Raw genomic sequence first — 57671 nt, forward strand, 5'->3', positions numbered from 1 at the left:
TGTCCTGGAGCTGTTTCCAGCAAGACCGTATCTTTCGCCTGCATAGCCTGGGACTGAAATTCTTCCTGAATGGCTCCTGTCTGTACAGCTTCATGAGTATACAGATAGGCTGTACCCATCAATACCCCGATTTTTACTCCTCTTGCAGCCAACGGAGCTGTCATGATGGAAACAAATGCCGTTGAAAAGGCGTTATGAATTCCCCCTGCAAAAAATACACTGATGTTTTCAGGATGCTCTTCTTTTAAAATACGTTCAATTTGTTTTTCCCAAAGAACTGTGCTGGACAGAGGTCCTACGTGGCCTCCGCATTCACGTCCTTCAAAAATAAAGTTTTTAGCTCCTTCTTTCAGGAAAATATCCAGAAGAGCGGGGGAAGGAACGTGTAAGAATGATTTTATTCCGGCTTTTTCAAATACTTTAGCCTGTGCGGGTCTTCCTCCTGCAATTAAAACTACCGGAGGTTTTGCTTCCAATATATAAGAGGTTTGCTCATCTCTTAATTCCTGAGGGGCAAATCCTAAAATTCCTACTCCCCATGTTTTTTCTCCGGCCAGCTTTTTGGTGTCCATTACCAGAGACTTTGCAGATTCTCCTTTCAATAAGGATAAAGCAACAAAAGGTAAAGCTCCGGCATCTGCTACCGCGTTGGCAAATGAAGGAACGTCACTCACACGGGTCATCGGGCCCTGAGCAATAGGATATTGCAGTCCCAGTTCCTGAGCTAAAGAGTTTCCTTTATCAATTACTTTGAGTGCTTTTGCCTGCTTCAGATGTCCGTACATGGCTTCTTTGAAACCGAAAATAAGTTTTTTCAGTGTTTTGAAGTCTTCATACAGATCTGTGGCCAGCGAAATGTCCTGTCCCATTGGAATGTAACAAGTGCTGAGATCCAGGCCTGTAAAATATTGTTTCAGATCTCCGGCAGTTGTATTCTCGGGTAAGGAAGGTGAGTTGGGTCTCACCAATACACGATGGTTGGCAATCACCTTAGTTTCTGTACCATTCAGTTTTGAGCATACTTCTTTGAGGTCCTGAGGAACTGAACTTTCGGGGAACAACGCTAGCTGGCTGTCCAGTACAATTCCTGTTGCTCCCAAAGCTTTTGTTGCCGCTGCGGTATGGAGACCTATTCCTCCCTGTACCCACACCGGAATGCTCTGGATTTCTTTGATCACACGCTGGAATAATACAAACGTGGATTCATAGCCTACCCATCCGCCTGCTTCATTTCCTTTGATAATGATTCCTTCTGCTCCCGCCTGTTCAGCCTGTCTTGCTTCTTCCAGACTGGTTACCTGATAAACTGCAGGCAGCGCAGAGGGCTTAGACATTCCGAATGGAAGGATCGCAAATCTTACCTTTTCAGGAATTTGAAGAGAGACGAAGTTGTCTGCAGAAAAATAAATACCATAAGATGGTACGTCTATCTGATCAAGTTGATGTAACGCTTCCTGTGCAGCCGTTATCTCATTTCCTAAACTTAAAACGGGAAATGCACCCGCCTGGTGTAGTCTGGATATAAGAGTAACGTCCGGCTTTTCAAAAGGCGTCAGTCCAATAATGGTTAAGTTTTTCATGGCGTGATAATTATTGAATGATAGCAGAGATTCATAACAACATACTTTGCCTTTCGGTAATAAGGCAATTGCTTATCATTATGATATAATAAAATTGGTTTTTGTTAGATCGTTAACGAATTGAATCGTTTTATGGTAATTATTCAATGATCTATTGTTCTGGAATAGATTGCATAGTACAAGGTTAGAGTCCGGTTGTTCAAAGGGCATCAGCCTGATTTTGGTCAAGTTTTTCATAGCATTTACGGTATTGGGATAGTTAATGTTATTTCATAACAAAACATCAATATCATTGGGATGTGCAATGATATTTTGTTATGATGAAATAAAAATAATAAAATTATATAATATGCTTAATCATAAATGCAATTTGATAACTATTTTTTAATGAAAAAAGTGTAATTATTCAAATGCTATTAAAGTATATTTATTGTTTTATTATTCTTAGAAACGTGACGATACAATCTTAGTAATTTTAACTATAACTATTTATAGTTAAAAAAATGTTAAGCAAATATAGGAATAAAAAATAAAATATTTCAAAAACAAGAGATTTGTTTTGAGTAATATTACAAAAAAATAATATACAGTGATAAGAGTCGGAAAGTGTAAGAATCTCCTTTGTCAATCTGATAAATGGACAGTGCAAATTTATATAAAATTAATCAATATATTGTGATTTAATTTAAATTATTTATGAATTTTTCCTATCCTTTTGATAAAGAAATAGATAGGATATTTTAAGAATAATTAATATATGTTTCCGAAATTCATAAAAAAAACAGTAAGTGTTTGATATGCTTACTGTTTCTTATGTGTCGATTGTTGTTGTTTTTGTTAATAAGCCATTGGCATGCTTTGTGGGATCATTGAAGTAAAATTCCTTTCAGTGAGCAGGATTGCAGGTGAGTTGTTGTTGGTTTAAAAAACTAAAAGATACTTAATCCATACTGTTTGGCCAGATCTAAAATCATATGATAGCCGGCCAGAGAATTTCCATGCTGGTCTAAAGCAGGACTGAAAACTCCGATTCCTATTTTTCCCGGAACACTTACGGTAATTCCGCCTCCTACACCGGATTTGCTTGGCAGTCCTACCATTCTGGAATATTCACCGCTGAACTCATACATTCCGGCAGTCAGCATTTGTGATTCTATCAGTTTGGCCATATCGGCATTTTTAAAAGTGGTATCTCCGTCGAATCTTACGCACTGGTTGGCAAAGAAATAACCTATTTTAGCAAGATCCTCAGCGGTAAGTTCAATGGAACACTGCTTGAAATAGTTGTCCAGCTGGTCTTCATTTCCCGAAATCAGTCCGCTGTTTTTCATAATATAAAACATTCCACGGTTGCGGTGTCCTGTTGATTTTTCAGATTCGTAAACTGATTTGTTGTAATCTATGGACGGGTTTTTGGTGATGTACCTTACCATATCCAGTATCTTCAGGAATGGTTTTTCTCCGTCACCGGAAATTAATGAAGTAGTAAGAATTGCCCCTGCATTCATCATAGGATTAAGCGGCTTTCCTGTAGTTTCAAGGTTGGAAAAATGGTTGAAAGGTTTGTCGGAACCGAAATATCCCATTTTATCAAAGATATTGGTTTCTCCTTTTTCATTGACAGCCACCATTAATGATATGATTTTGGAAATGCTCTGCATGGTGAATTTTTTATTGACATCTCCGGCATTGAATACTTTCCCATTTTTGTCTACCACTGAAAAGGCTATTGCTTTAGCATCCATTTTTCCCAGTTCAGGAATGTAATCGGCTACTTTTCCCTGGCTGTAATAAGCTCTGTTCTTCTCCAGGATACTGTTTAAGGTTTTGTCCGAAATGGTTGAGATATCTGCGGTTTTCTGAGCATAAACAATTGTGTTTAAGGAAATAAAAGCTGCTGTACAGATTCCTTTGGCAGAAAATAAAAAGCTGTTGTTTTTCATAGGGAAGGTGTATTCAAATATAATGTTGATGATAAGCCTTAAAAAACAAAGATAAAGTATTTTAATCTTGTCAGCAATTCTCTTTATCGTGGTTATGAATATCGGTGCAGGTGGGTATAGGTGTCGCTAATAGAAGAAGATTAAATTGTCGGATTACATGAGAAATTTTTAAGAAAAGAAATGGATAAAAGTTTGTTGTTTTACCTGTTTTTATATGTGATTAATTTTAATTTAAATTATTGTTTTAAAGTAAAAAATTAATTTTATTTAATTTTTTGTTGTTTGTTTTGGTTTTTAATAAGCTAAAATGAATGATTTTATTCTATCAAAATGAGGTTAGAGCGCCTACATTGACCGTAGCATAAGGATTTTTTTACATAACTAATATGTTGGTGAAATAGCATATAATCACGAATTTGTTTATATTGTTGAAATTCAGTTGTGAAATAATGTTATTTTTTCACGATTAAATGATTTTTGTATTATTATTTTTATTAATTTGACAAAAAATTAATAACACTTTTTTAATAACTATGAAAAACAACACCTACTTTGGCAGGCAGCACGTCTTCAGATGGCTCCTGCTATGTTGGCTTCTGGTACCCTGGGTACTGCAAGCACAAGCTCAAATTACATGGACCGAAGAGGTCGGTTGCCAGGAATTCCGTGGCGAAAAAGAAGGTCAGGTTCCTGACAACGGTATCGCCAGTTCCTACATCAATTCTGCGCAGTGCCTCCGCGTCTGCGAGAAATCGATAGACCCTGTCAAATATCTTGTTCAGGGATCCAACGTTTCTAATGTACAATGGTCAGTTTCAGGAGGAACTGCCACAATTTCCGGAACCGGAAATACCCTGGCGTATGTTACGTGGGGTGCCGCTGGTAATGGATCTTTACAGGCTGTTATCACATACAATGACGGAACTGTGGAAACACAGACCATCTGTATTGAAAAAATCAACAGACCTATTGCTAAGTTTGAATTGCTTAATCTGGATTACACGGTATGTAATAATACAACGGTGTATTTTGATAACCTTTCCGAACAAAACGGAGGGTCAGATATTGTCAATTATTTCTGGCAGTTCGGAGATGGAACTACTTCCACTTCCACAGCTTTTGAACCGTCTCATGTCTACACTAATCCCGGTAATTATACCATTCAGCTTACCGTAACCAATAAGTGCGGATGCCAGAGCAAGTACAGAAAGGAAATCAAGGTAGTAAAATCTTATCCTGTACAGATCAATTGTGCTTCTGTAGTATGTGAAGGAAGTACTGAGAAATACAATGCTCAGGATGGGTGTAACAAAGGACAATGGAAAGTTATTGGTGGAAACATTATAAACAATAACGGTAACGAAATTGAAGTAGTTTGGGATCAGGTGGATCCTCTGGACGGTTTCGGGTATGTCATGTATATGTCTGAATGTGCCTGCCCTGAATGGACTACAGTTAAAATCCCAGTGATTTTAAAGAATGCAAAAGTTAAAGGACAGGATAAAGTATGCGCCGGAAAGCAATATACCTATTCTATTCCTCAATGGCCTACGACAAAAGTTAACTGGAATGTATCCGGGCCTGGAACAGGGCTGCTGGTTAATACCCAGCAGAGAAATGAAATTGTTTTCTCGGCTACTCAGCCCGGAACATATCACCTTGAGGCCACCTACTACAATACTTTATTAGCTTGTGAAGGAAATGCCTCAATTGATATCACTGTTGAACAGCCTGTAACGATAAGCGGCGGTACGGATGAGATCTGTGCGGGAACAAGCCAGACATTTACAGCTACCCCTAATGTACCTGTTATCTGGAAAGTAACTACCGGAGGCTCTACTGTGACTTCGGGAGTAGTATCCGGGCCATTCAGCTATACTTTTAACACCGCGGGAACCTATACTATCGTTGCTGTGAAGCAAGGAGGAGATTGTGAAAGTAACCCAAGAATTATTAAGGTATTACCAATTCCGCAGCCCCCTACAGGAACTATTTCAGGTGAGACAAAAGTATGTCCTGGAAAACCTTATGTGTATACCATCAGTTCAGTGGATCCGGGAATGGTTCCGGTTTGGAGTGTTACTAACGGAACAATCCAGGGTAGTAATGCAGGATCTTCTGTAACGGTTATCTTTAATACGGGTGCTTCATCCTATTCAGTATCTGCACAGAATAAATCGATGAGTAATGCAGGATGTCTTTCTGCTCCGATTTCGTTCAGTGTAGCGCCGTTAGACCTTAATACCATTACGGTTAATCCTAATCCGGGCGGACCTTTCTGTCCGAGCAGCACACAGACATTTACTGCAAATCTGAACGGTATTGTTCCTGATTTTATGGAATGGACATTCGCAAGTCCTAACTTCGGAAGTGTTGTAGGAGGACAGGGTACCAGTAACATTACTGTCAACTTCAACGAAATCTCTACAACAAGCAGCACTATGCTGAACCTGAGAGTTGTAAAATGTGGAGTTACAAAAATCATCAGTGTTCCGGTATCTTTATTACCGCTTCCTGTGGTAAGCTTCACAAATGTTGGAGGAATCTGTTTAGGTTCCAACCTTACATTCTCTGTTAATCAGGGATCAATCACTTCAGCAACGGGTGTAACTTTCACTTTTGCAAACGGAAATACCTATAATACCACTTATAATCCATCAGGAAATTACAGCTTCCCTAATAACGGATATATTCAAAACGGATCAGGAAGTAACGTTTCTCAAACGGTTACAGTAACTTATACAGGAACTAACGGATGTAACTATAAGCCTACTGCAAGCGCAAACTTTACAATCTATCCTGAAACTATTATTACAGTTTCTCCGGTATATAATATCCTGGTATGTGATCCTACAACAATGACACCGTATACGCTTACGGCAAATAGTTCTACAGGACTTACCAATATTACTTCCTGGCAGTGGTTCCAAAACAATTCACCTATATCAGGTGCTACAACCAACTCATACACCATAGGCGGTGCAGGTGCTTTTGGAACTTATAGAGTACAGGCTGTAGATATTAATGGTTGTGTGGTTTCTTCACAGAATATTAATGTGAGCCAGCTTTGCCCAAGCAGCGGAACTTGTAATACAGATCCTCAGATCAACTTTACAGCTGCGTGGTCAGGTTGTAATACAATTTCAACATCAGGGTTAACGTATAACGGAACTCCTGATCAGATAGAATGGTCATCAGACAACGTACTTACTTTAACTTCTCCTCAGGGACAGCCTACAGCAACGTATCAGACTACACTTGCAGGAGCACATATTGTTTTTGTACGTTTAAGATATGGTTCATGCTGGTACAGCAAAGCAGTAGAAGTAAGAAAGAACTACGAGCCTAAATTCAGTGTAAGCACGGTGTGCAGCGGAGGCGGATATAATGTGACTCTGTTTAACAGTTCTACTATATTTGAGATTAACCAGTCATCTATTACGTATACATTCACCAGCCCGGGTCAGCCAACTCAAACAGGACAGACGGCTACTTATAACAACCTTGCGCCAGGTACTTATACCTTCACCATGACAATGTCTGCGCCAGGGAAACCAGCGTGTACCACTACACAGACGATTACATTAGCTCCGGTTCCTAGTACCAGCTTCCTGGTTCCGGCATGGCTATGTGTACGTGAACCTATTACATTCACTGCACCGGGATACAACTCGGCTAATACCTACACATGGCTTTTTGATGGTACAGCGTATGTAGCTTCGGGAGCAACTGCTACGGTTACCTATAATACAAGTGGTGCCAAGACAATACAGCTAAAAGTAACTACTCCTAACGGATGTGTATATATTTCACCAATTGCAAACATTAGCGTGAATGAAGCTTCCATTGATGGTAATATTTCACCTGTTAACGTAGTTGCCTGTGCAGGATCTGTTCCTACACTTGTATTTAATGGTTCGGTAGGAACTGCCAGCCAGTATATCTGGATGAATGGTTCACAGCCGGTGCCTGGAGCTCCAAATTCAATGACATTCACGCCTACTCAGTCGGGAACTTACTGGCCGGTATTGGTATCACCTGATGGTTGTAAAACAAGCATCATGAGTACTAAACCTGCAACAGTAACGGTTAAAAATGCTCCATATGTAAATATTTCTGGTAAAGCTACTATCTGTGCAGGATCTTCTACCATACTGACTGGTCTTGTAACAGATAATACATTAGAATACCAATGGAAGAAAGCAGGTTCAGTAGTTATACCATGGACTTCTGCTCCTTATCCGATCACTCTTAATACAGGATCATTAGCTGCAGGTACTTATGTTTATACTCTTGAGGTAAGAACTCCGGGTACATCAGGATGTGTAAGCTCTAAAAACTTTACCCTTACGGTAAGTAATCCGCCATCATCTATTACGGCAACGTATAGTTTGGTAAGCTGCCAGCCTTATAAAATCCAGTTAACCGCATCAGGACCATCTACAGGAAATTATAACTGGAGTAATGGAATGTCTGGTCAGACAATTACAGTCAATGAAGGTGGTGTATTCCAGGTTACTTATACTGCGCCAAGCGGTTGTAAAGTATCCAGCTCTGTAGAAGTACCATTAAGCCTTGAAAGCCTGATGTGGGTATTCCCTACAGGATGCTATGATGAATGTCTTAGAGAGAAGAATTACATTATAGGACCAAAAGGGGTATTTGATCATCATGACTGGATGTTGTTCGGAAACAGTATTCAAACCGGGAACAATAACTTTATCTTCCCGTTATATATCGGCTCTCCTGGTACATACCAATTACAGGTAAATCACTTAGGATGTCAGTATACATCAGGAACCATGAATTACTATCCAGGTAAAGATTGTGGATACGAAACAGATTGTAAGATTGAAGGAGATATTAAACCAATGAAGTGGGTAGGAGACCATTACTCTGTTTCTGGTATTATTCACAATGCCGGAGGACAGCCAATAAGTCTTAACGTTTCAAGTGTTAACGGATACGGAACTTATATTCCGTCTATTATTACCATTCCTGCAGGAGGGGTATATGATTTGAATGCTAATCCATTAGCTTTCTATCCAAATCCGAATTTCCAGGGCACAGACGAGGTTTTATTCTATAATGAGACATGTAAGTTTAGTACCAAAGCGGTAGATCCGGAATGGATAGGCATGAGAAGTGCATCAAGAAGTGTTACCGCTGCTGCTGTTTCTTCTCTGAAAATGATACCAAATCCTGCGAAGGAAAAAGTGAAAATCTCATACAATACAGGTAACGAAAAGTTACTGGCAAAACAGATTACAGTTTTTGATGCCATGGGCAATGTCAAATTCCGTAAAGAAGTGAAAGCGGCTTCCGGAGAGGTAGACGTGGAAGTTTCCAGCTGGCTGCAAGGCGTTTATATCGTTATTGTACAAACGGGAGACACATCATTACAAGGGAAACTAATTAAAAATTAGTGACTTATAAATCAGTGTTCTCTTCGGAGAGCACTGTTTTTTATAGTATGTGATAATTAAATGAATTTATATGATACAACTAAAAAACAAGCTTTGGGGATTACTATTGATGTTGCCGGTATTATCTTTTAGCCAGACTTACCAGTGGCAATGGGCAAAACAGGCCGGCGGCCAATCCGGTTCTGCCGATCCGGGGTTTAATTACCAATTTGATGAATCTATACGGGATATTGTTGTAGATAACAATAACAACACCTATTATCTCGCAAGTGTATGGAATGGAGGCCAGAATCTGAATGGGGTAGCTGTACCTAATTATGGACTACGTGATCTTATTTTGTTTGCTACGGATTGTCAGGGTAATGCACTGTGGTCTACCGTTATTGGCGGATCAGAAGATGGTGAAAATGCCTGGCATATTGAAGTGGATAATAATGGTGGTTTATATGTAATGGCTACTCTTTATAATAATTCTTACAGCGGCGATCCTACCGCTCTTCCTATGCATTTTGATGCTACTCACACCATGCCTTTGTATACCTATTATGATCAGACAGTAGAACCGGCGCATAAAGCGGCATATCTGCTTAAATATAAAACTTCTGACGGAACATTGGATTGGAGTAAAGCTTTGCAGGGAGATGTCAGTTATCTCAGCAGACGCTGTGATGTTCAGATGATGTATATGGATTCATCTAAAAATATTCATGCTGTGATGGGTTTCAGAGCAGGAAATCATTTAAATGGTTTAATTACCGTGCCTTCAACCTTCACTACCTCCTTTCAGTACTATCTGGTTAAATTCAACTATGATAACGGGAGTATGACACCTGCAACGCCACTTTTGCTTCCTATAAGCGGAGGACTGACTGCAGGAGGAACTGATGGTAAAGTAAATCTGCTGTACGATGAAAGCTTAAACAGATATTATCTGGCAGGAAAAAGAATGGTAGGAAACTACAGCAGTACTATGGAAAGTCTTTCGTACAATAATATTCCTTTTACAAAAAATGCCTATATACTTGCGTTTAACGGAAGTACCGGAGCTGAATTATGGAGAAAAGAATTTGACAATAGCTTACCGGCATTTATGGATGATGAAATTCATTCCGTAATCAAAGGTTCAGGTTCTTCAGATATTTATATTTCCGGACGTTATTTTTCAGGAACAGTTCCTACCACTTTCGGAAACTATTCTTTTCCTGTACAAAATTATCAGGGACAGACTCCTTTTGTGATGAAGCTGAATGCTGATGGAGCTGTACAATGGGCAAAAGTTCCGGATGGACTTACAAGCTTTTCTGCGTACCGTTTCATGAAAGGAAAACTGGCACTGAACGGAAATGAACTGGCCTTCGCCAAAGGAAGCTGGAATGAGATTTGGGGAAGCTTTTCAATGACACGTCCTAATTCAGATTTATCAGATCCTTTGCTGGTACGTTTCAATAAAGATACGGGTGCAGTAATTGGAACCGGAGAAATTCATAGTAATTTTCAGGTTCAGGATGAATTTACAGCCATTGCTGTAGATAAAGATGGAAACTATGTACTGGGAGGTCTTTTTCATGACCAGCTCTTTACAGATTCCAATGATAATGTTAATACCATGACAGTAAATGTGACGGGAGGAAAATCCCAGTCTTTCATTACAAAATATTCCAAGTCAGCATGCAGCCAGATGTCGGCAGAGGAAACAGCCGTACAGGCAGGAATTCAATTATTCCCGAATCCGGTTCAGGATGTGCTTACCATCAGGAGCAAAGAGCCTTTGGTATCTTATGAAATCTTTGGAACTACGGGACAACTGTTAAAACAGGGAACTTTGAATATGATGCAGGAACAGATCGTATTATCTTCTCTTCAGACAGGAGTATATTATATTAAACTTAAAACAAAATCTTCAACAGTAACAGAAAAGATACTGAAGAAGTAAAAAACAAAACTGAAAATCAATAACCTTATATATAAACAGCATTCTTTAAAAGGATGCTGTTTTTTTAGCCTTCACCTTATGCGATTGAGAACCTATTCCGTATTTTTGTGCAGAATTAAGCAGCTAAACTGTTTATTCCAACCTATGAGCACTGCATTTTCCGGCCATGATCAAATTGAGGTGGTTTCTTCTTTTTCTGAACTTGTCAATACCCATTTTCAAGGCGTTATGAATGCCATTTGCTGGCATAGGAATTTAGTGGGTGACTTTAAAGAAATTGTCACAAAGCTTCAGCTGAAAGATGATATTACAGAAGTTTCCGGCGAAGATCTTTTAGCATTGGAATTGTCAGAAGAGGGAAGTATGGCTAGAGAAATTATTTTAAATGACCTGCAGTTATTGACAGATTTCGGAGCTTCTCCGGTTCTTAATTTGCTTAAAAATTATGAGCGGGACGAAGAACTTGGTTTTATTTCAACAGATGTATACTCTTATCATGTAGACCTTTCGCCTGTTGCAACAGATACTTTTCTATGCACTTATCACGGAACAGCGAGTGATATCATCGCTAATGATCAGGTGGAACAGAAAATTTTAATTCCTGAAGTCCGGGAACAGCTCAAAAAATTACATAATGGCACTGAAGACGAATTTGAAGACTTCCTGAAAGAGTATTTCTTTGATCTTCATTATCAGCCTAAGCCCGATGCAGAGCCTGTCAATTTAGGAATTGGCCATCTTTGGCGCATTGCAGTAGATCATCCTGAGCAATCCGCTTTGCCTTGTGTTCACAGGGCACCCGTGGAAAATGATGGTGAATACAGGCTTCTCCTGATTTGTTAATTCAATTTGCATCGAAATCATGAGGTCATGAAAAATCCAACATCATCAGGATATTGGATTTCATCGTTGATAGACCGGGTTACATATCAGTTATTTATTTTCAGAAGATCAGCTTTACCATTTTATTTTTATTTTGGGAACGACTTTTTTTATTTCTTTGGCGACATTAGTTCCTGCTTTCCCAAGCTCGTTACTGATGTTTCTGACCACTTTTACCGCTTCATGATTTTTCCCGGGGCCGTATTGTAAATCATGAACAGTCGTATTCCATGTTTTGACGATATCGTTATTAGGACCAAACTGACCTTTTAAAGCGTCTCCAATCTGGTTTAATCCTTTAACAATCGTATTATTTTTTCCGAAACATCCATTGTCACCACCAACTCCGTTTGTTAGACATTTATTTAATTCTCGGTAGGTGAGTTGGCCTCCCGCACATCCTGCAAATGCATACGGCTGGCCTCCGGTGCTTACCGCACATTCCACGGCTATTTGAGCTTCCGTATTCAGATTAAGTTTACCTGCTCCATAACACACGGCAGTTCCCATAAAAGATATTTCACCACTGTTGGCCTGATCTTTAAAGCAGGAAACTAATTGCTTGAGTTCAGGATCATTGACTTTATCAGCGAAACAAAGAGGATACATTTCATAATTGCCGCCATATTCTTTATAGCACTTCAACATATCCTGAGTAATCTGCTTTTCTTTTGAACCTCCTAAAATACTGAGCATACAAAGGCTTTGTTCTTCCATGGTAGCAGAATTTTTGGCACATTTATAAATTTCAAGCTCTTTCTGTCCTGCCATATTCGTTACCATACAGTCCCCGAATTTCAACTGGTTTAAGGATCCGTCAAAATTCAAAGAATTTTTATAACAGTCCACGGCATTCTGCTCACTGGTCATCATGACATCCCCATAAGGTTTTTGCTCGTCAATAATCTGGGTGGGTAAAGGTCTTAATCCGTCAGCGGTTTCAATTCCTATCTGATGATCATATGTAGGCTTTGGCAGATACATAACCGGCTGCGGAGGAACAGGAATATTGGAATAACCCACGACGCGGTATCCATATCTGTAATCTAATTCTATAATATTTTTATTAAAATCCAGAAAAAAAGCCTTTTGATAAGGAACGGCAGACGGTAAGCGCAGATAATTAATTCCGGTCTGATCATATACGGCCTGGCCTGCATTTCCCGGATTGCCATCCTGAACAATCACCCCTGTATTGTACATCGTAAAAGACTGACCATAAGTAGTCAAAAACATCTGCCCGATTGGATAAACCTGCGCAAACATTAGGGAACAGAAACTCATCAGTGAAATCAGCACACTTAAAATGGATAGTTTTTTAATAATTGCGTTCATGATACTTATTTTTGATAAAGGTACTCCTGCAGACCGATACCAAAACATTACCCTTTTTCGCTATTTTTGAAGTCTGTATACAAAGCTTCCTGATTTTAGAGATCGGACGTTTCAGGAAAGCAGCAGATGGGCTGGGTTTGGATGCATATATAAAGATTGCTTTCCCCAATCCTTGCTCATATTAATTTTTAATACTCAATCTTATGAATACAATTTTACAAATAATACTTCTTACCATTATATTTTCAAATTCAATATTTTTAATGTTGGAAAAAAATATATCGTCCTTTAAAATATTTAAATTAAGTTGGATTATCGCATTAATAGATATTTTAGTAATCTTATTCTTTTTTGAACTAAAGCAATCTATTATTCTTTATATTACCTTTACATCAATTATTGTTGTATTTACTTTAGGACTAAGAAGTTTTGTAAATACTTATACTGCTAATACGTTGCAAAATCATGATAATAAAAAACGATTGGTCAATTTCTTCGCCTATTTTTTACTCTTCTTTTTAGTGATGCTTACAATTGGTGTTATGAAAAATCTTTTATTTGATTCTCCTTTAGAATAAATGGTTTAGAATTATGATATGAAGTATATCCCACTAAGGGAATTTTCTCTTGCTTCGCAAAGTCTCCTGACTTTGGAGCAATAGTAAAGTTTTTCTTTTGTAATATCCTCCAAAGTCAGGATAATTCGGAGAGCAGGTGTTATAGATCTTAACTTGCTAATCATATAAATAGCAAGATAATTTCTCTTCCGGATTTAGTGAATTCTAATCTCAAATTCAAATTCCAAACCTTATGAACTGTTAAAGTTTTAATGGTTAATTGATATTCCATAAACCCAAATTTGTAAATATTTTTATACTAAATATTGTTTTAATTACGAAACTTTACTTCCTTTAATAATTGTTGTAAATTTAAAATTCAGACAATAACTATTTAATTTGAGAGAGTACATTATTAAAATTTGAACGAATTATTTTTTGAACTTCATCTTCATTTAACTTCCATTCTTTAGAAAAATAAGTTATTACAGAGCCTACTTGTCCAGGTTTTATTGGCAAATTGTTCTCAATAATGAAAGGGCCATCAGTTTCGGTTAATACAAGGTTTTGAGGTATTTTATCGATTATTTTTTTTCCTGAAGCAGATTTAATCATTGCAGGATTTATTGAGAAATAGTAGCCAGACTGCACAATTTCATCTATCAAATTCAATCCTCCCGAATACCAATGAAAGATCGCATTTCTAATTTTGTACTTCTTCAACAATTCTAAAACTTCTTTTTCAGCTCGTCTTGAATGTATACTTAAAATTTTTTTCTGACTTGCAATTGTATTTAATATCTTTTCAAAAATTTCTACCTGCAATTGTTTTGTACCAATGCCTTCCAAAGAAAAATCCAATCCTACTTCTCCTATGTATGAAGTTCTTGAAAGGTTTTTCAAAAATTTTGGAAACTCTTTTTTATGGTGTTCAGCATATAGTGGATGCATTCCTAAAGCTTGCCTAACTTTTACTTTATTTTGGAAAAAGGGATAACCTTTCTCGAAATGACTTGGTAAGTTTGTCATTGATAATATAGGAAAGCCCTCTTTTTCACATGCATCAAGAATATCAATAGGTTTAGGGTATAAATCAATATGACAATGAGTATCAATCATTTAATCCTGCTTTTAATTTAACTTCGTCATCACCTGTAATATTAACCCATCGTCTAAGCTCTTCTCTTGTTCTCCATACAACATCAACATATTCATATAGTTTAGAAAGGTTTTTAACACCATTCACGATTAACTCTTGCTTTATGTCTTCTTTTGTAAGTTCTCGGTTTAAGAAGTCTAAACAGGCACCTACATCTTGTGTTTTTTTCTTTAGAAATGGTGCTAAAGAATTTATTGAATTACCATAAGACGTTTCATCACTAATTGTCGTCAAGGATGCTTGTCTATACACACACGGCATGCAAATCCCACAGTGAGTTGCTGTTGGTTCTTCCCAATGGGCTCTATGTCCACGTTTTCCACAAGAATTTGACAGTGTTACCAAATTAACAAGATTAGTTTGATCTTCACAAGAGGCAACCATTTCTCCTTTAGTTTTGAACTCATAAGGATTATGAATAGAAGTTGTTATGGACAAACTATTCCAAATTGATAGCACTGTTTCAATTACAAAAGGATGAGTTGTTCTTGTACTACAAGAAGTCCTTCTTGAAGCACTAAGTGGATAATTTAATGAAACTGAACCATTTTCAGGAACAATAATACAGCTCGTATCAGTAGCTTGAGCTGCTAATAAAGCAAGACCAATAAATAAAAGTGATCTACTCCTAAAGGTAGTCTCTTTAGTCACATTAGTACTATCCATTGTTACTCTAATAGATGGAATATGTACAAACCTATCAGGATACATTTCTTCCATCTCGAGAATTATTCCTTTCTGATCTCCCTTAGGACCATGCATTTGTTTATCATAATGTGAAACAAATAATACTTTACCATTGGTTGATTTTAGAAAGTCCAGAGCACCTATTAATGAATCTAAACCTCCTGATAGTAAATTTACTTGCTCAAATGAAACTAAATATTCATGATCTAAATCTTTATAAGGTAGTTGGAGATTAACTATTCTGAAAGATACATCCCAGTAATCTCCAGTCAAAAATGATAGTAATTTATTTAAATGATCTTTATTGGCATTCCATTTAGCTATATCATGAACTGGAAAACTTACCTTAAGCTCTCTTGACCACCCATCTACAGAATTTTGTTTCCTTGCTACAAATCTATCTATTCCATATACTGAAGCACTAATTGTAAAAAAATCTAAAATTTCCTTTTTAACAAGATTTGCAAATGGAAGCAGAGGCTTAAAATCAATGTTAAGCACCGAATTTCCCCCATCATTATCACTAATGTTTATTATGCCAGCACCAGAAGCTGTATCATATAATAACTTTTCAACTTTAATTTGTTTCATTACAAATGATTTTTATTATTGAATCAAAGATTTTTTCGATTTCTATATTTCCTGCATTTCCTCTCCAGTCAATCCTTTCTATTGGTCTTTGAGTATTTAAAACTCTTACTTGTCCAAGAATGTCATCTTTGATTATTTTATAAGTTTCTTTAGCATTCTCAATACCTTTTTGTTGTTGAATCTTTTCTTCAAATCTTTGAGATAAATGCTCAAAAATATAGATTCCCCAAAATTTGCAAAGCAAGTCGGATAAACCTTTTCCCTCAACATACTCTTGAACAAGTTCTTCAAATTTTAGCAAATCGTTTCCTGTCAATTCTGCAAGTTCCTTCATTATTTCGCAAGAAGCATTATTAGCTGCGGTCTCATCCATTCCTTCATTTGTTTCAGAACAAAATACAAGAAGGAAATCCAAAACTTCTTGAAATGTCTTTCCTTGCAATGATCCAAAACCAATGTCAGTTAAGGTTTGTTGTAAACCAGTATTTCCAACTCTAGAAAAGAAATTGGCAATTTTACTAGCAGATCTAATTCCAGCTCTACCTATCGAAGAAGATCGACCACTAGTAATATTTGCTCTACCTCCGCCTGATTTAACAAGATTCCTATATGCAGACCTTAAGTGATTATTTCTTTTATCAATTATTCTACTATATTGTCTTGCTTGATCTTCAGGATTAATATTTTCATTATCTTCCAATTCTATTTCTCTCTCAATTGTTTTAGAAATATTAGTAATTGAAACATTTAAACTACCCCAATTTGGTTCACCGGATACACCAGGTGTCATTCTTTGTGTTGTACCCATTATTTTTTAGAATTTAATGCGTTATAAATTTGAGATGTTTTTTCAAACATACTATATAAAGATTTTATATTTGCATTTTTACCTTCAGCCAATGTAAAATCGTTACGAAGACTAAATGGTATCTTCTTATTGTCAGTTTTTTTAATGGCTCTGCCATACGATTCAATTACACCAGCCACATTTTGCACCATCATTTCAATAAATACTTTATGAATACTAGCATTTTCAGGATATTTAATTAGTTCCTTTTCAAGTAATGATAATAAGGTTTCATTGTCATTAGCATTAAGTTTTCCAATAACTTCTTGTGAAATGTCTTTTACTAATATACTTCCGGAACCATGATTAATTAATTTTTTGGTCAAGGTTCTAATATGCTGTGGTATTAATGAAGCGCCGCTAATTGTAGTGGAAAGTTGATCTCTCGAAATCCAATAATAATCTCTTAAATCAACGTTTGAAAGTTTAGGTTCAGTATTTAGCCATTTTATTACCTTTTCAGAAGCCCACTCTGATCTATATTGTTTTTTAATATCTTCTATTTTTTCTTCCCCTGCTAATATTTCAAGATCAATAAGTTGTTTTGGCTCCCCTTTTTGTAAAGATTGCCAATTATATATTTCTCTGAATAAGCTCGTTTCAGCATATTCTAATATCATGAGTTTAGCGAGAATGTCTGTTTTAAAGTCAGTTAACTTTGCGACCTTAACAAGTCTGTCCCTTAATGTAAAGGTGTTTAAAAATCTTTTTATTTGACGAGGATTACCTTTTAGTCCCTCCGTAATAATAGGTGATAGAGAAGCTATTAAAGATACACTTTCAATTAATTCTTTTTTTTGTTCTTCATTAACTAAATCCTGAATATCTCCTAAACCAAAAACATCATATCTATTGTCTCTTCTATTTTCCACAAAAGCATCAATTACTTTTTGAAAATCATTTCCCATAGCTTTTTTACAGAAAAGCATAGTCAAATAAGTTTCAACTTCATTATCAGTTAGTTTAGGTAAATAATATGGTATTTGGATGAGTTTTTCCAAGTAATCACTGACAATACGTTTATTTCTACTATCGGGGTCGTCAGCTTTTTCAATATTGTCAGTTTTATAACGATGTTCAATCGCATGCCTTACTATTCTTGGGTCAGCACCAATTACAAAAGCTGTTTTGTCAACATTTAAGAATAATTTAATAGCTTCTAGATTTTCTATGAGTCTATCAGGTGTACACCTATCTAAATCATCGATAATCACAACAAGTTTCTTGATCTCTGATTTATCTATCATTTCTTTGAAGTCATCCCGGAATTCTCTAACAATTGTTACGTCTTCATCTTCATTCTTTTTAATTATATCTTTTAAAAACTCTTCAGCCCCATCTCCCTTCAGTTTCTCAGCTAGATCTTTAGGTTTAAGTTGAGAAAATTCATTTAATAAAAATGGTAATAAAGAGGCTCCACCTGTTAAGTATGCTGCTGCTCCAGGAATAATAACTTTTTTGAAACTCAATCCTAATAAACGCATCCATTTAACAGATTTAAAAAGTTTTATTGTTTCATCCTTTACCTTATTTCCAATAGTTTTATGTTTAGCAAATTTTTCAATGATAGATTCTAATAACGCAGCTTTAGCATCATCGTATCCTTCAAATACCCATCCATTAAAATATAGTACTAAGGTTTCATCTTTAAACCCATCTTTAGCATCTCCTGTTAATTCTTTTTCTACAATTTTTAGAATGCTTGATTTTCCACTTCCCCAATCTCCAAATACCCCAATCGTTACTGGTAAAACTTTATCATCTTTGATTACATCAACCAGTAAGTCTGCATGTACTTTAAATCCCAAAAGATCTTCTGATGTTTCATTATCTGCCCACATATTATTGTTTAGCTTTTATTGATTTTTTTACGATAAACACTTCATTTAAAATTATCTCTATAATGAAAATTACTTCCACTATAGACTTTAAAAATAAATACCAAATGATATTCAATTGATTATAAAATAGATTAGAATTACTGGCTTGGTTTCCAGTTATGTTACGATAGTCTTCGAACTATATGCCAAGAAATGGTATAATTTAGTTTCATAATATTGAAAGTTTAATTTTGACGATCCAAAATTTTGAATTGCCTATTTTCACGGGTAGTAGTTTGCTACTAATTTATACAAAATAAATTAATTAAATTTAATAAACATTACGGCTTCCCGTAAATAAATTTACTTTACTATATTTTCAAAGAGGACTAAAATATCCAGCTTCCTGAATTCTTGAAAAAAGGTTGAACGATATTATAATTTTTAAATATCTATATCATCAAATATATTTCTTAGAGTATTTTTAAATGATTTTTCTTCTATTGAATTTAATACTCTTTCTGGTTTTATCGGTTTTTCAAAATCGTTTTCTTCAATCCAGTTTTTAGCCAATTCTATCTCCTTCTCAATCATTTCACAAATGGGTTTCTCTTCATTATATTCTTCTAAAAGAATATTCATTCTCTCAAAAAAATCCTCCATATGTTCCCCCGCTCCGCAAAGTCTCCAGACTTTGAGGCATTAATAAAGCTCCAAAGCTCAGAAACCACGAACAGGGACTTCAATAAACAAAAAAACAGCCTCAAAAAAGGCTGTTTTATATTTCGAATTCAAAATTCTTAAAATATGATAAAGAAGATTGGGTTATTTCCCAATACAAAACTTAGAAAAAATATTCCCCAGCACCTCATCATTGGTCACCTCTCCGGATATTTCTCCAAGATGTTCCAGGGCATTTCTAAGCTCATAAGCCAGTAATTCCGTAGAGATCTGGAAAGAGATCGCTTCTTTTACTTTATGAACCGCATCCATGGATTTTCTTAAGGCTTCAAAGTGTCGTTGATTGGTGATCACAACATTATTTTCTTCAGTTTTCAAATGTTCCACATACGAAGAAAGCTCATTTTTCAGATCCTGAATATTTTGATTTTCAACCGCTGAGATTTTGATAAAATCAAAATCGTGAGAAATGGCGTTTCTGAAAATATCTTCTACCGTTTCGTATTTTGTGGGAATTACTTCGTCAATTTTTGTTGCGCAGATAATCAGCTTCAGATCTTCTCTTAACAAAGATTGAATCATTTCAATATCTTCAGAAAAATCCTCGGTAGCAGCATCTGCCAGATACACCAGAATATTGGCGTTTTCTACTTTTTCTTTGGCTTTCTTTACCCCGATTGCTTCAATTTCATCTACCGTTTCACGAAGTCCGGCAGTGTCAATTAACCGGAAAGCATGACCTTTAATATGAAGAACTTCCTCAATGGTATCTCTCGTTGTTCCGGCAATATTACTCACAATCGCTCTTTCTTCCTTCAAAAGGGAGTTCAGCAGCGTAGACTTTCCAGCGTTCGGTTTTCCAATGATGGCAACCGCAGTTCCGTTTTTAATGGCATTTCCGTATTGGAAACTTTCAATCAACGAATTTAATTTGACTTCAATTTTATCCAGTAATCCGCTTAGGGCACTTCTGTCTGCAAATTCCACATCTTCTTCTGCAAAATCAAGTTCCAGTTCAATTAAGGAAACGAAATTTAAAAGGTCAGTCCTCAATACAGAGATTTCATTGGTGATTCCTCCTTTCAGCTGGTTGATGGCTACTTTTCTCGAAGCTTCATTTTCAGAGGCGATGACATCAGCAATCGCTTCTGCCTGAGAAAGGTCAATTCTGCCATTGATAAAAGCACGAAGGGTAAATTCCCCTGCTTTAGCCATTCTTGCCCCGTTTTTGATCAGGGTTTCAAGAATACGTTTTCCGATATGCGGAGAGCCGTGAAAAGCAATCTCCACAGAATTCTCAGTGGTGAAACTTTTCGGAGCCAGGAAAATAGAAAGCATCACCTCATCAATAGCTTCCTCCTCATCCATAAAATAACCGTAATGAATGGTATGAGATTTCTGTTTTTCCAGATTTTTGGCCGGAAAACTTTTCTGAACCACAGATAAAGCTTCATTTCCTGAAACACGGATGATGCCTAAAGCACCTATTCCATTGGCCGTAGCCAGTGCACATATCGTATCGTTATTCATGCTGCAAATTTACGGTTTTTAATGTGAATTTGAATGGACGTCTGTTATTCAGATTATCTATTGTTGTATTCAGTTAAAAACAGCTAAGGTTAAAAAAGGCTATGTTTTGAGGATGTGTTTGTATGAAAGATGTATTTGCTATATCAATAAATGCCTAATTATTTCTATTAAACATGTAAAGAAAATACCATTTGAAATATAAAATCCAGAAAATAATTCTGTTGAATATAGGTGCGATGTGAAGAGTGTAATTTGTTGTGGTGTAACAATTATAAGTGTTTTTTGATAGCCTTGGCAGTCATATATAGTGTTTAAATATCATATAAAAACGAAAAAATTAAACAGTTGTTTGGTATGTTAATTGTTGTTAGTGGGGTCGATGATGTTGAAAATTTAAATATTTTTTATTTAAATAATAATAATTTGTTAAAGTATTATAAATGTGTATGAATAACCTATTTTTTTTAAATATTAATAAAAAATTATCTTTTTTATTAATGTTCGTCTTCAGTACAACGGCTTATGCCCAGTGTATTCCTTACACCGGACAGGCGCTCACAAGCGGAAATACCTATTGTCTTAACGGAACCCTCAGTGTAACTACCAATATCAGCATCCCGAACGGAGCAACCCTTATCATTCAATCCGGACAATTGCAATCCAATAGTATCCAGGTCGATGGAGTGTTGGAAATTGGTGATGGTGCAAGTGTTAAATCCACAGGAACAGTGAAAGTAGGAACTTTCGGATCTCAGAAGAATTCAAAAATTACATTAGGAGCGAAATCCTTTCTATCCCTTGTAGGATCAGTGATTCAGGAAGATCCGTCATTTGGTGGTTTTTATCCCGGAACAACGTCAGTTATTGAAATGGGAACAAGCAGTGTGGTAGAGATTTGCGGAACATTTACCCAACAGTCTACCACCTATCCTTCTGTTGAATATGTAGGTATTTCTACCGGGAGAGCGTACTGTATTGCAAAAGCAGACGTAAGTGGCGGAGGAGGAGCTTCCATCATCAGTGATGACAGTCAGATCGTAGCTATTGTCATGGGATCCGTAATAGGACTAGGAATGGGGAATTCCAGTTTCTGTGGACCAAATGCAACAAAAGCAATGTGTCCCTCTCTTTGGCCTGAAGGATTGTCTGAAGCTAAAACAAGTTGTGGAAATGCACCCCTGATTATTGATGAGATCGATGGATTTTGTACAAAACCCGGCATTTCAGGAACCCCTGACGGATATACAAAATTCGGAATTACCGTACAGCAGAAAAGCGATTCGTGGCCTGAAAATATTCCTAATGGATTTCTGGCTATGGAATCAAAAAATAAAGGTTTTGTGATTACCAGAGTTCAGCATGTAAGCCAGACGCCACAGCCCGGAGATGCCATCGCAGAACCGAAAGAAGGAATGCTTCTGTATGATATTCAGGATAAATGTGTGAAGCTTTATAACGGAACTGAGTGGAACTGTGTACAAAGAAGCTGTAATGATTAATCTAACCGATAAATAGTATGAAAAATATAAGAAATATAAGTATAGCAGTTGCTTTAATCGTTTTCAATTCAGTTTTTGCGCAAGTAGCGATTGGTAAACAGACTGTAGATGGAAACAGTACTATATTAGATTTTGATAATACATCAGGAAATACAAAAGGTTTAATTCTTCCCGCTACCTCAGGATTTCCTGCAGGATCTCTGGTGAACGGAACATTCATCTTTGATGTAACAGATAATAAAGTGAAGGTCTACGAAAATGATGCGTGGAAATCCTTGTCAGATACCGGAAGTTCAAGTGCAATTGCTGCTAATAATTCTGCTGAAATAGGGAAGGGAGTGATTATGGGTGAAGCTACAAGTTCTGCTGATGGCGTATTGGTGCTGGAATCTCAGAATAAAGCGATGATTCTTCCTCAGATAGCCACGCCGCATCTTAATGTAAAAAATCCATATCCGGGAATGATGTGCTATGATACAACCAGTAAAACACTGGCGGTATTTGATGGCTCAGTCTGGAATTACTGGAAATAAACAATAAGCTAATCCGGAATATTCCGTTGAAAAGAAAAAAGCAGCCATGTACAATACGCGGCTGCTTTTTAGCTTAAATAATCTGCACACTTTCCTTAATGCTGTTCATGACAAAAATGCTCTTCGTCTGGCCGATTCCTTCAATTTCTGATAATTTGTTCACGAAAAACTCATGAAATTCATCCATATTGGGAGCAAGGATCTTCAGCATAAAGTCAAAATCACCGCTGATATTGTAAAATTCTACCACTTCCTTCAATCTGCCCACTTCCTCAATGAATTTTCCCGCAGTTTTCTTGTTGTGAACATTTAAAGCGATCATACAGATCACCATCATTCCTTTATTAACCTTTTTACGGTCAACCACAGCAGTATACTCTTTAATGATTCCCTGTTTTTCCATACGTTTGATACGCTCATGCGTAGGAGTAGGACTCAGATTGATTCTTGCCGAAATATCACGGACACTCATCTTTGCGTCTTTCTGAAGCAGACGGAGAATGGATAAGTCTTTTTCATCGGGAATATAATTTTCAGTTGCCATTTTGTTCTGTTTTTATAGGTTTTTTATAGTGTATCAGATGTTTTGTTCTTTTGAATATTTTAAATATTCAATATTGTTCCAAATTTAAGGTTAAATTTTCAAATACGTTCTGTTAATTTTAATTTTGCAGGAAATTTGAAACATGGATACAAGGAAGAATGTAATATTAATTTTAGCATCGGTAGGAACATTTGTAGAGGCGTTGGATATTGCCATTATTAATTTGACCATTCCTTCTATTCAGCAGCAGTTTCAGATTGGAGCAGAGACGGTTCAGTGGCTGCAGACACTTTATGTATTGTTCTTTGGCGGATTTCTGATCATTGGAGGAAAGCTTTCAGATCAGATCGGAAGAAAAAAAATGTTTTTATGGGGAGCGCTGATTTTTATGCTGACTTCGTTAGGAGCCGGACTATCTCAGAACTTTGAAGTGCTGGCGGTATTCCGTGCTTTACAGGGACTGGGAGCAGCATTGGTAATGCCTTCTGCACTGTCTATCGTGACCAATACTTTCAGAGGAGAGCAGGAGAGAAACCGTGCCATCGGAATTTTCAGTTCATTTGCTGCCATTGGTTCAGGAAGTGGTCTTTCAGTAGGAGGAATCATCAGTACTTACCTGAGCTGGCATTGGGTTTTCCTCATCAATGTTCCTATTCTTTTGATCACATTGGTGCTGTCGTACTATTATCTGCCAACCGATGAAAAAAGCGAAACCGCTCAGAAAACAGATATGGTTTCAGGAATATTGATGGTGTTTGGATTGCTAAGCCTGACTTACGGAACACATGAATTGGTTCACATCAAAGAACAGCCTTTCCTGGTAACAGGTTCTTTAATACTCGCTTTAGTACTTCTTGTTATGGTGTACTATCGTTTAAAATCCGTTGCAGAGCCATTGGTAGATTTAAAACTGTTTAAACACAGATCTTTAGTAGTTTCCAATGCTGTATTCTTTACTCTGGGAGCATTTTTTATCGGATTTTTATTCCTGATTTCACTGATGCTTCAGAAAGATATGGGCTACAGCGCTGCTTCCGCAGGGTTAATGCTTGTTCCGTTCAGTATTCTGTCAGCGTTAACCGCTAAATTCATTTTGCCGTATGTATCCAAACGTCTCAGCTCATCTCAAATGGGTGTTTTGGGATGGTTGTTTATGCTTGCCGGTGGTTTGCTGCTCTTAATTTCTGTATATGCAGGACATCCGCTGACTATGGTTTTGTTTGGAGCGGCATGTATTTCAGGAATAGGAATGACGTTCTGTTTTACCGCACTTTCAGTAATGGGAATTCAGGATGTTGAGCCGGCACATTACGGATTGGCATCAAGTTTGAGCTCTACAAGTTACTTTTTGGGAGCAGGAATCGGATTGTCGTTTATGACCTTAATGAGCCAGATCTTTCCGTCAGAACTTTCTGTGGGAAGCCTGAATCTGATTATTTTGATCAGTTACGCTTTACTGGCTCTAGGAATGTTATTTTATTTTATATTGAAAAGCATAAAAGTGAAGCAGGCAGAAGTAGCCGTTTCATAACGAGCAGCCTTAAAAATACACAAACTATATGACGAAAGAATCGGTGCTTAGGGGCCGGTTCTTTTTTTTTGATTTTTGCTATTCTGCTTTCCTTTATTACCTTTGCTGTTTACTATATATCATGAAAATACAGGTTATCAGCGATCTTCACCGGGAATTTGGGAGTACAGAATTATATTTTGATCATGCTGATATAATTGTGCTGGCAGGAGATGTCAATCTGGGAACCAAAGGAATTGAATGGATAAAAGAAACTATATCCGATAAACCTGTCATCTATGTTTTGGGCAATCATGAATATTATAAAGGCTCATATCCGAAAACACTTCACAAGATTAAAGAAGCAGCCCTGGGTTCCAATGTTTATGTGCTGGAAAATTCATTTATAGACATTGAAGGTATTCGTTTTCATGGAGCCACTTTATGGACGGATTTTTCCATCTTTGGAAATCCTGTTCAGTACGGAATGCTTTGTCAATCTAAGATGAATGACTATAAAATGATCAGAAGAGATCCTTCCTATTCGAAAATGAGAACATTGGATACCTTTAAAATTCATCAGCTTTCAAAACAATGGCTAAAAGAAAGTCTTGAAGACTCAAAAGGACTTGAAAATATTGTCGTTACCCATCATGCACCCAGCATACAGTCAGTTCCAGAACATTACAAAAATGATCCTTTAACAGCGGCCTATGCTTCTGATCTGGAAGATTTCATCAAAGAATATCAGCCTCTGTACTGGATTCACGGGCATATTCATACTCCCGTAAGATATAAGATCGGAGAAACGGAAATTATCTGTAATCCTCATGGTTATATTGATGAAAAATATAATGGATATGATAAGGAGCTGATGATTGTTGTTTAAAAATAGAAGTAAAATTTCCGCAGGATTTTTTTTAATGTCTTAAAATGATAAAGTAAAATTGAATCAGCTTCGTCTGTAATGATGAAGCAGGTTTTTAATCCATTATCATTATGAAGACAACTATACAGGAGGGGATTATTCTCATTCCGGATTTCAGCGGATTTACTGAATTTGTGTTCAATACAAAATTGTATACAGGCGAGTATATTGTACGGCAATTACTGTCGACACTCATTGATGTGAACGATCAGTATTTTGAAATTTCCGAGATTGAGGGAGATGCCATTTTATTTTACCGTTATGATGAAAATCCGTCTTACCAGAGTATTTCAACAATGCTGTGGAAGATGCGAACTGCTTTCAACAGGAAAATAGAAGAGTTAAGTAAAAGTTTAAGTACCAAAATTGATCTGGCTCTCAAGTTTATTGTTCATTACGGATCTTTTTCACAGTACAATATCGGAAACTTCAGAAAATTATATGGAAAAACAATCGTGGAGGCTCATCAGCTTCTGAAAAACGGAGTCGCTGAACAGCCTTCTTATGCACTTTTCAGTAATTCTTTTCTGGAAAGCAGCAGGAATAAAGAATCCGGTTTTAATAAAGATCCGCTTCGTCTGCCTGAAGTTGGTGTTATTCATTACTTTGAAAGTGTAAACTAGCATATATTTTTTAATAGTAATCCTTGTCAATTTGCTATTGCTAACGGCCCGGGTGAGATCCGGGCTTTTTGCTTGTCAAATTGTTGGAATTAAAATAAATTTTCAATTTCGTATAAATACTGTTTTTTAAGAATATTTATAATGGAAGTGAGTTTTATTGGTTTGATTTATTGAAAAATTTACATCGTTTTTAAATTTATGTTTATGTTTTAATTGTTATATGCTTGAAAATTAAATAATTATTTTGCTTTTTTTTACTTTTTAATGTAACATATTAATGAAGATAGTGGTCTTATAGAAAAAACTATAATTTCACATGAAAATACTATTATTTCCCATAGCAATATTAGCAGGCGTATCAGCAATGGCCCAACAAGCTCCAGCTCCGGCTGCCAACGATACTGTAAAAGGAAATGCAAAAGAAATAGAAGCGGTTACTCTGGTTGCCAGAAAGCCAACCGTAGAATCTAAAGTAGACAGAACTGTATTTAATGTAGCGAATAGTGCAATTCTGGCGGGAAATACAACATGGGATGTGCTGAGAATGACTCCTCTGGTAAGTATTGATAACAATGATGAGGTAAAAGCTGAGGGACAATTGGTTACCGTATATATCAATGATAGGAAATCTGTTTTTACAGGTAAGGAGCTCAAGGAATATCTTAAAACAATTCCTGCCGATAACCTGATGAAAATTGAAGTGATCACCAGCCCGTCTTCCCGTTATGAAACTTCCGGTTCCGTAATCAATATTGTCCTTAAAAAAAGGGATGATGAAGGATTAAAAGGAAGCATATCTCTCAACAACAGACAAAGTACCAAAAACTCGCAATACACGAATTTCAACCTGAACTACCATAAGAAAAAGTTTACCCAAACCCTTATAGGAGGTTATAATAACGGAACTTATGTACAGACGAATCAGACATGGGATAACCGCTATGCGGAAAATAAACTGACACAGTTTAATCTGAAAAATGTAATGAGAAATGAAAGCCCTTCTGTTTCTTCCACTTCGGAGTTTGAAATTAATGATAAAAATAACTTCGGGCTTGTACTGGAATATTCACAAAACAGGAATTTTCATACTGCAGAATCTGATGGGGCCACTACAAAAGACGGAGATCCGGGAGAATCTTTCCTTCAGAACCAAAACAACTGGGGATTCAGCCGTAATCTGGGGACTAATGCTTTCTACAAATATTATGATAAAGAAAAGAACAGAATCTTAGATATTAATTTAGGAACCAATTATTCCAGTGATAATAATGATAATCTGATCGACAAGCAAATTACTAAGCAAGGGGTGATAACCCATCAGCAGCTGGGCGTTATCAGTAGCAATCAGATGCGTAATTATTATCTGAAAGTTGATTATACACAACCTTTTGGTAAATCGGGTGGCACCATGGAAGTAGGAGGGAAGACCGAAATAAACAACCATGTTATTCCTAACAGCCTGTATGGATTCAGCATTGATAATGCCATCCCGGAATTCGCTAATCTTTCCCGCAATGACAGATTCCATTATGAAGATCATCTGAGCTCCTTATATGCCAATTACAGCAAGACATTTTTTGAAAAACTGGAAACCAGAGTCGGAATCCGTTACGAATATATTGATTATAAAGTAAGACAGGATGTAGCAGGTACGGAAAGAAGGGATTCTTACGGCTCTTTTCTTCCCAACTTATTGCTGAAATATAGTTTTTCAGAGAAATTTGACCTGAGTCTTACCTACAACCGAAGCATTTGGAGACCCTGGTATTCTGAATTTAATCCCTTCCTTATGCCTGAAATTAACGGAACGTATTCCAGAGGAAACCTTTATCTGAATCCTAACCCGAATGACAGGCTTTATCTGAAGTTCGGAATTCTGAAAAAGTACTTTATCTCTGCAAGATATATGCACACGAATCAGGATTACTGGACGACTTACGTAACGGAAAATGGCAGAACAGTTTCATTGCCGGGGAACTTTGATGGAAAGGTTGAAAAATACTACCTATTTGCCAATACCAATCAGAATTTCCTGAAAAATAAACTGAATGTGAATGCCGGATTTGGATGGTACTACATTAATAATAAGGATTTTAACGAGAAGAATAAATTGGGAGCTAAGGATTATATCAGCTATTGGGGAGCCTCAGCGAATATATCTTATACTAATCTGTTTAATAAAAACATTAATGTAAGTGCATGGATGGAACTTGCCAATCAGAATAACGGTAACTCATATGCCAACAATACCAATGTTTTCCATAATATTTCAGTGACTAAAATATTCCCGAAAACCCAGATGGAGCTGAGCATGCAGCTGATGAACATCTTTAAAAGGCCTTATGGCGATAACACAACATACAGCGCGGACGGAACTTTCAGAGAGTACTCAAAATGGGACTGGTATGGAGTTTCTCTTACTTTTGTAAAGCGTTTTGGAAACCAGAAGGTAAAGGAGAATACAAAAACCGACGTAGAGAAAAACGGCGGCGGCGGAAAATAATTCAGGATTTGTTAGATATAATGAAAGCAGGTTTCCAATTGGGAATCTGCTTTTTATTTCTGGCTGGAAGCTGGAAGCTAGAAGCTAGAAGCACTGAGGTACGTCCTTGATTGTCTATAAAAATCTGTGAAATCTCTGTAATCTTTGGGAGAAAAATTAAAAAAAACAGATCCCAATCCGGAATCTGTTTGCATTCTATCAAATAATTATAAATAGAGTTTATACTCAGTTTTTCTATTTAAGAGTAAATTTCACTTTGGTTTTAATGGCATCTGAAGAATTTCCAATAAGAGCTTCAAAGTCTCCGGGCTCAGCTACCCAATCGTGTTTTTGAGCATCAAAATAACTTAAAGCCGTTTTATCAATGGTGAAAGTCACTTCTTTCTGTTCTCCCGGATTCAGGTATATTTTTTCAAAACCTTTCAATTCTTTTGCAGGGCGTGGAACAGAAGATTTTAAATCACTGATATAAAGCTGCGCCACTTCAGCACCTGCCTTTTTACCTGTATTTTTAACGGTTACTGTAAATGTGATTTTACCATCCTGTGAAATAGTAGTCTGGTCTGCTTTTGCTTTTCCGAATTCAAAAGTAGTGTAGCTCAAACCATGCCCGAAGCTGAACAGTGGTTTTATATTTTTGGTATCATGCCAGCGATACCCTACAAAAATGCTTTCGTTGTACGTAATATTGATAGGATTTTTCTGGTCTTTTCCTTTTCCTGCAGCTAACTCATCTTTCTGCCCCGGATATTCTCCAAGCTGGTGTGCTGCATTGTCTTCAAGTTTTACCGGAAATGTAAACGGAAGTTTTCCTGATGGGTTGGCATCTCCTGCTAAAATGGCTGCAATAGAATTTCCGGCCTCGGATCCAAGATACCAGGCTTGTACAACCGTTGGAACTTCTTTGATCCACGGCATGGCCACTGCATTTCCGGAAACTAAAACCACAGCAAGGTTTTTGTTCGCTTTGGCCAGAGCAGAGATGATTTGATCCTGATTGTAAGGCAGTCCATAGCTTTTTCTGTCGTTTCCTTCACTGTCCTGGAAGTCCGCTTTGTTCAGTCCGCCTACGAAAATGACGTAATCTGATTTTTTTGCCAATTCTATGGCTTCATTCAATAATTCAGCCTCAGATCGGGTGTCTTTTAAATCCTGTCCGGATTTTACTCCGTTATATTCTCCTCCGATATCTCCTACATAGCCTCTTGCGTACTGTACATCAGCCTGTTTTCCGAATCTGGATTTGATTCCGTCTAAAGGAAGTGTTTCATATTTCACTTTTAAAGATGAAGAACCACCGCCAACAGTCATTATTTTGATGGCATTTTCACCAATAACCGCTATTTTTTTAGCCTTATTAAGATCAATCGGAAGAATATTCCCCTGATTTTTCAATAAAACAATTCCTTCTTCTCCGATTTCTTTGGCAATGGCTTTATGCTCTTCAGAAGCAATATTTCCGAAAGGCTTGTTGCGGTTCATCGTTGTTTTGTAGGCAAGACGAAGTAATCTTGTTACTTTGTCATCCAATTCTTTAGTTCCTACTTTTCCTGCTTTAATCAAATCAAGGTAAGGCTTTGCCAGATAATAATTGTCATAGGCATTTTTAGTTCCTGCAGAAAGTCCGTTGGTCCATGAGCCGAATTCAAGATCAAGACCATTGTGGATAGCTTGTTCTGTATTGTTTACAGCACCCCAGTCGGATACCACTACGCCTTTATAATTCCATTCTTTCTTTAAAATATCATTTAAAAGATATTGATTCTGGCTGGCATACTGGCCTTTATACATGTCGTAAGCTCCCATGATCGTCCACGAATCACCTTCTGTTACCGCTGCTTTAAAGGCAGGAAGGTAAATTTCATACAATGCTCTGTCATCCACATTCACATTGCTTGTATGACGGAACATTTCCTGATTGTTCAGAGCAAAATGTTTTACAGAAGTTGCCACTCCGTTAGATTGCACACCTTTAATATAAGGAACCACCATCTTGGATGTCAGATAAGGATCTTCACCCATGTATTCAAAATTTCTGCCGTTTAGTGGAGTTCTGTAAATATTAACTCCAGGTCCCAGAAGAATATCTTTTTTTCTGTAGCGGGCTTCTTCACCCAATGCTTTCCCATAGTTCCATGACATTTTTTTGTTCCAGGTTGCGGATAAAGCAGTCAGGGCAGGGTAGGCGATAATAGAATCGTTGGTCCATCCGGCCTGATCCCATTCGTCCCACATTACTTCAGGACGAACCCCGTGCGGGCCATCTGTAGTCCAGAATTCAGGAATTCCCAATCTCGGAACACCCGGTGAACTGAATTTGGACTGTGCGTGAAGCATAGCCACTTTTTCTTCCAGGGTCATTCTTGATAGTGCATCCTGAATGCGCTGTTCAACAGGTTTGGATTCATCCAGATAAACAGGAATGGTAGTATTAGTCTGAGCCATATAAGAAGCAGAAATAAAGGTGAATAAACTTATAATGACGGTTTTCTTTAACATAATGCCTTACTATTTGATTAAAAACAAAAATAGAGAAAATTTTTATTATCTCAAATTGAGAAAATAAAAAATTGATAAATAAAAAAACTGCCTGATTATTTGCAGACAGCTTATTATTAAATATTGTATTTGTAAATGCGGAAAACTGAAGAGAAGTTGATGTTGAGACATCAAAGTGAAAAGGCTGAAAGCAAAATTGCAAAATGGTAAAAGACGAATGAAGCTACTCTCATATACTTTCATTCAACACCTCGAATCTTACAACACTCCTAGCACAGTGTTTAGATTCCTATGGAATGATAAGGCGGACGTATAGGTATAGCATGTAGTTTGTTCATTCCGAAGGAATCTACACTCAAACCCTCTTACTCTCCAACCCGAAAACTCGTATCCCGAATCCACTCTCACAACTCTAATACTCTAATACTCTCAAACTCTCCAACTCATCAATCCCATCCTTTCACAGCACCTCCTTTGAAGATTTCCTTAGCTTTCTTTTCCACTTCCGGAGACTGATAGGCTTTTACAAAGTTTTTTACTTTCTGGCTGTTTTTATTATCCTGTCTGGCGACTACCACATTCACATAAGGAGAATCTTTATCTTCCACAAGAATACCTTGCTTTTCCTGATCCAGACCTGCCTGTGCTGCAAAATTATTATTAATTACCCCCACAACAACATCTCTGTCATCCAAAACTCTTGGAATCTGAGCACCTTCGATCTCCATGATTTTCAGTTGTTTCGGGTTTTTTGTAATATCTGTTACTTTGGGAAGAAGTCCCACACCATCTTTCAATTTCAGCAAACCACTTTTTTGCAGAAGCAGTAAAGAACGTCCTCCGTTGGTAGGATCATTGGGAATAACAATCGTGTTGCCTTCCTGTAATTCACCAACGTTTTTAATTTTTTTTGAATAGGCTACAATAGGATACACAAATGTATTGCCTACAGGAGCAAGGTTATAACCTCTCTGCTTGGACTGTTCCGTTAAATAAGGAATATGCTGGAAGGCATTGGCATCAATATCCCCGTTAGTCAGGGCTTCATTGGGAACTACATAATCGTTGAAAGGGATCAGTTCCACTTCAAGATTGTACTTATCTTTAGCCACTTTTTTAGCTACTTCAGCAATTTCCTGCTCTGGGCCATACGTGATCCCTACACGGATAAAGTTCGGATCATCCTTTCTTCCCGAACAGGCACTGAACAGCAATATTCCGGCGGCCACTAAACCAAAAATCTTTATTTTTTTCATTCTATTTTTTTATTTAAATACTATTGAAGCAAAAGAGTAAAAAATGATCTCATTCATCCCCGTATCCCGAAACTCGCACCCCGGATCTCAAACACTCCTACTCTCAAACACTCTCACCCAAAAACTACCTGTGATCAAATCTTTTTGACAATCTGTCGCCCATAAACTGGATGATGAAAACCAAAAGAACAAGCAGAATCAAAACGGTATTCATAATTACAATATCATATCCGATATATCCGTACTGGTAACCCACCTGTCCAAGTCCGCCAGCTCCTACAGCACCACCCATTGCAGAGTAACCTACTAAGGTGATCAAAGTGATGGTTGCATTATTGATTAATGAAGGAAGTGCTTCAGGAAGCAAAACTTTTCTGATAATCTGTAATGGAGAAGCTCCCAAAGCTCTTGCCGTCTCTATAAGGCCGTGTGGAACCTCAATAAGGCTGTTCTCTACAAGTCTTGCAATAAAAGGGGCAGCTCCCACACTTAGAGGAACCAAAGCGGCATTTACTCCAATAGAAGTTCCTGCAAGAATTCTTGTGAAAGGAATCATCCATACAATCAGAATAATGAAGGGAATGGCACGGAAAATATTAACCAGAATAGATAATCCTCTATGGTAGGTGGTATTTTCCAGCAGTTGTCCTTTTCTGGTTAAAAATAACATGATTCCTACCGGAAGTCCAAGTACAAATCCAAAGAATCCGGATAAAAATGTCATGTAAACCGTTTCCCAGGTTCCTTTTGCCAAAAGGGCAATTACCGTATCACTAAGCATATCCTTTTACTGTATTTTGAATTTTATTTTGGTTGAAATAATAGATCGCCTGCTGGTTTTCTTCAGTCTCACCCTGAAGCTGTAAAAGTAGTTTACCGAAATTGGAATTTCCAAAATATTCTACATCTGCCTTTAACAATTTATAAGGGATTTTATATTGGCTGTATAGTGTTGAAAGAATCTGTTCAACACTGATGTTTTCGTTAAGTTCTATTTCGACCAGCGGAAATAAACCTTCTTTTGGTTCTTTCTGCAGTCTGCTGCTGAGTTCCTGTGGCAGAGTCATGATGTCTGAATTGATGAACTGGCGGATGATCGGGTGTTCTTTATCCGAAATAATCTCGCTTAAAGTTCCTTTTGTTAATAATTTTCCTTTGTCGATCACAGCAACGTGGTTGCAGACCGATTTGATGACTTCCATTTCGTGGGTAATTAAAAGGATGGTAATTCCCAGTCTCTGATTGATATCTCTTAAAAGCTGCAGAATAGACTGTGTTGTTGCCGGATCCAGTGCGCTGGTTGCTTCATCACAAAGCAGAAGGTGAGGATCATTGGCCAGAGCCCTTGCTATCGCGACTCTCTGTTTCTGTCCTCCGGAAAGGCTTTTTGGATAATCATTGGCTTTATCTTCAAGGCCTACGATCTTCAGGAGTTCGTTTACTTTTCTGTTGATTTCGTCCTTGCTGGTATGATCCAGTTCCAGAGGAAGCGCTACATTATCAAAAACAGTTCTTGAAGAAAGAAGATTGAAATGCTGGAAGATCATTCCGATTTTTTTACGCTCCTCAGCCAGTTGTTGGGAACTGAGCTTTGTGAAATCCTTTCCATTAATAATAATTTGTCCTTCATCCGGTCTTTCCAATAGATTTACGGTACGGATCAGCGTACTTTTTCCTGCACCTGAAAAACCGATAATTCCTACGATATCTCCTTTATCTATAGTAAGACTTACCTTATCCAGTGCTTTGAAAGACTGTTTTTTCTGATGAAATGTTTTTGATATGTTTCTGATTTCTATCATTCTGATTTTATATACTTTTTAAATAGGCTGATATCTTCTGCCCGTTCTGTTTAAAAATCTCCTTACTCTTCTGATTTTGACCTTGGCCCGTTTTGAAAGTCTGAAATACTTGGTGACATTGGTTAGAAGTACTCCCAGCAATATGATGAATAAACCATACAGCTGACCTCCATTGATGCTTTGGTGGGCAACAATCCAGCCTGCAATCACGGTTACAATAGGATTGATGTAGGTATGGGTGCTTACCAAAGCAGCGGGTTTTACGGACAGAAGCCAAATGTACGACAAATAAGCGACTATCGATCCAAAGAAGATCAAAAATAGAACCCCAAACCATGCCGATAATGGAACCGCAGAAACTGAAAAATCAGTCCATTCTCTTCTGAAAAAGGCGATAATGAAAGAGGCTAATCCCGCTACGATAAGCTGTTGGGCAATATTCATAAACGTAGATTGGGAAGCCGGATTTTTCTTTGAATATAATGAACCCAATACCCAGGCAATGGAGCTTAGTCCTAATACCACAAACGCAGTAATACGCAGGTTTCCATCTGCCAATGCATGGGCATTAGAATTTACACTGCCCTTTAAAAACATAATCAGCCCTACGAAACCGATAATCAATCCTATCGGAATGAATTTATCCGAAAAATAATATTTCCAGTTTTTCTTATCGATAGCAATGAACCAAAATGGTCCTGTTGCAATAGAAATGGCCGCCTCAGAAGCCGTTACATACTGTTCTCCCCAGGCAACAAGCCCGGTTCCTCCGGTAAGAATAAGAATACCGGTTATGGCATTTTTCTTCCAGTTGATCAGAGAATTTGCTTTTTCCCCTTTAGAGAGAAGATAGCTTATCATCAGAATTCCGGCAACCAGAAATCTTAACCCCGAAAGAATGAATGGCGGAAATCCTTTTAAGCCAAATGAAATAGCTAAAAACGTAATTCCCCATATCACATAGATGTTTGTAAACGCCAATGGAATTAACCATTTGTTTTTAGAATTGCTCATTTTTATGTTTTTAATGTTGTTGTGTTCAATGAAAAAAGGCTCTACCACGTGGTAAAGCCTTTGAAAATATATCTAAATAAAAGTAAGGTCAACCACAGTATTCTTGATGTATAGGCATACACATATCCTTCATCATATTTTTGATGTTATGTTTCTTAATTGAATTATATTTTAATTCTGCCTTCATTTTGTCTTATTTCCTGAATACGTTTGCAAATATATAATATAATTTTTATTAGTCCACTAAAAAAGTAGGCTTTTTGAATATTAAATTATTGTTAATGGATTAACTATATTTAATTCAGTGTTTTATGTGTTTTTATTTTTTGATTATTTTAAAGTGTTTATCGATTTTTTATGCTTTTTAATTCAAATACTATAGAAATTGACCGGTAATTGGGGTTGTAGAAAACATAAAATAAACTGAATTTTTTGAGAATTGTGTAAAGGCTGGTTGTGGGATGTTTAAAAAATGATTTAAATGTGTTTCCGAAAAGAGGGTTTTGCATTTATTAAACTAGTTAAATGCACAGGATTTCTGTTCACTGTAATTTAGCATCAAAATTAAAAGACATGGACAATAGAATTTTAGGTCTGCATCATATTACTGCTATTGCAGACAACGCCAAAAGAAATTTAGATTTTTATACCAAAGTTTTAGGCGTAAGACTGGTAAAGAAAACTGTAAATTTTGATGATCCGGGAACGTATCATTTTTATTTCGGAAATGAAAACGGAACTCCGGGAACCATTCTTACATTCTTTCCGTGGGAAGGAATAGGAAAAGGAACCAATGGAAGCGGAATGGCTACTCATATCGGATATTCTGTACCGAAAGGAAGTCTTGACTTTTGGAAAAACCATTTACAAAACCTTAATGTAACCACGGAAGAAGGCGAAATATTCGGAGAAAAGATGATTTCTTTTAAAGATCCGGACGGACTTCAGTTACAGTTAATAGAACCATTAGTTGAAGACAACAGAAAAGTATGGACCACGGATGATATCAAAGATGAAAATGCATTAAAAGGTTTTCACAATGTCACTCTAACCTTAAAAAAAGCAGATCCTACCATTAAAGTTCTGACCGATATTTTAGGATATGATTTGCAGAAACAGGAGGGAGAAAGATACAGATTAGCAACTGATGCTATTGATACCGCTAATATTGTTGATATTATTGAAAATGACACCATTTCGGCAGGTAGAAATGCAGCTGGAACCAATCACCATATTGCATTCAGAGTAAAAGATGATAATGTTTTGATGGAATATCGTGAGAAAGCCTTATCCGCAGGACTAAGCATCACACCAAAAATCAACAGAGATTATTTCTACTCACTGTACTTCCGTGAGCCGGGTGGAGTTTTATTTGAAATTGCAACCGATAATCCTGGATTCACTGTAGATGAGCCTTTGGAAGAGTTGGGAACCAACCTTAAACTTCCTGTTCAATACCAAGGAATGCGTGAGAAAATAGAAGGAGTATTGCCGAACTTATCATAGGTCATCGGTCAGAACTTATAAAGATGCTAATTTTGAATTAACAATTAAAAACAAGAAAAATGGAAAGAACAGAAATAGTTTTAGAAGGAAGAAAAGGAGAGATTCAGCTTTTCTCAGACGATCATAAAGCAGGTAAAATGGACATATCAGTTATAGGAAAAAAACTGACCGTTTACCATACCGAAGTAAATCCGGAATATGAAGGAAAAGGCTTTGCCAAAATCTTACTGGAAAGACTGGTTTCCTACGCAAGAGAAAATGATTTGAAAATTCTACCGCTATGTCCTTATGTTCACGCTCAGTTCAAACGTCATCCGGAAGAATATAATGATGTATGGTTGAAGGAAGAACTGTAGGGAGTTTGAGATGCGGGATGCGGGTTTTCGAGATTCGAGATTCGAGTTTCAGGATACGGGTTTTTGAGATTCGAGTTTGAGAGTCTGAGGGGAAGAGGGTTTGAGAATCTTGAGCTAAAAACAGAAGATGAATAAAGTTATTCTCGAACTTATCAACTCGAATCCCGAACCCCGAAATCTCGCCTCCATTATAATAACCAATTAACAATTTTATCACAATGAAACTTATCACAGGATTGCATCACGTTACGGCAATTACCGGCAATGCACAGGAAAATATAGATTTTTATACCGGAGTTTTGGGGCTTCGATTGGTCAAAAAAACAGTCAATTTTGATTATTCAGATGTTTATCATTTTTATTTCGGTGACGAGTACGGAACACCTGGAACGATTATGACTACTTTTCCCTATGGTAAAGATCTGATCAATGGCAGACATGGAAAAGGAATGCTTAACACCACTGCTTTTTCAGTTTCTATAGATGCCCTGGATTATTGGATGAACCGTCTGGAACAGTTTAATATTCCCTTCAAACAGCCGCAGCAAAGATTTTCTGATGAAGTTTTCATTTATCTTGAAGATTTTGACGGACTGGGATTGGAATTGGTTTTTAATGATAAAGACGAAAGAAAAGGTTATTATAATGGTTATATTCCAAAATATTATGCCATCAAAGGGATTCATCATGTGGAAATCTGGCAGGATGCTTATGAAAGAACAGCAGCACTTCTGACCACCCAGATGGATCATAAAGTGATCAAAGAAAGCCCTGACCGATTGAGACTGGGAACAGAAAATATGCCGGGGAAATATGTAGATCTGCTTTCTACCCCAAATGCTTTAAAAGGTTTAGCAGGAAGAGGTACCGTTCATCATGTGGCTTTTGCTACTCCCGACGCAGAGTCCCAGCTGGAAATGGTAAAGAGACTCAACACATACGGATTGGAGCATACCGAAGTGAAAGACAGAAAATATTTTACTTCCGTATATTTTAAAGAACCGGGAGGCGTTTTGTTTGAAATAGCAACTTCAGGCCCAGGGTTCGACGTGGATGAAGAAGCTGCATTTTTAGGTGAAGATCTGCAATTGCCGCTACAGTTTGAAAAAAGAAGAGAACGTTTGAAAGAAGTTCTTCCCAAAATCGATTATCCAACAGAAAAATTCAGATAGAAATAATGAGTCATACTTTAAATATAAAAACAGCAGGAATACCCTTAAATCAGGCGGAAAAAGCTTTGATCATGATTCACGGACGCGGAGGAAGTGCTCAGGATATTCTGAGTTTATCCCAGCATTTGAATGTAAAAGACTATGCACTTCTAGCCCCACAGGCTTTGAATCACAGCTGGTATCCTTTTTCATTTATAGCTCCGGTGGAACAAAACGAACCGTGGTTATCATCAGCTCTTGAAATGGTTGAAGAAACGGTAAAAGCGGTTGTCAATTCAGGAATAAAACCTGAAAATATATACTTTTTCGGATTTTCCCAGGGAGCCTGTCTTACCCTTGAATTTTTAGCCCGTAATGCTCAGAAGTTCGGTGGAGCGGCAGCTATTATTGGTGGCGTGATTGGAGATAAAATCAACCGTGAAAATTATAAAGGTGATTTTGCAGGGACTCCGGTTTTCCTGGGAACCAGCAATCCTGATTTTCATGTTCCGGTAGAAAGAGTATATGCTACAGCTAATATTTTAAGAGAAATGAATGCGGAGGTAACAGAAAAAGTATATGCCAATTTTGGACATTCTATTAACGAAGAAGAAATTGAAATAGCGAATTCAGTTATATTTAAATAGTTTAACCACAAAAGTCACAAAAGATTTGATAAGTAAATATCGAGCGCTTAAAAAGAACACTTAAGTTTTATAAAAATCTTTGATTTTTCTCTCATGTGATCTTTATATTGTATATTATTAAACTTTACAAACATTTTAAAACAAAAACTTTGTGACTTTTGTGGTTATTACATTTTTAAGTAACCTAGTGAAGTGGAGATTCCTACGGAATGGCAAAGTATGAGGATTAACTATCCATACAGATTGTCACTCCGTAGGAGTCTCAATAAATAAATTAACATTCAATAGCGGTGGGCTTTAGCCCGCCTTTAAAAAAATAAATTTACCACTGGCTTTAGCCCAAACATAAATGATCAGAATCTGAAATCTAACTTCAAAAACATGCACGAACAATTACTTTTAATATTAGGACTTTTATTACTTGTTATGCTGCTGGTCATGCTGGCACAACGGATCAAAATTGCCTATCCTATCTTTCTGGTACTTGCCGGATTGGGGATCAGCCTTATTCCCGGAGTCCCTGTTTTAAAGCTGGATCCGGAGATTATATTTCTGATTTTCTTACCACCTCTTTTATACGAAGCAGCCTGGTACACTTCATGGAATGATTTCTGGAAATGGAAACGTCCCATCAGCTTGTTGGCATTTGGTTTGGTATTTCTTACATCTTTGGTTGTTGCTTACACTTCACAAATGCTGATTCCGGGATTTACGCTGGCTTTAGGCTTTTTATTGGGAGGAATTGTTTCGCCACCGGATGCAGTAGCAGCCACAACAGTTTTAAAAGGATTAAAAGTACCGAAACGTACCCTCGCTATACTGGAAGGAGAAAGTCTGATTAATGATGCCTCTTCACTGATCGTTTTCAGGTTTGCTCTGGCCGCTGTAATGACGGGTGCTTTCTCAATGCATGAAGCTACAGGACAGTTTTTTCTGGTAGCAGGAATGGGAATTGTCGTAGGAATTGCCGGAGCACATATTTTTTATGCCATTCACCGTTTTTTACCTACAACACCTGCTATTGATGCGGCACTTACCGTAATGACGCCATATATTTTATTTCTTTCTGCAGAACATTTTCATTTTTCGGGAGTGATGGCGGTAGTGAGCGGAGGATTGTTTATGTCTTTCCGTGCTCATGAGATTTTCAAAACCGGAACTACGAGAATCAATATGACAGGAGTCTGGAACACCCTGATTTTTGTGATGAATGCTTTGGTTTTTGTATTAATAGGTCTTGAACTTCCTGATATAATCAATGGATTGGGTGAAATTTCAGTAATGGAAGGTATCAAATATGGTTTGGTTATAAGTTTGATTGTCATTGTGGTACGTCTTTTATGGATCTATCCCGTAGCTCATCTTCCAAGATGGTTCAGTGAAAAAGCCCGTCGTGATCCGAGTCCGGGATGGAAAAACCCCTTGATTATAGGATGGGCAGGAATGAGAGGAGTGGTCTCACTGGCAACAGCACTGTCCATTCCGGTTATGATGAATTCGCAGGCTGAATTTCCTATGAGAAATCTGATCATTTTTATCACATTTGTCGTCATTTTTGTGACATTAGTGTTTCAGGGACTTACCCTGCCCTTGATCATTAAATTAACCAAAATAGGGGAGATCGATCATATTTTGCCTTCTCACGAACAGCAGGCCGGGATTCAGATGAGACTGGATAAGCTTGCTGTACATAGGCTTGATAACGAATACAATGAGGTGTTGAACAGCAATAGTCTCCTTGAAAATCTTAAAAATACGCTGGAAAGTGATATCAAACTTCACCAGAATCATCTCAATTCTATTGAAATGTGTACCAACAGGCAAAACGATATGGCCGAATATCATAAAGTGATGATGGATATATTTGCCTTACAGAGAAAAGAACTCTTTAAAATGAAACGCGAAAAACTTTTCAGTGATGACGAGATTCGAAAAGCAGAATCACAACTGGATCTGAATGAATTAAAAATTACAGGAAATAAACATTTGTAGCGGGTTTCGGGTTTGAGGGTAAGAGAGTGGGTGCGAGGTTTCGAGGTTTTGGATACGAGTGGGAGAGTATGAGGATGGGTGCGTTTGAAATTATAAGAGTGTAAATTATTACAGACAGAATGAACAAACTAAGCCCTTTATCTATTTTACACTATATCATTCCGCAGAAATCCAAATCGTCATTTTACCCTTCAAGTAAACAATATAAACATTAAACTCTGAACCTTGAACTTTAAACTTTAAACATTGAACAACATGAAAACATTACATTTTTTAGTGATTGGAAAGAACCAGGAAATTCTGGATACTTTAAAAAGAATTATCGAAAATAATGAGGGCTGGACAGCAGAGATACAAAATGATGAAAATTTCTGCTATGAATACATAAAGGAAAATACGGTGGACATTGTCCTTTTAAGCTCCGGCTTAGAAGATGATTTTGAGAAAGATATAAAAATATTTTGTGCCGGTTTGGATAAGGATGTTAAAGTAATCGATCATTATGGAGGAGGAAGTGGACTTTTAAAGAACGAAGTTTACAGTCTTTTTCCTAATTTGCAGGGGTAAACTCTGCATTATGTTCGAAAACATCATCAAAAATATTACGCGATTTATTTCAATCACTCCCGAAGAAGAAAAAACTTTTACAGACCTGCTTGTCTGTCAGTCGTTTCCTAAAAAAACAGTTTTACTGAGAGAAGGAGAGATTTGCCAGTTTGAAGGGTATATTCATAAAGGATGTGTGAGAATGTATTGTTTGGATGATAATGGTTCCGAAGTAACGTTACTGTTTGCCATCGAAGATTGGTGGATCAGTGATATTGCATCATTTCATGAACAGAAGCCTTCTAAGGTTTTTATCGAAACACTGGAAGACTCGGAAATCTATATGTTGAATACTACAACAAAAGAAAAACTGCTGCAGGAAGTTCCCAAATTTGAAAGAGTTTTCAGAATGCTGGTTCAGAGGAACCTGGCAACCCTGCAAAGCCGACTGGTGAATACCATTTCCAAGACTGCATCCGACAGATACCTTGAATTCATCAAAGTATACCCTTCCATCCCGCAAAGAGTAGCACAATACTACATTGCTTCTTACCTTGGGGTTTCAAAAGAATTTGTAAGCACCATTAGGAAGCGTCTTGCTTCAAAGGAGAAATAAATCTTAGTTTTTTATACTTGCAGATTGCAGAGATTTGCATGGGTTTTATAGGTGTGAATATTTCTGTGAAATTATAGTCACCCATTTTATCGGAGATAAAATCCTTGCGCCTTAAAAATATTTAGCTTAAAAAACAACTCGCGTCTTTGCGTTTTCCAATTATTTTTTTGCTTATCATTCCTACAGAGGTTCCTAAGGAATGACACAGTTGAAATAACGGTCTTACCCACACAGTTTGTCATTCCGTAGAATCTAAATAGAGTTATTCTTTAAAATATTATATCAAATTAAATAGTTCCTAAGAGTAAAAAGACTTTTACACTTTCCAAAAAATAACAATCCATTATAGTTATACTGCCGAATACAAAAGTATCCGGCATTTTTTTTTGCTTCAAAGTCATTTATTAAACTAGTTAAATGTGCAGGGTTTCCGGTCTCTCTAAATTTGTCCTATCAAACAAGAACAAATAACAATCTGATATGGACAGAAAAGATTTTTTAAAGAAAGGATTATTGGGAACAGGAATGTTTGTAGCATCAGCTTCTTTGGCCAGTGCTATGAAAAATGATATCGATGAGATCGAACCACTAGAACCGATCGGATACAATCATCTTCCCAATACAGAATCAAAAATAAAAGAAAACTCTGTGATTCACAGAGCTGATACAAGAGGGAAGGCAGATCACGGATGGCTGTTGAGCCAGCACACTTTCAGTTTTGCCAATTATTATAATCCTGAAAGAATGCACTTTGGAGTATTGAGAGTCCTGAATGATGATAAAGTGGAAGCAGGAAGAGGTTTCGGAACCCACCCTCACGACAATATGGAAATCATCAGTATTCCTTTGGAAGGTGACCTTGAACACAAAGACAGCATGGGAAATACAGCGGTGATCAGAAGCGGAGATATTCAGGTCATGAGTGCAGGAACAGGAATTATGCACAGCGAATTCAACAAAAACAGTGATAAACTTGTAAAATTCCTTCAGATCTGGATTTATCCGAAAAAAAGAAATGTGACGCCGAGATATGATCAGATTACATTAGATAAAACCAAAGGTCATAATCAATTTCAACAGATTCTTTCCCCCAATGCAGATGACGAAGGTGTATGGATCCATCAGGACGCATGGTTTCATCTGGGAACTTTTGAGGAGAATAAAGAAACACAGTATCAAATCAGAAAAAAAGGAAACGGAGTCTATGCTTTTATTTTGAAGGGAAGCGCAGAAATAGGCGGTGAGATTATAGAAGAACGAGATGGATTCGGAGTCTGGGATATTCAGGAAATTACGATCAAAACCCTTCAGGAAGGTACAGAAATCCTTTTAATGGAAGTACCGATGACACTATAAAAATTAAACAAAAATAACAACTCTTAAATTTTAAATTATTATGAAAAAATTAATCCTATCATTTGCAGCTGGTTTATTATCATTAACTGCATCAGCTCAAAACCCTGGAAAATCATTATTAAATCCTACCAATCACGCCGTAGTACTCATCGACCACGAAGGTCAAATGGCTTTTGCAACCAAAAGCATCAGCATGGAAGAGTTAAGAAACAATGTGGCACTGGTTGCAGGTGGATCAAAAATATTCAATGTTCCTACAGTAGTAACAACGGTGGCAGAAAAGTCATTCAGCGGACCTGTTTTCCCGGAAATTTCAGAAGTATATCCGCAAGCAACCAGTGGATATGTAGACAGAACTACCATGAATACATGGGAAGACGTTAATGCCCATAAAGCCATTACAGGAAAAAATAAAAAGAAACTGGTTTTCGCAGGATTATGGACAAGTGTATGTATCGTAGGACCTGTATTATCAGCGATTGACGAAGGTTACGATGTATATGTAGTAACAGATGCTTCTGGGGATATTTCTAAAGAAGCGCACGATCAGTCAATCACCCGTATGGTTCAGGCAGGAGCACATCCTATCACTTCTGTTCAGTATGTATTGGAACTGCAGAGAGACTGGGCTAGAAAAGAAACATACAAACCGGTTAATGATCTGATGAAAAAACATGGTGGAGCTTATGGTATTGGAATTCAGTATGCTCAGGAAATGTTAAAACACTAATGGGACTGTTTCGGCAGGCTGAAAGCCTGCCGAAACCTTCAAACTTAAAATTGAAATTATGAAACTACTGAATATATTTACCCTTTCCACAGTTTTGGCAGCAGGAATTCTGAATGCTCAGAAAGCAGACATGATCATTACCAATGGGAAGATTACCACAATGGATGATAAGAATCCTGAAGTACAGGCTGTGGCCATCAAAGACCATAAAATCTTACAGGTAGGAACCAATGCCCAGATTTTAAAATTAAAAAATGGCAATACAAAAGTCATTGATGCTAAAAGAAACAGAGTGATTCCAGGCTTATTTGACAGCCATTTGCATGTAATCAGAGGAGGACGATTTTACAATACCGAACTTCGTTGGGATGGTGTGAAATCATTAAAAAGAGCATTGGAAATGCTGAAAGAACAGGCTCAGAGAACACCGAAGGGACAATGGGTAAGAGTCATCGGAGGCTGGAATGAATATCAGTTTGAAGAAAAAAGACTTCCCACACTGGCTGAAATTAATGAAGCTACGGGAAATGTGCCTACTTTCATCATGTATCTCTATGGAAAAGCCTGGCTGAACAAAGCCGGATTAAAAGAACTGAATATCAATGGAGATACCCCAAACCCTGCTCAAGGTTTAATTGAAAAAGACAATAACGGAGATCCTACAGGATTATTGGTGGCAGAACCGAATGCATTTATTCTTTATTCAACATTAGCGAAACTGCCGGAACTGAAAGAAGAAGAAAAAGTAAATTCTACCCTTCAATACATGACGGAACTGAACAGATTGGGAGTGACTGCAGTAATGGACGCAGGTGGAGGATTCCAGAATTTTCCGGATGACTACGGAACAACAGATCAGCTGAACAAACAGGGGAAAATTACCGTTCGACTTCCTTACTATTTATTTGCCCAGAAAAAAGGATCTGAGCTTGCCGATTATACCAAATGGATTGGAATGGTAGAAATTGACGACCATGGTCACAATGATTTTAATGAAATCGATTATCATGTCAACGGTGGAGGGGAAAACCTCGTATCAGACGGAGCCGACTTTGAAAACTTTCTTTTCCCAAGACCCGAACTTCCGGCTACGATGGAAAAAAACATGAAAGACGTAGTAAGTCTTCTGGTAAAAAACAAATGGCCTTTCAGAATTCATGCAACCTATAATGAAAGTATCACCAGATTTTTAAATGTCATTGAAGAAGTAAACAAAGAAACTCCTTTGAACGGATTAGTATGGTTTATCGACCACGCAGAAACCGTTACCGAAGATAATATGAAAAGAATCAAAGCGTTGGGCGGAGGAATTGCAGTACAGCACAGAATGGCGTATCAGGGAGAAAGTTTCATCCACAGATATGGTAAAAAACCGGCTTTAGCATCTCCTCCAGTGAAAAAAATGCTGGAAATGGGAATTCCTGTAGGATTGGGAACAGACGGAACCAGAGTGGCAAGTTATAACCCATGGGTAGCTTTATACTGGATCACCACAGGAAAAACAATAGGAGGAACTCAGGTAATGGGCAAAGAAAATACGCTGGACAGAAAAACGGCTTTATCACTTTCTACTTATGGCGGATACGAACTCATCAAAGACTATCAGAAAGGAAAAATACAGAAAGGATACTTTGCAGATCTTACCATTCTGGATAAAGATTATTTCACAGTCAATGATGAAGACATCAAAAACATTACCTCAAAACTGACGATCGTAGATGGGAAAGTAGTGTACGGAGATGAAACCTACAAAACAGAAGCACCCGCACGACTTCCAGTCATCCCGGACTGGTCACCTGTAAAATATTACGGAGGCTATCAGACAAAATAATTTTTTAGCCACAAAAGTTTTTAATTATTCAAGTATCAACCAACGTTCCAACTGAAGGGGTAAAAATCCCTCCCTTGGAGGGTGGCAAAAATTCAAAGAATTATTGACGGGGTGGTTTTACACTCAAAGCTATCAACAGTATTAAATACCCCCAATCATCCGTGTCAATCCGTGTAATCTGCGGTTAAAAAAACAAAAATCATTTTAAAAATTCATTCCAATCATGAAAAAGTTAATCCATATCATCACCAATACCAATCCGGGAAGAAAATTAACCGATGCTGCACTTTTAGTCTTCAGAGTTTTCCTTTCCGTAGAATTAATCGTAGCCCACGGATTAAAAAAAATAGGAGTAGGTGTTTCAGAAGCAGAGCAGGTTCCGAACCCGCTGCACCTTCCGGAAGCATTCAACAGTCTTTTTGCTGATGCAGCCAATCTGGTATTTCCGGTATTTGTGATCTTTGGTTTTTTCACAAGAATTGCAGTGCTGCCAATTTTAGCGGTGACGCTTACAGGATACTTTATTCTCCATTGGAATGATGCTTTACTGGTAAAAGACACTCCTTTTATGTACAGCTTGTGTTATCTGTTTTTACTGTTTATGGGAGCTGGAAGATATTCTGTGGATCATTATTTAACAAAGAAATCATCATGAAAAAACTGATTGCCATTGTACTGTTGCTGCAGATTTTTATTCCACTTCAAATTTCTGCCCAGTTCAAGCTGATGAGGTTTGATGAAGATTATGCTTCCTATAAAGACTCTGCAAAAACTTTTTACAACTCCATCAAATACATACCTATTGCAGAAAAAAGCAACCATTATCTTTCATTGGGGGGAGAAGCAAGACTGGAATTTGTAGATTTTAATAACGAAGATTGGGGAAGAATGGGAATTGGAAGCAATCCTTTTCTGATTCAAAGATACAGTGTACATGCAGATCTGCATCTGGGCTCAAGAGTAAGAATTTTCGGACAGGTGAGAAGTGCATGGGAAAATGGAAGAAAGAACGGTCCGAGACCTATTGACGAAGATCATTTGAATATTCAGAATCTTTTCATTGATGTTGATATTTTGAAAAATGATAAAGAAAAGTTGACCGTACGTGCCGGAAGACAGGAACTTGATTATGGAAGCGGAAGACTGATCTCAGTAAGAGAAGGTCCGAATTTAAGACTCTATTTTGATGGATTAAAATTCATGTACAAAAGAGGGAACTTCAGATCTGATGCCTTTATGATGGCCGCCAGTGAAATCAATCCAGGAGCATTCGATAACAAATCTTCAAAATCAATCAACCTCTGGGGAAGTTACAACACATGGATTATTCCCAGAAGCGGAAATCTGGAGCTCTATTATCTCGGGATTCACAGAAAGGATGTACGTTTTGAAGACGGGCTTTCCGATGAGAACAGACATACTTTTGGCGGAAGATTCTGGAAATATGGAGGAGGTTTTATTTACAATTTCGAAGCAGCCTACCAGTTTGGTAATTTTAATAAAGGAAATATCAGCGCATGGACGGCTTCTGCAGACATCGGATATATGTTTGAAAATGTAAAAGGAAAACCGACCATCAACCTTAGAAACGATTATATTTCAGGAGACAGCAATAAAGGAGATGGAACATTGGGAACATTCAATCCATTGTATCCGAAAGGAGGTTATTTTGGATTTAATCCTCAGATTGGTCCGGTGAATTTAATTGATATCCATCCCTATGCAACGATTGATTTAGGTAAAAAAATAACGGTGCAGGCAGACGTAGTTTTCAACTGGAGATATTCTATCCAGGACGGGATTTACAGACCCAGCGGAACACTAAACCTGGCGTCTTCCAACTCAAAAAAGAGATACATCGGAACCGCATTTTTAGGAAGTTTCAATTATAAGATCAATCCATTTTTAACCTTTAATACAGGAATACAGTATTTCAATACCGGAGCTTTCATTAACGATGTAATCGACAACCACAAAGACGGACTCTTCATCAATTCCAGAATTGTATTTAAATTTTAAAAAAACACAGGGAATTTGAAAATTTGAAAATGAGATAATTTGAAAATAAATTAAACAATTATCCCACATCAATGCACCTTTCCATCACAGAAACTACCTTTGAAAAACAAATAAAAATAGCCGGAGCGAAGCGACTCGCGCCTTAACAACATAAACCTTAAAAAAACTTTGCGTCCTTGCGTTATTCCAACAAACAAAAATTAAACCCCGCAACAAAAATAACCCGCACCTCGAAACAAACAACAAAAAATAAATCACATGAAAAATACATTAAAACACTCACTGATAATTGCAGCTTTAGCATTATCTACCTTAAACTTTGCACAAACTACAACCACAGCTCCTGCAAAAACAACAGCCATCGGAACTTCCAAAACCTGGGGAACCGTAGACGGAATTTCCATGATAGGATTGGTACAGGGCCCATCGTCTGCTGACGCCCAGCTTCAGGTAGCTTGTGTTTTCGAATATACAGAAGGTGATATTTTCAGTCCTCAGGCATTACCCGCTAAATTGAACGGATTGGTTCACCTGGATGAGGCTTTAAAAGGAGAACTGACCAACCTTAGAAAAACAGGACAGTTTCAGGGACATTCCTTGGAAACGATTTTAATTACGCCTCCTGCAGGATCGATGTCTGCAAAGAAATTATTGCTGATCGGTTTAGGTGACCGTAATAAATTTACTCCTGATTTAATGACTTCCGTAGGCGAAGTGGCAGCCCGTCAAGCTATGAGATTAGGCGTTACCAATTTTGCATTCGCCAGCGATCTGAAAGACGCCGGAATAGATTCTCCAACTGCTTTGGTAGCGGGAAATGTAGTAAGAGGAATTGTACATGCCAACCGTTCTGAAAATTACCTGAAAGAACACAAATTATCTACCACCAAAAAATTAGAAAAAGTATATCTTCTGGCTGGTCCTGCCTTCTTTGAAACTGCAGGCGGAGGAATTTCCGATGCTATCTCAGAAGTAAAAAAGAAATAATGAACTAGTTTCATTACATTGTTGATCCGGCCTCCTTTTTATAAGGGGGCTTTTTGTTAGATTTGTAAAAAGCATAAAACTACTTATGAAAATAAATCAATTACTAAATAATATTTTTTCTTTCCTTATAGGATTGGGCATATTAATTATACTTACACCTTTCATAGAGGGTTTTTTAGATAAATCAATTGATAGCTTTAAATTTGATAAAATAAATGAGTCAGTTCTGTTAGACGTTATATTGTTATTAGCTTTATGTTTATATACATCGATTTGTGTTAGTAAATGGAAAGAGCATGTGCCTAATAATATAACAACATATTTTTTTCTTTCGATAATCATATTTTATACTTATGAAAGATATTTTAATGAACATTATGATTTTCTAAATTTCAAAATACATAATTCGTTATTCTATTTTGATATTATTTTTCCAATTGTTATATTATATCTAGGAAATTATTTGAAGTTTTTTGCAGAAGAATTCTTTAGTATAAAAAAGAATATACTTTACGAAGATTCTCCAATTAAAGATGAAAAAGACAATGAATTAGGGCCAGGATTTTCCAAAACAGTAAAAAAGATTGAAACTATAGTTAATGAAAATAACTTTGTGACTTCCTATACTATTGGAATTAATAGTGAATGGGGTGGAGGAAAATCTACTGTTTTAGCAATGTTAAAAAAAAGATTTGAAGATAATCAAAATGTAGCTATTATAGATTTTAATCCATGGATGGGATTTGATGAAAAAGTATTTGTAAAAGATTTTTTTAATTCACTTTCAGAAGCATTAACAGAAAATAATATCTCATCTGATATATCTCATTATTCAGAGGAGTTAATTAATGTCACAGATAATTCTCTTTTAAAATCAATAAAAGCTATTTTTTTTAGAGAAAAATCTTTAGAAAATCATTTTAATAATATTAATGAGAAAATAAAATTATTAAATAAAAAATTAATTATTGTTGTTGATGATATAGACAGGTTAGATAAGGAGGAAGTATTTCAACTATTAAAATTAATACGAAATACAGCAAACTTTTCTAATACATTTTTTATTGTGGCATATGATAGAGAGTATATAATAAGTAGTATAAGTGGTGTAAATGAATATTTAGCTGTTAACTATTTAGATAAAATAATCAATACGGAACTTACATTGCCATATTATGATAGAAATATTCTTAAAGAAATTTTTAAAAATAAACTTATTGAGAAAATAGGTGAAGAATATAGAATTAGAGTGACTTACGCTTTAGATATGGGAATGGGATATTCTCAAACTTTCGATAATAATGAGAATATATTAAATGACTTTACTATTTGGATTTCTAATATTCGACAAATAAAAAAAATGATTAATTCTATTTATATTAATTTCAATGGCTTTTTTAATGAAATCAATTTTACAGATTTAATTTATTTAGAATTATTGAAATTGCATCATCCTTATTTATATAAATCAATCTATAATAAAAAAGATATAATATTCAGGGAGACAAAAGGGAAACTCTATCTTGAAAAGATTAACAAAGATCCGGAAGAAGGTATGGATAATACAGTATTTGGTAGGATTTTAAAAGATTACTGTAATGGTCGTAAAATAGGAGATAATGATAAAGAGTCAATTTATTCAATCTTTACTAATTTATTTTCAATTTATAAAAATAATATGATGATAAATCTAGATAGAGGAAATGATTTAGATGAAAAGCTTTCCATTTCATATTCTTCTAAATTTGAAAGATACTTTGCTCAATATATATTTCGAGGAAATATTTCCGAGAATGACTTTAACGTTTTATTAAATATTGGAGAAAACGAAAGAAGAAAAATGGTTATAGATTTAATAGATAATGGTAAAGAAAAGGATCTTAAATTTAGATTTTTAACAGATTTCTCATATAAAAATAAACAAGAATTCGAAAATACAATTAAAACTATTTTACAGTTAGTAAATACAAACTCACGAATTAATCCAGAATATAAAATTGGATATGAAGAAAGGAAATTTAAATATAAGATTCAAGAATATTCAGGAAATGAAAAATTTGTAAATTTATATGAATCAAAAGAAGAGCTCAAACAATTTATTAATGGAGTTTTTTTAGAGGCTGAATATCCTTATTTATTTGAATCATCAGTATTAAGGGATATTAATTTAAATCTTTATAAAGGTAGTACAATATTCTCATTAAATAATAAAGAAATTAATATTCTTCTAAAAAGCTATTTTATGACATATTTATATTTTACTGAATATTTTGATTCTAATTTTTTCCATTTACTTATAAATTGTAAAAAAATTATGTATTCAGGTAATCGGTCAAAATATAATCGAAAAATAAGATTAGATAATGATATTAAGGACATTATAATTGAGAAATTAGAAGATGATAATAATTCTTTGTTTTATATGAAATCTCTTATAGATTACGAATATGATAACATTGTAGGTATAAGAAAAGAATCTATAATAGAAATATTTGATTCAATGGAAAATTTTGAAAAATTAATTTTAATGAAAATTGATGAAAATGCTTTAGATGCTAAAAAAGAATTTAAATATTTTTATTATAATGTGAGAGCTTATAATTGGAAAGCTATTAATTATGATTTTAAGTTTTTCGATTTTTCTGAAGGATATGTACTATGATTTTTTGTGTAATTTGTATAAATCGATATTATTTTTAGAGGTTACAATTTATATTTCAATAGTAACTTTTCTCAAGTCAAAAAAAATCCCGATTTTTGCACTCCTTCAATAAACCCGAGTTCATGAAATTATGTATTGCCGAGAAACCCAGTGTTGCAAGAGATATCGCCAAAGTATTGGGCGCTACCACGCCTAAACAAGGCTATATGGAAGGAAACGGCTATTGCGTAACATGGACGTTCGGACACCTTTGTACTTTAAAAGAACCTCACGACTACGGTCCGCAGTTCAAATCCTGGAACCTTTTTTCACTGCCGATTATTCCCAGCAGCTTTGGAATCAAGCTGATCCCGAATAAAGGTGTTGAAAATCAGTTTAAAATCATTGAAAGATTGGTCGAAGAATGTGATGAGGTCATTAACTGTGGGGATGCCGGGCAGGAGGGAGAACTCATTCAGCGTTGGGTATTGCAGAAAGCAAAGTGCAACAAACCGGTTCAGCGTTTATGGATTTCTTCACTAACGGAAGATGCTATTAAAGAAGGATTTGCAAGCTTAAAACCTGCAGAGGATTATAAAAATCTGTATCTGGCCGGAAATGCCAGAGCCATAGGAGATTGGTTGTTAGGGATTAATGCAACTAGACTTTTTACGAAAAAATTTGGGGGAAATAAAGCAGTTCTTTCCATTGGAAGAGTGCAAACTCCTACATTGGCGATGCTTGTGCAGCGTCAGAAAGAAATCGATGCCTTTACCACAGAAGAATATTGGGAACTGAAAACCAAATACCGTGACGTGATTTTCAATGCGGCCATTGACCGTTTAAAAACATTGGAACGTGCTGAGAAAGGACTGGAATACCTTAAAGTCAATCCATTTGAGATCGTTTCTTTCGAAATTAAAGAAGGAAAAGAAAAAAATCCACGACTTTTCGATTTGACCGGACTTCAGGTGGAAGCCAATAAAAAATATGGTTATTCGGCGGAAAATACGTTGAATTATGTGCAAAGTCTTTACGAAAAGAAGCACGTAACTTATCCCCGTGTTGATACCACCTACTTATCAGACAGTTTATATCCGAAAATTGCAGGAATTCTTCAGAAAATGTATCCGTATCAGGATCTGATTGCTCCGTTGCTGGAAGCTCCGATTCCAAAATCAAAGGCGGTTTTCGACGATACAAAAGTAACCGATCACCATGCGATCATTCCTACGGAAATTCCGCCTTCTCAGAATCTGAGCAGGGAAGAAAAACTGATTTATGATCTGATTGCAAAACGTTTTATAGCAGTATTCTATCCGGAATGTAAAATTTCCAATACTTTGGTAGAAGGAAAAGTAGGAACCATTCCTTTCAAAACCAGCGGAAGACAGGTTCTTGAAGCAGGATGGCGAGCAGTTTACGCCAAAGAACCTAAAGAAGAAACCACCGATAAGGAAAAAGAAAAGGAGGAAGAACAAACCATCCCTGAATTTACTGTAGGAGAAACCGGACCCCACGATCCGATGATCCACCAGGGGAAAACGACGCCTCCAAAACCTTACACCGAAGCAACACTGCTGAGAGCGATGGAAACTGCCGGAAAACAGGTTGAAGATGAAGAATTGCGTGAAATGCTGAAAAACAACGGGATCGGAAGACCATCCACGCGTGCCAACATCATCGAAACCCTTTTCAAAAGAAAATACATCGAGAAGAAAAGAAAAAATCTGATCGCTACCCAAACCGGAATCCAGCTGATCGATACCATTGAAGATGAGCTGTTAAAAAGCCCGGAACTGACCGGAGAATGGGAATCCAAACTTCGTAAAATTGAAAAAGGAGAGTATGAAGCTAATCTTTTCAAAGAAGAACTGATTCAGATGGTGACAGAACTTACGGAGAAAGTGGTGTATGGAAAAGGAAAAGTGATTACCCTTCAGGAAGAAGAAAAAGAAGAAGTAAAAGAGAAGAAAAAAAGAGAACCTGCACAGAAAAAAGAACTGCAGTCCTGGGAAGAAACGAAATGCCCAAAATGCAAAGAACATAACCTGATCAAAGGAAAAACCGCTGTAGGCTGCTCCGATTTCAAAAACTGCGGTTTTAAAATTACGTTCGAAATCTTCGGCAAGAAACTATCCGACAAACAACTTTTAGATTTGGTATTAAAAGGAAAAACTTCAAAATTAAAAGGCTTCTCTACCCACCCGGAAGCAATCACAGAAGGTGTTTTGACTTTAAGTGATGATTTCCAGGTACAATTGAGCTAATCAATAGTATACTTAATCTAAATTATCAGCTACCATTTGGAAAGAATAAACTAACTGGAATTATCAGGTGGAGAATACGGATTCGAACCCGTGATTTTTCAATACCTGATTAAGCGTATCGGTTATTTTATATCGGGATTCCTGCACTTTTCTAGATATCATTCAGCAATAACCATTTTATCGGAGATAAAATCTTAGCGCCTTAAAAATATTTAGTATGGAAAGAACTTGTGTCTTTGCGTTTTCCAACCCATCTAGATTCCTATGGAATGACTAGGTGTACGGATAAACTAAGCGTTGTATTTGTTATTCCACAGGAATCCAATCTTATTCTTTTCTGCACAATCACAAGCCTTATCCTAGATATCAATACTCCAACTGAATATGTAAAAATTCCCATCTTCCCGAGGGTGGCAAAAATTCAAAGAATTTTTGACGGACTGGTGTTACAGTTTCTCGAATAACCTGTCATCATGAAATGCCAACATTCTCCCTTTTCTGTTTGATAAACTGAAAAACAGATCCAACAATAAAAAGCAGAAGAATAACAAGAAGAGTCTGCCCGATGATGGGATCTTTGATATCTTTAGCCAAAGGATGTCCAATCGGAACCCGTGTGAAAGTCTCATTGATAGTAGGAACTAATGAAAGAAAAAAGCTGAATGACAACAGGAAATTCTCAAAATACCGGGCTTTCTTACTTTCTTTTTTATTGGAAAAAAGAAAATAGGCCACAGTGATCAAAACAAGGATAAATAATGAGAACACATGTCCTGCATTAAAACCTCCGTTTTTGGAGATACCTAATGCTGTAAGTGAAGTGACGGCCGTCGCATAAAAATAGACTTTTCCTGACGGCTTAGCCAGATTGATTTTACCATATCTGATAAATCCTATCACTGCGCCAACAACAGCTGTTACGCCAATAATAGTGTGAAAAATTCCTAAACCTGATAGATTCATATTGATTGTATTTTAAAATTGATACTTATAAGCTGCAGGTATATTACTGTTCCCTGTAACTGACGGTACAAATTTGCGATAGAAATACAGAAATGATTTTGTGATTTAGTTCAAGAATTTGGGATTTTGGTTCAAAAAAGAACTCCTTATCAAAACAGGAAATACATTTATAATCTTTAAAAAGGTACGATTATCATCCTTTCCGTTCCTGGCGGTAATTGGAGGGCGTTATATGAAATTTATCGCTGAAGTTTTTGGTAAAAGTGGCCAGATCGTTGAATCCGCATTCGAATGCGATATCGGTAATGCGTTCGTCGGATATTAAAAGTAATTCGGCGGCTTTTTCCAGTTTTTTGGTTCTTATATAATTGGCGGGGGTATCATTGTAAAGTTTTGCAAATTCTCTTTTGAAAGATGATACACTTAAATTGCTTTGCTCAGCAAGCTGTTCGATTGTTAGCTGTGAAAATAAATTCGCTTCAATGATTTGCTTAAAAGAATAAGTGGTGGGAGAGAAAAGCTGTGACAGGATCAGCTGAACGGCCTTAGCATTCTGTGACTGAGCCAACAGCAAAATGATTTCCTTGAGTTTTAGAACCAATATATCTTCATTAACGAGGGAAGGGTTTTCAAAATAAAAAAGCAGCCCTTCTACATACTTCTGAATCAGAAAGTCATTGTTTATTTTCTCATTGGATTTATTCGAAACGATATCGGAAGGTTTTTGCAGTAATAAAGGCAATTCTCTGTCATAGATTTTTTTCAGGATGTCAGGATAGAACGTAACGATCACAATCTCACAATGATCTTCTGACGCTGAGTTCTGAATATGTTTTCCGGAGCTGATACAGTTCAGAAAAAGAGAATAATTTGCAGAAACATCAAACTCCTGTTCCTCTGTTTTGTACTGAAACTCACCTTTAAGCACATACAGAAAGCAGGCTTGCTCCGAAACCGGAAAATCATACCTGAAGGACCCTGATATATCAATTTTCTGTATCAGGGTTTTCCCAAATAATTCGTGTTTTTTGTAATCATTCAGCATAATGGAGTACGTGAGTTTTTGAATTCAATAATAGGAAAGTTAAATAAATTTTTTTGTAAATGTAAAGCAATACTATATTTTATCGGAGATAAAATCTTAACGCCTCAAAAACAGATAGTTTGGCGACAATTGGCGACTTTGCGTTTTCCAACCCGTCTATCCAGAGATTCTTACGAAATGACATTATGTACGAATAAACTAAACGTCGTAAATTTCATTCCGAAGAAATCCGGCCTTACACTTTTTTTGACAGGTGGTTTTACCGGAATAACTTCTCATACCAGCCATCCACATCGCTTTTAATCTCCTCATGATGCTTACATAAAATCATAGCCAGCTCCAGCTCAGATCTCTCAGATTGATAAGGATTCTTTCTGAAGAATCCGATCTGGAAGCCCTTTATCAATGCGTTGAAATATGCCGTGAAATGGGAAAAACAAAAGAGGAAGTGATAGATCATATCAAAAAATCATGTTCCACCTATCATCATATGACCGGAACCTGTAAAATGGGAGTCGACAGCCTTTCTGTAGTAGATCCGAGACTGAAAGTATACGGAATAAAAGGATTAAGGGTAGCTGACGCATCCATCATGCCGGATGTGGTTTCCGGAAATACCAACGCACCTACCATTATGATTGGTGAAAAAGCAGCCGATATGATCAGAGAAGATCATCATATGAAAGCGTCAGGTTCATCCGAAAAGTTATCGTTTGTTGTGTAAGAAGGGTATAAAACCTTGAAAAGAAGCCGTTTCATGTTTATGGAGCGGCTTTTTAATGAAAAATTGAAAGATCATTGAGATCAAAAACTTTATAGCGCTTACCTTTGTTTAAAATAAAATTCATGACACCAGAAAAAAAGAAACTCATTACAGACAGCTTCAGCCGCTCGGAAACCTTGAAATTCTATAAAGCAGAACTGCTGGTAGTAGAAACTGATTTTATATCGATGAAGATCCCTAAGATGGAAATGATGACCCGAAAAGCAGGAATGTTCAATGGCGCAATGATCGCCTCTCTGGTGGATGTTTCATCAGGATATGCCGCTGTGAGCCACTATCCGGAAGATTGTTATGTAGTGACCGTTGAATTGAAAGTGAACTACCTTCGTCCGGCAATGGGTGATGCTTTGATTTCAAAATCCTATGTCATTAAAGGGGGTGGAAAAATTGTTGTGGTGAGAACGGAAATCTATGTCCAGACCGAAGGTTCTGCTTCTGAAAGTCATGTGGCGACCTCATTAGTTACCATGATGAAAATAAAATAAGAATTTAAAGGGAATAAAAGCTGGAATATTCCTTCAATAAAGGGTTTCAAAGCATTTTTTTTCC

At 36.7% G+C, this 57671-nt stretch carries 45 protein-coding genes (1 of these 45 cut by a window edge); 28 read left to right on the forward strand and 17 right to left on the reverse strand.

All coding sequences use genetic code 11. The features are described 5' to 3' along the window. Together JNG87_RS14740 and glsA are read right to left on the reverse strand one after the other, a co-directional pair. On the reverse strand, nucleotides 1–1580 hold the beginning of the coding sequence (locus tag JNG87_RS14740; RefSeq protein ID WP_202839147.1) for a type I polyketide synthase. It extends 5446 nt beyond the left edge of the window; 1580 of the gene's 7026 nt are visible here — the first part of the coding sequence; its start codon is at nucleotides 1578–1580; the stop codon falls past the left edge of the window. Between the two features lie 929 nt (nucleotides 1581–2509). Beyond that, entirely contained in the window at nucleotides 2510–3523 is a 1014-nt protein-coding gene (gene glsA / locus JNG87_RS14745; RefSeq protein ID WP_202839154.1) for a glutaminase A, read from the reverse strand. A gap of 533 nt (nucleotides 3524–4056) precedes the next feature. On the opposite strand from glsA, the gene JNG87_RS14750 reads away from it, so the two are divergent. The 3 genes from JNG87_RS14750 (at nucleotide 4057) to JNG87_RS14760 (ending at nucleotide 11725) form a co-directional block, all read left to right on the forward strand. Next, nucleotides 4057–8949: a PKD domain-containing protein gene (locus JNG87_RS14750; RefSeq protein WP_202839157.1), complete on the forward strand. Its 4893-nt coding sequence runs from the start codon at nucleotides 4057–4059 to the stop codon at nucleotides 8947–8949. Between the two features lie 70 nt (nucleotides 8950–9019). Beyond that, nucleotides 9020–10882 carry a T9SS type A sorting domain-containing protein gene (locus JNG87_RS14755; RefSeq protein ID WP_202839159.1) on the forward strand — a complete coding sequence of 621 codons (1863 nt, stop codon included), beginning with the start codon at nucleotides 9020–9022 and terminating at the stop codon, nucleotides 10880–10882. A 144-nt stretch (nucleotides 10883–11026) separates the two neighbouring features. Further along, complete coding sequence (locus JNG87_RS14760; RefSeq protein ID WP_202839161.1) at nucleotides 11027–11725, forward strand: DUF1826 domain-containing protein; 699 nt, start codon at nucleotides 11027–11029, stop codon at nucleotides 11723–11725. A 114-nt stretch (nucleotides 11726–11839) separates the two neighbouring features. On the opposite strand, the gene JNG87_RS14765 is transcribed toward JNG87_RS14760, so the two are convergent. Next, entirely contained in the window at nucleotides 11840–13099 is a 1260-nt protein-coding gene (locus JNG87_RS14765) for a hypothetical protein (protein ID WP_202839163.1), read from the reverse strand. A 203-nt stretch (nucleotides 13100–13302) separates the two neighbouring features. On the opposite strand from JNG87_RS14765, the gene JNG87_RS14770 reads away from it, so the two are divergent. Continuing rightward, on the forward strand, nucleotides 13303–13677 hold the full coding sequence (locus JNG87_RS14770) for a hypothetical protein (protein ID WP_202839165.1): 375 nt from the start codon (nucleotides 13303–13305) through the stop codon (nucleotides 13675–13677). Between the two features lie 369 nt (nucleotides 13678–14046). Here the strand turns inward: JNG87_RS14770 and qatD are convergent, their stop codons facing one another. The 6 genes from qatD to mnmE all read right to left on the reverse strand — a co-directional run bounded on the left by qatD (nucleotide 14047) and on the right by mnmE (nucleotide 20971). Next, nucleotides 14047–14775 (reverse strand): Qat anti-phage system TatD family nuclease QatD, encoded by a 729-nt coding sequence (gene qatD / locus JNG87_RS14775; RefSeq protein WP_202839167.1) that lies wholly within the window; start codon nucleotides 14773–14775, stop codon nucleotides 14047–14049. Then, nucleotides 14768–16093, reverse strand: a complete 1326-nt coding sequence (gene qatC, locus JNG87_RS14780) for a Qat anti-phage system QueC-like protein QatC (RefSeq protein ID WP_202839169.1) — start codon at nucleotides 16091–16093, stop codon at nucleotides 14768–14770. Before qatC ends, qatD begins: the two co-directional genes overlap by 8 nt. Further along, nucleotides 16080–16901 carry a hypothetical protein gene (locus JNG87_RS14785; RefSeq protein WP_202839171.1) on the reverse strand — a complete coding sequence of 274 codons (822 nt, stop codon included), beginning with the start codon at nucleotides 16899–16901 and terminating at the stop codon, nucleotides 16080–16082. The genes qatC and JNG87_RS14785 overlap by 14 nt, the downstream gene beginning before the upstream one ends. Continuing rightward, nucleotides 16901–18781 carry a P-loop NTPase fold protein gene (locus tag JNG87_RS14790; RefSeq protein WP_202839173.1) on the reverse strand — a complete coding sequence of 627 codons (1881 nt, stop codon included), beginning with the start codon at nucleotides 18779–18781 and terminating at the stop codon, nucleotides 16901–16903. Before JNG87_RS14790 ends, JNG87_RS14785 begins: the two co-directional genes overlap by 1 nt. A 423-nt stretch (nucleotides 18782–19204) precedes the next feature. Next, complete coding sequence (locus JNG87_RS14795; protein ID WP_202839175.1) at nucleotides 19205–19423, reverse strand: hypothetical protein; 219 nt, start codon at nucleotides 19421–19423, stop codon at nucleotides 19205–19207. Between the two features lie 162 nt (nucleotides 19424–19585). Further along, nucleotides 19586–20971 carry a tRNA uridine-5-carboxymethylaminomethyl(34) synthesis GTPase MnmE gene (mnmE, locus tag JNG87_RS14800; RefSeq protein WP_110010585.1) on the reverse strand — a complete coding sequence of 462 codons (1386 nt, stop codon included), beginning with the start codon at nucleotides 20969–20971 and terminating at the stop codon, nucleotides 19586–19588. A 497-nt stretch (nucleotides 20972–21468) separates the two neighbouring features. Between mnmE and JNG87_RS14805 the strand changes: the two genes are divergently transcribed. Together JNG87_RS14805 and JNG87_RS14810 are read left to right on the forward strand one after the other, a co-directional pair. Continuing rightward, nucleotides 21469–22470, forward strand: coding sequence for a hypothetical protein (locus tag JNG87_RS14805; protein WP_202839178.1), 1002 nt, complete (start codon nucleotides 21469–21471; stop codon nucleotides 22468–22470). Nucleotides 22471–22487: 17 nt separating this feature from the next. After that, entirely contained in the window at nucleotides 22488–23003 is a 516-nt protein-coding gene (locus JNG87_RS14810) for a hypothetical protein (RefSeq protein ID WP_062672123.1), read from the forward strand. A 73-nt stretch (nucleotides 23004–23076) separates the two neighbouring features. Here the strand turns inward: JNG87_RS14810 and JNG87_RS14815 are convergent, their stop codons facing one another. Next, nucleotides 23077–23547 (reverse strand): Lrp/AsnC family transcriptional regulator, encoded by a 471-nt coding sequence (locus JNG87_RS14815; protein ID WP_202839179.1) that lies wholly within the window; start codon nucleotides 23545–23547, stop codon nucleotides 23077–23079. Between the two features lie 142 nt (nucleotides 23548–23689). On the opposite strand from JNG87_RS14815, the gene JNG87_RS14820 reads away from it, so the two are divergent. The 4 genes from JNG87_RS14820 (at nucleotide 23690) to JNG87_RS14835 (ending at nucleotide 29111) form a co-directional block, all read left to right on the forward strand. Further along, nucleotides 23690–25078, forward strand: a complete 1389-nt coding sequence (locus tag JNG87_RS14820) for an MFS transporter (protein WP_202839181.1) — start codon at nucleotides 23690–23692, stop codon at nucleotides 25076–25078. A 121-nt stretch (nucleotides 25079–25199) separates the two neighbouring features. Continuing rightward, on the forward strand, nucleotides 25200–25946 hold the full coding sequence (locus JNG87_RS14825; protein WP_202839182.1) for a metallophosphoesterase: 747 nt from the start codon (nucleotides 25200–25202) through the stop codon (nucleotides 25944–25946). 110 nt (nucleotides 25947–26056) lie between these two features. After that, nucleotides 26057–26608, forward strand: coding sequence for a DUF2652 domain-containing protein (locus tag JNG87_RS14830; protein WP_110010596.1), 552 nt, complete (start codon nucleotides 26057–26059; stop codon nucleotides 26606–26608). Nucleotides 26609–26924: 316 nt separating this feature from the next. Then, nucleotides 26925–29111, forward strand: coding sequence for a TonB-dependent receptor domain-containing protein (locus JNG87_RS14835; protein ID WP_202839185.1), 2187 nt, complete (start codon nucleotides 26925–26927; stop codon nucleotides 29109–29111). A gap of 234 nt (nucleotides 29112–29345) precedes the next feature. Here the strand turns inward: JNG87_RS14835 and JNG87_RS14840 are convergent, their stop codons facing one another. The 5 genes from JNG87_RS14840 to JNG87_RS14860 form a co-directional block, all read right to left on the reverse strand. After that, nucleotides 29346–31556, reverse strand: coding sequence for a glycoside hydrolase family 3 C-terminal domain-containing protein (locus JNG87_RS14840; protein ID WP_395974888.1), 2211 nt, complete (start codon nucleotides 31554–31556; stop codon nucleotides 29346–29348). Between the two features lie 500 nt (nucleotides 31557–32056). Continuing rightward, the gene (metQ, locus tag JNG87_RS14845) at nucleotides 32057–32866 is read right to left on the reverse strand and encodes a methionine ABC transporter substrate-binding lipoprotein MetQ (RefSeq protein WP_202839189.1); all 810 of its coding nucleotides are present in this window, start codon (nucleotides 32864–32866) and stop codon (nucleotides 32057–32059) included. A gap of 124 nt (nucleotides 32867–32990) precedes the next feature. Continuing rightward, nucleotides 32991–33647 carry a methionine ABC transporter permease MetI gene (metI, locus tag JNG87_RS14850; RefSeq protein WP_202839192.1) on the reverse strand — a complete coding sequence of 219 codons (657 nt, stop codon included), beginning with the start codon at nucleotides 33645–33647 and terminating at the stop codon, nucleotides 32991–32993. Beyond that, nucleotides 33640–34668 (reverse strand): methionine ABC transporter ATP-binding protein, encoded by a 1029-nt coding sequence (locus tag JNG87_RS14855; RefSeq protein ID WP_120231801.1) that lies wholly within the window; start codon nucleotides 34666–34668, stop codon nucleotides 33640–33642. Before JNG87_RS14855 ends, metI begins: the two co-directional genes overlap by 8 nt. A gap of 18 nt (nucleotides 34669–34686) precedes the next feature. Further along, entirely contained in the window at nucleotides 34687–35682 is a 996-nt protein-coding gene (locus JNG87_RS14860) for an EamA family transporter (RefSeq protein ID WP_202839194.1), read from the reverse strand. A 573-nt stretch (nucleotides 35683–36255) separates the two neighbouring features. Here JNG87_RS14860 and JNG87_RS14865 point away from each other — a divergent pair. The 16 genes from JNG87_RS14865 (at nucleotide 36256) to JNG87_RS14940 (ending at nucleotide 54794) form a co-directional block, all read left to right on the forward strand. Further along, nucleotides 36256–37188: a ring-cleaving dioxygenase gene (locus tag JNG87_RS14865; RefSeq protein ID WP_202839196.1), complete on the forward strand. Its 933-nt coding sequence runs from the start codon at nucleotides 36256–36258 to the stop codon at nucleotides 37186–37188. A 59-nt stretch (nucleotides 37189–37247) separates the two neighbouring features. After that, entirely contained in the window at nucleotides 37248–37544 is a 297-nt protein-coding gene (locus JNG87_RS14870; protein ID WP_047433770.1) for a GNAT family N-acetyltransferase, read from the forward strand. Between the two features lie 218 nt (nucleotides 37545–37762). Further along, entirely contained in the window at nucleotides 37763–38716 is a 954-nt protein-coding gene (locus tag JNG87_RS14875) for a VOC family protein (RefSeq protein ID WP_202839198.1), read from the forward strand. 5 nt (nucleotides 38717–38721) lie between these two features. Then, on the forward strand, nucleotides 38722–39342 hold the full coding sequence (locus JNG87_RS14880) for an alpha/beta hydrolase (RefSeq protein WP_202839200.1): 621 nt from the start codon (nucleotides 38722–38724) through the stop codon (nucleotides 39340–39342). A gap of 381 nt (nucleotides 39343–39723) precedes the next feature. Continuing rightward, nucleotides 39724–41334, forward strand: a complete 1611-nt coding sequence (locus JNG87_RS14885; RefSeq protein ID WP_202839202.1) for a Na+/H+ antiporter — start codon at nucleotides 39724–39726, stop codon at nucleotides 41332–41334. A 255-nt stretch (nucleotides 41335–41589) separates the two neighbouring features. Further along, entirely contained in the window at nucleotides 41590–41901 is a 312-nt protein-coding gene (locus JNG87_RS14890) for a hypothetical protein (RefSeq protein ID WP_202839204.1), read from the forward strand. A gap of 10 nt (nucleotides 41902–41911) precedes the next feature. Then, nucleotides 41912–42496, forward strand: a complete 585-nt coding sequence (locus JNG87_RS14895) for a Crp/Fnr family transcriptional regulator (RefSeq protein ID WP_202839206.1) — start codon at nucleotides 41912–41914, stop codon at nucleotides 42494–42496. A 480-nt stretch (nucleotides 42497–42976) separates the two neighbouring features. Then, on the forward strand, nucleotides 42977–43852 hold the full coding sequence (locus tag JNG87_RS14900) for a pirin family protein (protein ID WP_202839207.1): 876 nt from the start codon (nucleotides 42977–42979) through the stop codon (nucleotides 43850–43852). A gap of 40 nt (nucleotides 43853–43892) precedes the next feature. Continuing rightward, nucleotides 43893–44582, forward strand: a complete 690-nt coding sequence (locus JNG87_RS14905) for a hydrolase (protein ID WP_110010611.1) — start codon at nucleotides 43893–43895, stop codon at nucleotides 44580–44582. 58 nt (nucleotides 44583–44640) lie between these two features. Further along, nucleotides 44641–46413 (forward strand): amidohydrolase, encoded by a 1773-nt coding sequence (locus JNG87_RS14910; RefSeq protein WP_202839208.1) that lies wholly within the window; start codon nucleotides 44641–44643, stop codon nucleotides 46411–46413. Nucleotides 46414–46636: 223 nt separating this feature from the next. Next, complete coding sequence (locus JNG87_RS14915) at nucleotides 46637–47068, forward strand: DoxX family protein (protein ID WP_202839209.1); 432 nt, start codon at nucleotides 46637–46639, stop codon at nucleotides 47066–47068. Then, nucleotides 47065–48432, forward strand: coding sequence for an alginate export family protein (locus tag JNG87_RS14920; protein WP_202839210.1), 1368 nt, complete (start codon nucleotides 47065–47067; stop codon nucleotides 48430–48432). The genes JNG87_RS14915 and JNG87_RS14920 overlap by 4 nt, the downstream gene beginning before the upstream one ends. A gap of 258 nt (nucleotides 48433–48690) precedes the next feature. Continuing rightward, nucleotides 48691–49419, forward strand: coding sequence for a M17 family peptidase N-terminal domain-containing protein (locus JNG87_RS14925; RefSeq protein ID WP_202839211.1), 729 nt, complete (start codon nucleotides 48691–48693; stop codon nucleotides 49417–49419). A gap of 85 nt (nucleotides 49420–49504) precedes the next feature. Beyond that, nucleotides 49505–52081 (forward strand): P-loop NTPase fold protein, encoded by a 2577-nt coding sequence (locus tag JNG87_RS14930; RefSeq protein WP_202839212.1) that lies wholly within the window; start codon nucleotides 49505–49507, stop codon nucleotides 52079–52081. 122 nt (nucleotides 52082–52203) lie between these two features. Next, on the forward strand, nucleotides 52204–54330 hold the full coding sequence (locus JNG87_RS14935; RefSeq protein ID WP_202839214.1) for a type IA DNA topoisomerase: 2127 nt from the start codon (nucleotides 52204–52206) through the stop codon (nucleotides 54328–54330). 269 nt (nucleotides 54331–54599) lie between these two features. Further along, the gene (locus JNG87_RS14940; RefSeq protein ID WP_202839216.1) at nucleotides 54600–54794 is read left to right on the forward strand and encodes a hypothetical protein; all 195 of its coding nucleotides are present in this window, start codon (nucleotides 54600–54602) and stop codon (nucleotides 54792–54794) included. Between the two features lie 7 nt (nucleotides 54795–54801). Here the strand turns inward: JNG87_RS14940 and JNG87_RS14945 are convergent, their stop codons facing one another. Further along, nucleotides 54802–55293 carry a hypothetical protein gene (locus JNG87_RS14945; RefSeq protein ID WP_202839218.1) on the reverse strand — a complete coding sequence of 164 codons (492 nt, stop codon included), beginning with the start codon at nucleotides 55291–55293 and terminating at the stop codon, nucleotides 54802–54804. A 193-nt stretch (nucleotides 55294–55486) separates the two neighbouring features. Further along, entirely contained in the window at nucleotides 55487–56338 is an 852-nt protein-coding gene (locus tag JNG87_RS14950) for a helix-turn-helix domain-containing protein (RefSeq protein ID WP_202839220.1), read from the reverse strand. Nucleotides 56339–56765: 427 nt separating this feature from the next. Here JNG87_RS14950 and JNG87_RS14955 point away from each other — a divergent pair, with 427 nt between their 5' ends. Both JNG87_RS14955 and JNG87_RS14960 read left to right on the forward strand, forming a co-directional pair. Then, entirely contained in the window at nucleotides 56766–57062 is a 297-nt protein-coding gene (locus JNG87_RS14955) for a GMC oxidoreductase (protein ID WP_202839221.1), read from the forward strand. Nucleotides 57063–57184: 122 nt separating this feature from the next. Further along, nucleotides 57185–57607 carry a PaaI family thioesterase gene (locus tag JNG87_RS14960; protein ID WP_202839222.1) on the forward strand — a complete coding sequence of 141 codons (423 nt, stop codon included), beginning with the start codon at nucleotides 57185–57187 and terminating at the stop codon, nucleotides 57605–57607. Nucleotides 57608–57671: the final 64 nt, after the last annotated feature.

It is taken from the genome of Chryseobacterium cucumeris, assembly GCF_016775705.1.
Taxonomy (GTDB): Bacteria; Bacteroidota; Bacteroidia; order Flavobacteriales; family Weeksellaceae; genus Chryseobacterium; species Chryseobacterium cupriresistens.

Excerpts from the sequence above, each read along its gene's own strand:
- JNG87_RS14955 (WP_202839221.1), top strand. The coding sequence starts at position 56,766 with ATGGGAAAAACAAAAGAGGAAGTGATAGATCATATCAAAAAATCATGT.
- JNG87_RS14890 (WP_202839204.1), top strand. The coding sequence starts at position 41,590 with ATGAAAACATTACATTTTTTAGTGATTGGAAAGAACCAGGAAATTCTG.
- JNG87_RS14865 (WP_202839196.1), top strand. The coding sequence starts at position 36,256 with ATGGACAATAGAATTTTAGGTCTGCATCATATTACTGCTATTGCAGAC.
- JNG87_RS14760 (WP_202839161.1), top strand. The coding sequence starts at position 11,027 with ATGAGCACTGCATTTTCCGGCCATGATCAAATTGAGGTGGTTTCTTCT.
- JNG87_RS14925 (WP_202839211.1), top strand. The coding sequence starts at position 48,691 with ATGAAAAATACATTAAAACACTCACTGATAATTGCAGCTTTAGCATTA.
- JNG87_RS14920 (WP_202839210.1), top strand. The coding sequence starts at position 47,065 with ATGAAAAAACTGATTGCCATTGTACTGTTGCTGCAGATTTTTATTCCA.
- JNG87_RS14875 (WP_202839198.1), top strand. The coding sequence starts at position 37,763 with ATGAAACTTATCACAGGATTGCATCACGTTACGGCAATTACCGGCAAT.
- JNG87_RS14835 (WP_202839185.1), top strand. The coding sequence starts at position 26,925 with ATGAAAATACTATTATTTCCCATAGCAATATTAGCAGGCGTATCAGCA.
- JNG87_RS14960 (WP_202839222.1), top strand. The coding sequence starts at position 57,185 with ATGACACCAGAAAAAAAGAAACTCATTACAGACAGCTTCAGCCGCTCG.
- JNG87_RS14770 (WP_202839165.1), top strand. The coding sequence starts at position 13,303 with ATGAATACAATTTTACAAATAATACTTCTTACCATTATATTTTCAAAT.
- JNG87_RS14820 (WP_202839181.1), top strand. The coding sequence starts at position 23,690 with ATGGATACAAGGAAGAATGTAATATTAATTTTAGCATCGGTAGGAACA.
- JNG87_RS14930 (WP_202839212.1), top strand. The coding sequence starts at position 49,505 with ATGAAAATAAATCAATTACTAAATAATATTTTTTCTTTCCTTATAGGA.
- JNG87_RS14765 (WP_202839163.1), bottom strand. The coding sequence starts at position 13,099 with ATGAACGCAATTATTAAAAAACTATCCATTTTAAGTGTGCTGATTTCA.
- JNG87_RS14870 (WP_047433770.1), top strand. The coding sequence starts at position 37,248 with ATGGAAAGAACAGAAATAGTTTTAGAAGGAAGAAAAGGAGAGATTCAG.
- JNG87_RS14810 (WP_062672123.1), top strand. The coding sequence starts at position 22,488 with ATGAAAAATATAAGAAATATAAGTATAGCAGTTGCTTTAATCGTTTTC.
- JNG87_RS14840 (WP_395974888.1), bottom strand. The coding sequence starts at position 31,556 with ATGGCTCAGACTAATACTACCATTCCTGTTTATCTGGATGAATCCAAA.
- JNG87_RS14900 (WP_202839207.1), top strand. The coding sequence starts at position 42,977 with ATGGACAGAAAAGATTTTTTAAAGAAAGGATTATTGGGAACAGGAATG.
- metQ (WP_202839189.1), bottom strand. The coding sequence starts at position 32,866 with ATGAAAAAAATAAAGATTTTTGGTTTAGTGGCCGCCGGAATATTGCTG.
- JNG87_RS14795 (WP_202839175.1), bottom strand. The coding sequence starts at position 19,423 with ATGGAGGATTTTTTTGAGAGAATGAATATTCTTTTAGAAGAATATAAT.
- JNG87_RS14950 (WP_202839220.1), bottom strand. The coding sequence starts at position 56,338 with ATGCTGAATGATTACAAAAAACACGAATTATTTGGGAAAACCCTGATA.
- JNG87_RS14830 (WP_110010596.1), top strand. The coding sequence starts at position 26,057 with ATGAAGACAACTATACAGGAGGGGATTATTCTCATTCCGGATTTCAGC.
- mnmE (WP_110010585.1), bottom strand. The coding sequence starts at position 20,971 with ATGAATAACGATACGATATGTGCACTGGCTACGGCCAATGGAATAGGT.
- JNG87_RS14755 (WP_202839159.1), top strand. The coding sequence starts at position 9,020 with ATGATACAACTAAAAAACAAGCTTTGGGGATTACTATTGATGTTGCCG.
- JNG87_RS14915 (WP_202839209.1), top strand. The coding sequence starts at position 46,637 with ATGAAAAAGTTAATCCATATCATCACCAATACCAATCCGGGAAGAAAA.
- JNG87_RS14860 (WP_202839194.1), bottom strand. The coding sequence starts at position 35,682 with ATGAGCAATTCTAAAAACAAATGGTTAATTCCATTGGCGTTTACAAAC.
- JNG87_RS14825 (WP_202839182.1), top strand. The coding sequence starts at position 25,200 with ATGAAAATACAGGTTATCAGCGATCTTCACCGGGAATTTGGGAGTACA.
- JNG87_RS14935 (WP_202839214.1), top strand. The coding sequence starts at position 52,204 with ATGAAATTATGTATTGCCGAGAAACCCAGTGTTGCAAGAGATATCGCC.
- JNG87_RS14855 (WP_120231801.1), bottom strand. The coding sequence starts at position 34,668 with ATGATAGAAATCAGAAACATATCAAAAACATTTCATCAGAAAAAACAG.
- glsA (WP_202839154.1), bottom strand. The coding sequence starts at position 3,523 with ATGAAAAACAACAGCTTTTTATTTTCTGCCAAAGGAATCTGTACAGCA.
- JNG87_RS14910 (WP_202839208.1), top strand. The coding sequence starts at position 44,641 with ATGAAACTACTGAATATATTTACCCTTTCCACAGTTTTGGCAGCAGGA.
- JNG87_RS14750 (WP_202839157.1), top strand. The coding sequence starts at position 4,057 with ATGAAAAACAACACCTACTTTGGCAGGCAGCACGTCTTCAGATGGCTC.
- JNG87_RS14945 (WP_202839218.1), bottom strand. The coding sequence starts at position 55,293 with ATGAATCTATCAGGTTTAGGAATTTTTCACACTATTATTGGCGTAACA.
- metI (WP_202839192.1), bottom strand. The coding sequence starts at position 33,647 with ATGCTTAGTGATACGGTAATTGCCCTTTTGGCAAAAGGAACCTGGGAA.
- JNG87_RS14940 (WP_202839216.1), top strand. The coding sequence starts at position 54,600 with ATGACTAGGTGTACGGATAAACTAAGCGTTGTATTTGTTATTCCACAG.
- qatD (WP_202839167.1), bottom strand. The coding sequence starts at position 14,775 with ATGATTGATACTCATTGTCATATTGATTTATACCCTAAACCTATTGAT.
- JNG87_RS14880 (WP_202839200.1), top strand. The coding sequence starts at position 38,722 with ATGAGTCATACTTTAAATATAAAAACAGCAGGAATACCCTTAAATCAG.
- JNG87_RS14785 (WP_202839171.1), bottom strand. The coding sequence starts at position 16,901 with ATGGGTACAACACAAAGAATGACACCTGGTGTATCCGGTGAACCAAAT.
- JNG87_RS14790 (WP_202839173.1), bottom strand. The coding sequence starts at position 18,781 with ATGTGGGCAGATAATGAAACATCAGAAGATCTTTTGGGATTTAAAGTA.
- JNG87_RS14815 (WP_202839179.1), bottom strand. The coding sequence starts at position 23,547 with ATGGCAACTGAAAATTATATTCCCGATGAAAAAGACTTATCCATTCTC.
- JNG87_RS14805 (WP_202839178.1), top strand. The coding sequence starts at position 21,469 with ATGTTCGTCTTCAGTACAACGGCTTATGCCCAGTGTATTCCTTACACC.
- JNG87_RS14895 (WP_202839206.1), top strand. The coding sequence starts at position 41,912 with ATGTTCGAAAACATCATCAAAAATATTACGCGATTTATTTCAATCACT.
- JNG87_RS14905 (WP_110010611.1), top strand. The coding sequence starts at position 43,893 with ATGAAAAAATTAATCCTATCATTTGCAGCTGGTTTATTATCATTAACT.
- JNG87_RS14885 (WP_202839202.1), top strand. The coding sequence starts at position 39,724 with ATGCACGAACAATTACTTTTAATATTAGGACTTTTATTACTTGTTATG.
- qatC (WP_202839169.1), bottom strand. The coding sequence starts at position 16,093 with ATGAAACAAATTAAAGTTGAAAAGTTATTATATGATACAGCTTCTGGT.